Annotated in this window: 61 protein-coding genes and 1 tRNA gene (2 of these 62 only partly in view); 48 read left to right on the top strand and 14 right to left on the bottom strand. The window is 43.1% G+C overall.

Annotation, left to right across the window (positions count from 1 at the left end; translation table 11 throughout):
• The 6 genes from rsmG to AC787_RS16410 form a co-directional block, all read left to right on the top strand.
• A protein-coding gene (gene rsmG / locus AC787_RS16435) for a 16S rRNA (guanine(527)-N(7))-methyltransferase RsmG (protein WP_054025768.1) crosses the window boundary here: on the top strand, positions 1-166 show its final stretch. Its footprint begins 557 nt before the window's first position; only the last 166 of its 723 coding nucleotides appear in the window; its start codon lies off the left edge, out of view; it ends in the stop codon at positions 164-166.
• A 587-nt stretch (positions 167-753) separates the two neighbouring features.
• On the top strand, positions 754-1572 hold the full coding sequence (noc, locus tag AC787_RS16430; protein WP_054025767.1) for a nucleoid occlusion protein: 819 nt from the start codon (positions 754-756) through the stop codon (positions 1570-1572).
• 204 nt (positions 1573-1776) lie between these two features.
• On the top strand, positions 1777-2550 hold the full coding sequence (locus tag AC787_RS16425) for a ParA family protein (protein WP_054025766.1): 774 nt from the start codon (positions 1777-1779) through the stop codon (positions 2548-2550).
• A complete protein-coding gene (locus tag AC787_RS16420; protein ID WP_054025765.1) occupies positions 2531-3382 on the top strand; it encodes a ParB/RepB/Spo0J family partition protein in 852 nt (283 codons plus the stop codon). The genes AC787_RS16425 and AC787_RS16420 overlap by 20 nt, the downstream gene beginning before the upstream one ends.
• Before the next feature lie 104 nt (positions 3383-3486).
• The gene (locus AC787_RS16415; RefSeq protein ID WP_200930716.1) at positions 3487-4659 is read left to right on the top strand and encodes an aminotransferase class V-fold PLP-dependent enzyme; all 1173 of its coding nucleotides are present in this window, start codon (positions 3487-3489) and stop codon (positions 4657-4659) included.
• A gap of 27 nt (positions 4660-4686) precedes the next feature.
• A complete protein-coding gene (locus AC787_RS16410) occupies positions 4687-5169 on the top strand; it encodes a DUF4446 family protein (RefSeq protein ID WP_054025764.1) in 483 nt (160 codons plus the stop codon).
• A gap of 14 nt (positions 5170-5183) precedes the next feature.
• Here the strand turns inward: AC787_RS16410 and yyaC are convergent, their stop codons facing one another.
• Positions 5184-5792, bottom strand: a complete 609-nt coding sequence (yyaC, locus tag AC787_RS16405) for a spore protease YyaC (protein WP_054025763.1) — start codon at positions 5790-5792, stop codon at positions 5184-5186.
• Between the two features lie 127 nt (positions 5793-5919).
• Between yyaC and AC787_RS16400 the strand changes: the two genes are divergently transcribed.
• The 4 genes from AC787_RS16400 (at position 5920) to AC787_RS16385 (ending at position 7431) form a co-directional block, all read left to right on the top strand.
• On the top strand, positions 5920-6159 hold the full coding sequence (locus tag AC787_RS16400; RefSeq protein ID WP_414730953.1) for a DUF3343 domain-containing protein: 240 nt from the start codon (positions 5920-5922) through the stop codon (positions 6157-6159).
• A 32-nt stretch (positions 6160-6191) separates the two neighbouring features.
• Positions 6192-7067, top strand: coding sequence for a mechanosensitive ion channel family protein (locus AC787_RS16395; RefSeq protein WP_054025761.1), 876 nt, complete (start codon positions 6192-6194; stop codon positions 7065-7067).
• A complete protein-coding gene (locus AC787_RS16390; RefSeq protein WP_054025760.1) occupies positions 7057-7269 on the top strand; it encodes a DUF951 domain-containing protein in 213 nt (70 codons plus the stop codon). Before AC787_RS16395 ends, AC787_RS16390 begins: the two co-directional genes overlap by 11 nt.
• Positions 7270-7340: 71 nt before the next feature.
• A tRNA-Ser gene (locus AC787_RS16385) sits at positions 7341-7431 on the top strand.
• Between the two features lie 480 nt (positions 7432-7911).
• Here AC787_RS16385 and AC787_RS16380 read toward each other — a convergent pair.
• Complete coding sequence (locus tag AC787_RS16380) at positions 7912-8094, bottom strand: YjzC family protein (protein ID WP_054025759.1); 183 nt, start codon at positions 8092-8094, stop codon at positions 7912-7914.
• 272 nt (positions 8095-8366) lie between these two features.
• Here AC787_RS16380 and rpsF point away from each other — a divergent pair, with 272 nt between their 5' ends.
• From rpsF to rpsR, 3 genes are all read left to right on the top strand, one after another.
• Positions 8367-8651, top strand: a complete 285-nt coding sequence (gene rpsF, locus AC787_RS16375; protein ID WP_054025758.1) for a 30S ribosomal protein S6 — start codon at positions 8367-8369, stop codon at positions 8649-8651.
• A 36-nt stretch (positions 8652-8687) separates the two neighbouring features.
• Entirely contained in the window at positions 8688-9209 is a 522-nt protein-coding gene (ssb, locus tag AC787_RS16370) for a single-stranded DNA-binding protein (protein WP_054025757.1), read from the top strand.
• A gap of 111 nt (positions 9210-9320) precedes the next feature.
• Positions 9321-9605: a 30S ribosomal protein S18 gene (rpsR, locus tag AC787_RS16365; RefSeq protein ID WP_054025756.1), complete on the top strand. Its 285-nt coding sequence runs from the start codon at positions 9321-9323 to the stop codon at positions 9603-9605.
• A gap of 23 nt (positions 9606-9628) precedes the next feature.
• Here rpsR and AC787_RS16360 read toward each other — a convergent pair whose 3' ends face one another.
• A complete protein-coding gene (locus AC787_RS16360; RefSeq protein ID WP_152970646.1) occupies positions 9629-9880 on the bottom strand; it encodes a hypothetical protein in 252 nt (83 codons plus the stop codon).
• A 270-nt stretch (positions 9881-10150) separates the two neighbouring features.
• On the opposite strand from AC787_RS16360, the gene AC787_RS16355 reads away from it, so the two are divergent.
• The 6 genes from AC787_RS16355 to mnhG are packed head-to-tail and all read left to right on the top strand — an operon-like array spanning position 10151 to position 15945.
• Positions 10151-13021, top strand: a complete 2871-nt coding sequence (locus tag AC787_RS16355) for a Na+/H+ antiporter subunit A (RefSeq protein ID WP_268760173.1) — start codon at positions 10151-10153, stop codon at positions 13019-13021.
• Between the two features lie 2 nt (positions 13022-13023).
• The gene (locus tag AC787_RS16350) at positions 13024-13362 is read left to right on the top strand and encodes a Na(+)/H(+) antiporter subunit C (RefSeq protein ID WP_054025754.1); all 339 of its coding nucleotides are present in this window, start codon (positions 13024-13026) and stop codon (positions 13360-13362) included.
• Positions 13355-14833: a Na+/H+ antiporter subunit D gene (locus AC787_RS16345; protein WP_054025753.1), complete on the top strand. Its 1479-nt coding sequence runs from the start codon at positions 13355-13357 to the stop codon at positions 14831-14833. Before AC787_RS16350 ends, AC787_RS16345 begins: the two co-directional genes overlap by 8 nt.
• A gap of 5 nt (positions 14834-14838) precedes the next feature.
• Positions 14839-15315, top strand: coding sequence for a Na+/H+ antiporter subunit E (locus AC787_RS16340; RefSeq protein ID WP_054025752.1), 477 nt, complete (start codon positions 14839-14841; stop codon positions 15313-15315).
• Positions 15315-15599: a Na(+)/H(+) antiporter subunit F1 gene (locus AC787_RS16335; RefSeq protein WP_054025751.1), complete on the top strand. Its 285-nt coding sequence runs from the start codon at positions 15315-15317 to the stop codon at positions 15597-15599. Before AC787_RS16340 ends, AC787_RS16335 begins: the two co-directional genes overlap by 1 nt.
• On the top strand, positions 15583-15945 hold the full coding sequence (mnhG, locus tag AC787_RS16330) for a monovalent cation/H(+) antiporter subunit G (RefSeq protein WP_054027103.1): 363 nt from the start codon (positions 15583-15585) through the stop codon (positions 15943-15945). Before AC787_RS16335 ends, mnhG begins: the two co-directional genes overlap by 17 nt.
• A 116-nt stretch (positions 15946-16061) precedes the next feature.
• Here the strand turns inward: mnhG and AC787_RS16325 are convergent, their stop codons facing one another.
• The 4 genes from AC787_RS16325 to AC787_RS16310 all read right to left on the bottom strand — a co-directional run bounded on the left by AC787_RS16325 (position 16062) and on the right by AC787_RS16310 (position 18534).
• On the bottom strand, positions 16062-16808 hold the full coding sequence (locus AC787_RS16325) for a DUF4247 domain-containing protein (RefSeq protein WP_054025750.1): 747 nt from the start codon (positions 16806-16808) through the stop codon (positions 16062-16064).
• Between the two features lie 10 nt (positions 16809-16818).
• Complete coding sequence (locus AC787_RS16320; protein ID WP_054025749.1) at positions 16819-17325, bottom strand: DUF4178 domain-containing protein; 507 nt, start codon at positions 17323-17325, stop codon at positions 16819-16821.
• A 22-nt stretch (positions 17326-17347) separates the two neighbouring features.
• Positions 17348-17749 (bottom strand): DUF350 domain-containing protein, encoded by a 402-nt coding sequence (locus tag AC787_RS16315; protein WP_054025748.1) that lies wholly within the window; start codon positions 17747-17749, stop codon positions 17348-17350.
• Between the two features lie 116 nt (positions 17750-17865).
• A complete protein-coding gene (locus AC787_RS16310; RefSeq protein WP_054025747.1) occupies positions 17866-18534 on the bottom strand; it encodes a PspA/IM30 family protein in 669 nt (222 codons plus the stop codon).
• Between the two features lie 165 nt (positions 18535-18699).
• On the opposite strand from AC787_RS16310, the gene AC787_RS16305 reads away from it, so the two are divergent.
• Positions 18700-19857, top strand: a complete 1158-nt coding sequence (locus AC787_RS16305) for an AI-2E family transporter (RefSeq protein WP_054025746.1) — start codon at positions 18700-18702, stop codon at positions 19855-19857.
• Here the strand turns inward: AC787_RS16305 and AC787_RS16300 are convergent.
• The 3 genes from AC787_RS16300 to AC787_RS16290 form a co-directional block, all read right to left on the bottom strand.
• Entirely contained in the window at positions 19852-20307 is a 456-nt protein-coding gene (locus tag AC787_RS16300) for a CBO0543 family protein (protein WP_054025745.1), read from the bottom strand. The genes AC787_RS16305 and AC787_RS16300 overlap by 6 nt on opposite strands.
• 95 nt (positions 20308-20402) lie before the next feature.
• On the bottom strand, positions 20403-21722 hold the full coding sequence (locus tag AC787_RS16295; protein WP_054025744.1) for a hemolysin family protein: 1320 nt from the start codon (positions 21720-21722) through the stop codon (positions 20403-20405).
• A 284-nt stretch (positions 21723-22006) separates the two neighbouring features.
• Entirely contained in the window at positions 22007-22363 is a 357-nt protein-coding gene (locus AC787_RS16290; RefSeq protein ID WP_054027102.1) for a DUF4870 domain-containing protein, read from the bottom strand.
• Positions 22364-22569: 206 nt separating this feature from the next.
• Here AC787_RS16290 and AC787_RS16285 point away from each other — a divergent pair, with 206 nt between their 5' ends.
• From AC787_RS16285 to AC787_RS16220, 14 genes are all read left to right on the top strand, one after another.
• Complete coding sequence (locus AC787_RS16285) at positions 22570-23622, top strand: LCP family protein (protein WP_054025743.1); 1053 nt, start codon at positions 22570-22572, stop codon at positions 23620-23622.
• Positions 23623-23703: 81 nt separating this feature from the next.
• Positions 23704-24132 (top strand): CBS domain-containing protein, encoded by a 429-nt coding sequence (locus AC787_RS16280; RefSeq protein ID WP_054025742.1) that lies wholly within the window; start codon positions 23704-23706, stop codon positions 24130-24132.
• Between the two features lie 241 nt (positions 24133-24373).
• On the top strand, positions 24374-25279 hold the full coding sequence (locus AC787_RS16275) for a DUF2232 domain-containing protein (RefSeq protein ID WP_063847537.1): 906 nt from the start codon (positions 24374-24376) through the stop codon (positions 25277-25279).
• A gap of 18 nt (positions 25280-25297) precedes the next feature.
• Entirely contained in the window at positions 25298-27259 is a 1962-nt protein-coding gene (locus tag AC787_RS16270) for a DHH family phosphoesterase (protein ID WP_054025740.1), read from the top strand.
• Complete coding sequence (gene rplI / locus AC787_RS16265; RefSeq protein ID WP_054025739.1) at positions 27256-27699, top strand: 50S ribosomal protein L9; 444 nt, start codon at positions 27256-27258, stop codon at positions 27697-27699. The genes AC787_RS16270 and rplI overlap by 4 nt, the downstream gene beginning before the upstream one ends.
• Positions 27700-27798: 99 nt before the next feature.
• Positions 27799-29160 carry a replicative DNA helicase gene (dnaB, locus tag AC787_RS16260; protein ID WP_054025738.1) on the top strand — a complete coding sequence of 454 codons (1362 nt, stop codon included), beginning with the start codon at positions 27799-27801 and terminating at the stop codon, positions 29158-29160.
• A gap of 190 nt (positions 29161-29350) precedes the next feature.
• Positions 29351-30637, top strand: coding sequence for an adenylosuccinate synthase (locus tag AC787_RS16255; protein ID WP_054025737.1), 1287 nt, complete (start codon positions 29351-29353; stop codon positions 30635-30637).
• A 209-nt stretch (positions 30638-30846) separates the two neighbouring features.
• Positions 30847-31527, top strand: coding sequence for a hypothetical protein (locus AC787_RS16250; RefSeq protein WP_152970645.1), 681 nt, complete (start codon positions 30847-30849; stop codon positions 31525-31527).
• Between the two features lie 140 nt (positions 31528-31667).
• A complete protein-coding gene (locus AC787_RS16245; RefSeq protein WP_054025735.1) occupies positions 31668-33242 on the top strand; it encodes a LysM peptidoglycan-binding domain-containing M23 family metallopeptidase in 1575 nt (524 codons plus the stop codon).
• 234 nt (positions 33243-33476) lie between these two features.
• Positions 33477-34232 (top strand): response regulator YycF, encoded by a 756-nt coding sequence (yycF, locus tag AC787_RS16240; protein WP_054025734.1) that lies wholly within the window; start codon positions 33477-33479, stop codon positions 34230-34232.
• A complete protein-coding gene (walK, locus tag AC787_RS16235) occupies positions 34229-36079 on the top strand; it encodes a cell wall metabolism sensor histidine kinase WalK (protein ID WP_054025733.1) in 1851 nt (616 codons plus the stop codon). The genes yycF and walK overlap by 4 nt, the downstream gene beginning before the upstream one ends.
• Complete coding sequence (locus AC787_RS16230) at positions 36076-37533, top strand: YycH family regulatory protein (RefSeq protein WP_054025732.1); 1458 nt, start codon at positions 36076-36078, stop codon at positions 37531-37533. The genes walK and AC787_RS16230 overlap by 4 nt, the downstream gene beginning before the upstream one ends.
• A gap of 32 nt (positions 37534-37565) precedes the next feature.
• The gene (gene yycI, locus AC787_RS16225; RefSeq protein WP_054025731.1) at positions 37566-38321 is read left to right on the top strand and encodes a two-component system regulatory protein YycI; all 756 of its coding nucleotides are present in this window, start codon (positions 37566-37568) and stop codon (positions 38319-38321) included.
• 33 nt (positions 38322-38354) lie between these two features.
• Positions 38355-39161: an MBL fold metallo-hydrolase gene (locus AC787_RS16220; protein ID WP_054025730.1), complete on the top strand. Its 807-nt coding sequence runs from the start codon at positions 38355-38357 to the stop codon at positions 39159-39161.
• Here the strand turns inward: AC787_RS16220 and AC787_RS16215 are convergent.
• Complete coding sequence (locus tag AC787_RS16215) at positions 39130-39351, bottom strand: hypothetical protein (protein ID WP_054025729.1); 222 nt, start codon at positions 39349-39351, stop codon at positions 39130-39132. The genes AC787_RS16220 and AC787_RS16215 overlap by 32 nt on opposite strands.
• 162 nt (positions 39352-39513) lie before the next feature.
• Here AC787_RS16215 and AC787_RS16210 point away from each other — a divergent pair, with 162 nt between their 5' ends.
• From AC787_RS16210 to AC787_RS16200, 4 genes are all read left to right on the top strand, one after another.
• The gene (locus tag AC787_RS16210; RefSeq protein ID WP_054025728.1) at positions 39514-40890 is read left to right on the top strand and encodes a S1C family serine protease; all 1377 of its coding nucleotides are present in this window, start codon (positions 39514-39516) and stop codon (positions 40888-40890) included.
• A 322-nt stretch (positions 40891-41212) separates the two neighbouring features.
• The gene (locus AC787_RS32950; RefSeq protein ID WP_063847536.1) at positions 41213-41380 is read left to right on the top strand and encodes a CxxH/CxxC protein; all 168 of its coding nucleotides are present in this window, start codon (positions 41213-41215) and stop codon (positions 41378-41380) included.
• Positions 41381-41489: 109 nt separating this feature from the next.
• Positions 41490-41969 (top strand): 23S rRNA (pseudouridine(1915)-N(3))-methyltransferase RlmH, encoded by a 480-nt coding sequence (gene rlmH / locus AC787_RS16205; RefSeq protein WP_054025727.1) that lies wholly within the window; start codon positions 41490-41492, stop codon positions 41967-41969.
• A gap of 82 nt (positions 41970-42051) precedes the next feature.
• Positions 42052-43791 carry an ABC-F family ATP-binding cassette domain-containing protein gene (locus AC787_RS16200; RefSeq protein ID WP_054025726.1) on the top strand — a complete coding sequence of 580 codons (1740 nt, stop codon included), beginning with the start codon at positions 42052-42054 and terminating at the stop codon, positions 43789-43791.
• Between the two features lie 1016 nt (positions 43792-44807).
• Here AC787_RS16200 and AC787_RS16190 read toward each other — a convergent pair.
• Positions 44808-45089, bottom strand: a complete 282-nt coding sequence (locus tag AC787_RS16190; RefSeq protein WP_054025724.1) for a hypothetical protein — start codon at positions 45087-45089, stop codon at positions 44808-44810.
• A 761-nt stretch (positions 45090-45850) separates the two neighbouring features.
• On the opposite strand from AC787_RS16190, the gene AC787_RS16185 reads away from it, so the two are divergent.
• The 6 genes from AC787_RS16185 (at position 45851) to AC787_RS16160 (ending at position 52542) form a co-directional block, all read left to right on the top strand.
• Positions 45851-46969: an ABC transporter substrate-binding protein gene (locus AC787_RS16185; protein WP_054025723.1), complete on the top strand. Its 1119-nt coding sequence runs from the start codon at positions 45851-45853 to the stop codon at positions 46967-46969.
• 12 nt (positions 46970-46981) lie between these two features.
• A complete protein-coding gene (locus tag AC787_RS16180) occupies positions 46982-47995 on the top strand; it encodes a FecCD family ABC transporter permease (RefSeq protein ID WP_054025722.1) in 1014 nt (337 codons plus the stop codon).
• Positions 47988-48779 carry an ABC transporter ATP-binding protein gene (locus AC787_RS16175; RefSeq protein ID WP_054025721.1) on the top strand — a complete coding sequence of 264 codons (792 nt, stop codon included), beginning with the start codon at positions 47988-47990 and terminating at the stop codon, positions 48777-48779. Before AC787_RS16180 ends, AC787_RS16175 begins: the two co-directional genes overlap by 8 nt.
• Before the next feature lie 9 nt (positions 48780-48788).
• Positions 48789-50099, top strand: a complete 1311-nt coding sequence (locus AC787_RS16170) for a hypothetical protein (protein ID WP_054025720.1) — start codon at positions 48789-48791, stop codon at positions 50097-50099.
• A gap of 18 nt (positions 50100-50117) precedes the next feature.
• A complete protein-coding gene (locus AC787_RS16165) occupies positions 50118-51425 on the top strand; it encodes a hypothetical protein (protein WP_054025719.1) in 1308 nt (435 codons plus the stop codon).
• 157 nt (positions 51426-51582) lie between these two features.
• The gene (locus tag AC787_RS16160; RefSeq protein ID WP_054025718.1) at positions 51583-52542 is read left to right on the top strand and encodes a DMT family transporter; all 960 of its coding nucleotides are present in this window, start codon (positions 51583-51585) and stop codon (positions 52540-52542) included.
• A 307-nt stretch (positions 52543-52849) separates the two neighbouring features.
• Here AC787_RS16160 and AC787_RS16155 read toward each other — a convergent pair whose 3' ends face one another.
• Positions 52850-54019 (bottom strand): CynX/NimT family MFS transporter, encoded by a 1170-nt coding sequence (locus tag AC787_RS16155; RefSeq protein ID WP_054025717.1) that lies wholly within the window; start codon positions 54017-54019, stop codon positions 52850-52852.
• Between the two features lie 42 nt (positions 54020-54061).
• A complete protein-coding gene (locus AC787_RS16150) occupies positions 54062-54907 on the bottom strand; it encodes a pirin family protein (protein ID WP_054025716.1) in 846 nt (281 codons plus the stop codon).
• Between the two features lie 209 nt (positions 54908-55116).
• On the opposite strand from AC787_RS16150, the gene AC787_RS16145 reads away from it, so the two are divergent.
• The 4 genes from AC787_RS16145 to AC787_RS16130 all read left to right on the top strand — a co-directional run.
• The gene (locus tag AC787_RS16145) at positions 55117-55452 is read left to right on the top strand and encodes a winged helix-turn-helix transcriptional regulator (RefSeq protein WP_054025715.1); all 336 of its coding nucleotides are present in this window, start codon (positions 55117-55119) and stop codon (positions 55450-55452) included.
• A gap of 469 nt (positions 55453-55921) precedes the next feature.
• Entirely contained in the window at positions 55922-56425 is a 504-nt protein-coding gene (locus AC787_RS16140) for a MerR family transcriptional regulator (RefSeq protein ID WP_054025714.1), read from the top strand.
• Positions 56425-56874, top strand: a complete 450-nt coding sequence (locus tag AC787_RS16135; RefSeq protein WP_054025713.1) for an SRPBCC family protein — start codon at positions 56425-56427, stop codon at positions 56872-56874. The genes AC787_RS16140 and AC787_RS16135 overlap by 1 nt, the downstream gene beginning before the upstream one ends.
• Positions 56871-57002, top strand: the 5' end (the start) of a protein-coding gene (locus AC787_RS16130; RefSeq protein WP_054025712.1) for an SRPBCC family protein. It continues 309 nt past the right edge of the window; the window shows 132 of its 441 coding nt (coding positions 1-132); its start codon is at positions 56871-56873; the stop codon falls past the right edge of the window. The genes AC787_RS16135 and AC787_RS16130 overlap by 4 nt, the downstream gene beginning before the upstream one ends.

The following is a 57002-nucleotide window of genomic DNA, read 5'->3' as shown; positions in this document are numbered from 1 at the left end:
ATCTTTAAGCCTGAGAGAGCTAAAAGGAAAAATCAAATCACAGCATCAGTTATCTCTACCAAACGAACAATCAGAGCGACATATTATTTTAATAGAGAAGCTAGATGCTACTCCGCGAAAATATCCTAGAAAAGCAGGCACTCCACTAAAGCAGCCACTTATGTAGCTGGCATCCAATGTTCCACGTGAAACATTTTGCAAATGGTTACTTGGGGAAAAGAACTTCCATTTTCTTATAACAATTATTTGTTCTAAAATGATGTCAAAGCAGGAGATCGTCCAGTGATAGTCGAATTATTATAGTAGATGAAGAGACTGGACGATACCGTTACATAGACGAAACCAATTACTGTCTTTATGAGACAAATAGTTGTTCGTACCACGGTCAAATATAAGCATCGTATCAAGCTTTACAGCCATACCTGATTATATTTTAACTAAAGCCTCTCCTATCATTTCCGAATGAATTTTGTTATGGATGTTCGCCGTGCAGTTGACGATTATTACCTGAGAGAGGTTCTAGTAACCGAAATAATCCAATTGGCAATGAACCAATCTTACTGCTGAAGCGTATTTATTGCAAAAACCTTGTAATTGCTTTTTAATAGAATAGAGGCGTCCAACTAGTTTGCTAGTGTGGATGCTTACATTTTGTATGAATCGCATGATTTCCATCACTAAGATGGAGAAAATGGTTTCATTTGAAGTGATTAATAACAAGGTTTATCTCATGATCGGGTGGTAATTATCGATATGAAAGAACAATTTTCTCGATTGTTCGGCCTGTCCGAGCAGCGCATACCGCAAGAAGAAGTTCGGCAAATACCGATTCAAGAAATCGACGCAAGCCCATTTCAGCCGCGGACGATTTTTGATGATGACCGAATTGAAGAATTATGTCAGACGATAAAAACGCACGGTGTTATTCAGCCAATCGTTGTTCGTATGCGTAATGGAAGATATGAAATTATAGCAGGGGAACGTCGTTGGCGTGCGGTCACCAAACTTGGTTATGATACCATTCCTGGAATTGTTCGCGAATTTAATGATTCACAAACGGCATCTATTGCTCTAATAGAGAATCTTCAAAGAGAAGGTTTATCGGCTATTGAGGAAGCGATTGCATATCAAAAATTAATCGAGCTTCATCAATTAACACAAGAAAGCTTGGCTCAGCGGCTTGGGAAAAGTCAATCGACTATTGCCAATAAATTGAGATTGTTAATGTTGAATGATACGATTAAGATGGCTTTAATGGAACGGAAGATTACGGAACGACATGCAAGGGCTTTATTGTCGCTAGATAATGAAGAATTGCAGCTTAAAGTTTTAGATGAAATTATTACTAAAGATTTAAATGTTAAACAAACCGAGGTTAGAATTGCTTTTCTGAAAGAATCAACAAAACTCAAGAAAGCGAAACGTGTTTCCTTTACAAAGGATGTACGTCTAGCGCTAAATACAATCAGACAATCGATTGAAATGGTTTCTGGTTCTGGTCTACAAATTAAGACGAATGAAAAGGATCATGAAGATCATTATGAAATTACGATCCAGATCCCTAAAAGATAAAATTCAAATCATAAAATAGAATAATTTAATGTTTATTTGTGCCGCCCTCACTGAGGGCGGCGATGCCATTTGTAGCTGATTTTATATTTTATGAGCTACAAATATTTGGTTCGTAATGAATGGCTAGTTTTAAGTTTCTAACATATTTTTTTTATTGGATCTCAAGTAGCACATAAAAGTTGTACACATAGAGGTGAGCCGGTTTTGTCGAAAATAATTGCAATAGCCAATCAGAAAGGCGGTGTCGGAAAAACGACAACGTCTGTCAATTTAGCTGCCTGTCTTGCATCACTTGGTAAAAAAGTGCTGCTAGTAGATATTGATCCACAAGGGAATACGACGAGTGGTCTCGGTATTAACAAAGGAGACGTAACGAACTGTATTTACGATGTCCTCATTAATGAAGTCCATCCAAAAGATGCAATGTGTGAGACAAGTGTCCCTGGCCTAAAAATCATTCCAGCAACCATACAACTTGCTGGTGCCGAGATTGAATTGGTGCCGACAATATCAAGAGAGCTGCGTTTGAAAAAGTCTTTGCACATGGTTAAGGATGATTTCGATTATGTACTTATTGATTGTCCTCCGTCACTTGGTATTCTAACGATAAACTCGTTAACTGCAGCAGATTCTGTTCTTATTCCTATTCAGTGTGAATATTATGCTCTTGAAGGTCTGAGTCAGCTACTCAATACCGTTCGACTCGTTCAAAAGCATTTGAATACATCGCTTCAAATTGAAGGTGTTCTTTTGACCATGCTTGATGCGAGAACTAATCTGGGAATTCAAGTTATTGAAGAGGTAAAAAAATATTTCCAACAAAAAGTATACCAAACCATTATTCCACGTAATGTTCGTTTAAGTGAAGCGCCATCACATGGACAAGCTATTATCACATACGACCCGCGTTCTAAAGGTGCAGAAGTTTATCTTGAACTCGCAAAGGAAGTGATTATGTATGAGCAAGCGGCTAGGTAGAGGGCTGGATGCGCTTATCCCATCGCTTTCTGTGAATGACGATGATAAAGTGATTGAAATTACATTATCCCAACTGAGACCTAATCCGTATCAACCGAGGAAAACATTCGATGAGGATTCCATTAAGGAATTAGCAGAATCCATTAAGCAGCATGGCATCATTCAACCTATTATCGTTCGTACTGTATTGAAAGGCTACGAAATAATAGCAGGTGAAAGACGTTTCCGTGCTTCGCAATATTGTGGGAATGCTACAATACCTGCTGTAGTAAGATCGTTTACTGATCAACAGGTAATGGAGATTGCTTTAATAGAAAATCTACAGCGTGAAGATTTAAATGCAATTGAAGTTGCAATAGCTTATCAAGCTCTCATAGACAAGTTCAAGCTTACACAAGAAGAACTATCCATGAAGGTCGGTAAGTCTCGATCACATATTGCGAACTTTGTGCGTTTGCTTTCATTGCCAACTGAAATAAAAGACAATGTTTCACGTGGAACAATTTCTATGGGTCATGCTAGAGCGTTGGTCGGTATTAAAGATGATAAAGTGCAGAAAGAATTAGCAGATCTTACCGTTTCTCAAGAGTGGAGTGTTCGTGAACTTGAAGAGGCGATTCAGAAGCTAGATTCGAAGCAACCGGAAGACACAACGAAGCCTAGTCAGAAAAAACGCGATCCGTATATTGACCATTTGGAGGAGTCACTGCGTGAACGATTTAAAACGACAGTGAAAATAAAACAGCAAAAAGATAAAGGGAAAATTGAGCTTCAATACTATAGTAAACAGGATTTGGAACGTTTGCTAGAATTGCTTCAATACATGGCATAGACTATACCAAACAATGGCATACCTTAGTTGTAATCTTGCTTTTGAAAGATTAAACTAAGGTATGCCATTGTTGTGAGCAGGTAGCTAGGAAAGGTGTGATATTCGTGAGTAATAATAACCAATCAGTTATATATTTGGATCATGCGGCAACCTCTTGGCCTAAGCCTCCTGCGGTAACAGAAGCAGTCGTTAATGCAATGTTAAACGACGCTGCTAATCCGGGTAGAGGCAGCCATGCTATGGCTGTGCGAGCAAGCCGTATACTATTTGAAACACGCAAACAATTGGCAAAGCTGTTTAACATAAAAAATCCAAATGATATTGCGTTCACCTCTAATACAACGATGTCATTAAACATGGCGATAAAAGGCTGGTTGAAGCCTGGAGATCATGTTATTGCAACCTCAGTTGAACACAACTCAGTAAGAAGACCGTTATATTTTCTAGAACAAACGATAGGTATCGAAGTGACATATGTAGATTCGGATGAACGTGGAAATATAAACATCGATGATGTTGCTTCTGCGATTCGCCCCAACACAACACTCGCTATTGTAAATCATAGTTCAAACCTTTTAGGAACAATTATGCCTGTTGCGGATATAGCTGAACTAACAAGAACGCATGGAATTAAATTGTTAGTCGATGCCGCGCAAAGTGCAGGTATTTTACCTATAGATGTAAGAACAATGGGCATTCATATGCTGGCTTTTCCGGGACATAAAGGATTGCTTGGTCCACAAGGCACAGGAGGGCTATACATCGATCCTGAGCTTGATTTGGTGCCTTTGTTGCATGGTGGGACGGGGAGTCAATCAGAGGCTGTAGAGCAGCCTCAAGTGAGACCGGATCGTTACGAGGCAGGCACGCAAAATACACCGGGCTTGGCGGGTCTCAAAGCCGGTGTTCAGTATGTTCTGAATGAGACGGTGCACAATATCCATACTAAGGAATGGATGCTTACTCAGAGACTTATTCATGATCTTGAACCAGTCAAAGGAGTCAAAATACTGGGCCCAGAACTTGGTGAGCAGAGAACAGGAATTGTGGCTTTTAATTTGGAAGGTGTTGATCCGTCTGAACTATCATTCATATTGGATCAGCATTACCGAATTGCTGTGCGAGCAGGATTTCATTGCACTCCACTCGCACATGCATGTGCAGGTACATTAGAAACAGGAGCAATACGAGCAAGTGTCGGTGTTTATACGACGAATGAAGAAATTGATGCGTTAACAGATGCAATAAAAGAGATTGCACAGCAATATGGGATTTAGCAATGAACTGGGGGCGGAGCAACTAAGATGGAAGATTGGACATCAAATCCGATGAATGCAGTTACGGTGGTCATAGCGCTATTTACCATCGTATTAATCATTTGGATAGGCGTACTAGGCAGGCGGCTGAAAAAGCTGAGAAAGCAATACACAGCAGTCATGGGGAACACAGGTGTGACGAACATAGAGGATGTCATCGTTGATTTGAAGCAAGAGCTTGCTGACCAGCAGCAGGCGAATACGCAGATGAAGGCACAAATAATTGAAATGCAATCTACTTTGACCAAGCAAAAAGGAAAAGTGGGCGTTATTCGCTACAATGCTTTTGCCGAACAGGGTAGTAATTTAAGCTTTTCAATCGCAATTATAAATGATGAGAAGGATGGAGCTGTATTCTCGGGTATTCACAATAGAGAAAACAGTTATATCTATGCGAAGCCGCTTGAAAAAGGCCAATCAGATTATCCATTAACTCCAGAAGAACTTAAAGCTATTTTAGAAGCAAAATAGCAGGGTTAATCGCTTTAAATGTTATCTGAAGCAGCAGTTTGATCGAGAGCGCTGGTTATGTGATGGGCATTGTTTGCAATAGCAGTAAATAAACTGAGCGAGATAATGTCGGCCATTTTCATGACGAGATGCAGACGAGTGTTTTGCAACACAAAATACTCCATAAAACCGCCTACATTAACGATACCTGTAATATGAATGTCGCCAACGGGAGGAAGATCCTTGTTGACACCAGCACCAGGACGTACGGGGCCTACACCAACTTGAATGCTGCCTACGCTGGATACTTGACCAAGGCATGCATCAATACCGATAACAAATGGCTTGTGGAACCGCCGATTGATCTCAATAAGGGTATCATCTAAATTCATAGCATGAACCGGATTCTCCAGTGTGCCGAATAGTGAAAAATGAGGACTGCGGTATTTCGATAATGAGGTTCCAATCAGCGGTCCTAAAGAGTCTCCCGTTGAACGGTCCGTGCCTACGCAGACGACTACGATGGGACGGGTAGCAGCCATTTCTTCGAGCATAGCTGTAAGGCGATTAACTAGCATGCCAATAACGTTTGCGGTGGTGTAGGGTACCTTCAAAGGCGTCTCTTTAATAAATGAAAGCTTCATAGAATCCCTCCGATTATACCGATATGCTACTAGTATATGGATAGGACAACCATTTTATACGTCAGATAGTTTTGATATTTTGTTTGCCAAGTAAGTTTGTCATGATAATTTGATGGGGGTCTTGCTTGTGTTAATTGCCTTCGATTCAACTCAGCAAGCATTGCGTGCAGAAATGCTGCTCGAATACGCAGAAATTGAAATTGACATATGTCCCACGCCGAAGGAAATTACAGCCGGCTGCGCATTATCTATTCATTTTCCAGAAGAAGACTTGTTAATGGTAAAGGAAGTTATTGTGCAGGAAAACGTGGAGGTCAGAGGTATATTTAAGCCAATTGATGCCGGTTACGAGCAAATAGACATGTAACTACAGTAAAGTTTGATAAAGGAGGAATTACAATGTCAATCAGAGGACGATATGATGAATTTGTTGATTGGTTGACAAATAATGAATTATGGCAGGCATTTGGGAGTTCTGCACTGCGAATAATCATGTTCTTATTTATTGGGCGATTTATTTTATGGGTTATACATAAAACCATTGACCGAATTATTTTAGAGCGTGAGAACAAGATGTTGATCAACCATACAAGACGAATGACAACGGTAGGCAAGCTAATGAAAAATGTAGCCTCCTATGTCGTTTATTTTATTACCATTATGCTCATATTGTCCGAGTTCGGGATTAATTTAGGGCCATTGCTCGCAGGAGCAGGCGTACTTGGACTTGCTGTCGGGTTTGGCGCTCAAAGCTTGGTAAAGGATATCATAACGGGATTTTTCATTGTGCTAGAGGATCAATTCGCTGTCGGTGATGTGATCCAGACTGGACAATTTAAAGGGACTGTGGAAGTTATCGGCTTAAGGACGACTCGTATCCAGAGCTGGACCGGAGAAGTCCATATTGTCCCCAATGGTATGATTAATGAGGTAACGAATTTCTCGATAAATAATAGCATTGCTGTAGTCGACATTTCTATTGCATTTGAGGAAGAAGTAAATCGGGCTCTTGAGGTCATTCGTCATACAATGATCACGATGCAAGATGAGAATTTAATTAATGCACCGGAAGTGCTTGGCATACAGGCCATTGCTCCGACAGGGGTAACACTTCGAGTGATTGCTGAGTGTCGACCGAATACGCATCCGATCGTATCTCGTAAATTAAATATGGAACTTAAGAAGGCATTAGATGCAAGTGGTATCGAAATTCCATATCCTCGAATGGTCACTTATCATCGCAATGGAAAGGGAGGCGAAAAAGATGGAGCGTAAGCAATTTGAGCTAGGTGATGTTGTTCAAATGAAAAAACAGCATCCATGCGGCTCTAATGAAATGGAAGTCATTCGAATGGGGATGGACATTCGAATTAAATGCGTTGGTTGTAAGCACAGCGTTCTAATACCAAGAGCAAAATTCGAGAAGAACATGAAAAAGGTGCTGCGCTCTAAGGCCTCTGAAGAAGGCTTAACTTAAGCTGCGATTAAGTAATTTTTAGGAAATACTTGCGCGTTGACAAGCTCTATGATACAATAATTTTTACATGCGGAGAGGTACCCAAGAGGCCCAAGGGGGCTGACTCGAAATCAGCTAGGCGGGTCAAACCGTGCGTGGGTTCGAATCCCACCTTCTCCGCCATTATATTAAACATTCAACGGTTCCTTCAGAGGAACCGTTTTTTTGTATCTATTAATGGATTTGGAAATATAAAAGGAACAGAAAGCAAAGAAAAGAGAGCTCTTGCGAGCTCTCTTCCTGACGGTGATTAATGGCTGAGTCGATCAATTCTCACTACAAGCTTTTGAAACTTCATTCGTCAATCGGAACAAATCAGCAATTGCTTCATTAAATCCTTTTGAGCACAATCATACGCGGGCCGTTTGAACGGTAAACGTATCAATGCTCGAATGCGCGTGTGTTACAGACAAGTGTCTTTGGCACAACCCTCCGCTTCTCTACTGAGTGGACGAAATCCTCACGCAATGAGAGCTAATCCGTTTTTGGACGGGTATAGTCTCTGCGTTTGCCGAAATGGTTCAATGGAACCACACCTCTCTTACACCGTCAAAAATTAGAATGGCCAAAGTGAAACATAATTATTCAAAACAAGAAAAAAGATTAATGACCCATTCGTTTCCATTTACGTTCGTGATTAGTTGTGTCAGGGAAACGTTGTCCCTTGCTAAGCTTGACCTTCTTCGGATTATTGATACCCATATGAAATGAGTTTACACCGTCCTCGATGTATGTGCCATCATTCGGAGCTTTGTCGCCCGGCGAAAACATTGTACCTTCACCCATTATGATCAACCTCCAGCTTTTAATTAGAGCGGATAGAGGAGTACACTTGATCTATCCCTTCATGTTGTAGTATTTGCAGGCAGTGGAATTTGCATGAGTAGCAGATAACGGCTATAAAATGGATCGATAACCACTATTTGCTCCCAATGCTTCATCAACGGTTATTTTCGCTTGTCATGGGCGATCAGATTTGATATAGTATAGAGATGCGAGCAGAAGCTCGTTCCTTGCTCCATTTATGGGGCCGTTAGTCCAAGAGGAGGTGAAACAATATGCGCAAATATGAAGTAATGTACATCGTACGTCCAGACGTTGAGCAAGAAGCCTTGCAAGCGATCGTTGACAAATTCCATGGCATTATCTCCAATGGCGGAGAAGTCACAAAGCAAGATGTGAGCGGAAAACGTCGTCTTGCGTATGAAATCAACAAGCTTCGTGATGGTTATTTTGTACTCGTTCATTTCAACGCAACAACTGAAGTTGTGAATGAACTTGACCGTATCATGAAGATTACGGATGAAGTTATCCGTTCGTTGATCGTCAGAGACGCCGCTTAATCCACGCTGGATTGTTCGATTGGGAGGTCAGAAACGATGTTGAATCGTGTTATACTAATTGGTAGATTGACGAGAGACCCAGAGCTTCGCTATACACCTGCAGGTGTCGCAGTTACACAATTTACGTTAGCGGTAGATCGTCCGTTTACAAGCGGTGGTCAAGGTGAGCGTGAAGCGGATTTTATTCCGGTTGTAACATGGCGTCAACTGGCCGAGACTTGCGCCAACTATTTGCGCAAAGGCCGCTTAACAGCGGTTGAAGGTCGCATTCAAGTTCGGAATTACGAGAACAACGAAGGCAAACGCGTCTACGTGACGGAAGTTATCGCTGATAACGTTCGGTTCTTGGAATCCAACAAAGATGGCGGTGGATCGCGTGAAGAGGGTGGAAGCAGCTACAGCGGCGGTACAAGCACCGGTGGAAGTAATTTCGGCGGCAATGCGTCCCAAAGCAGCGGTAACCGTCCATCTGGTAATAACTCACGTAACGACAGCCGTGATCCGTTTCAGGATGACGGACGCCCGATTGATATATCAGAGGATGATTTGCCATTTTGATAATGGTGTAGCTCAGGCTGCACATGTCAATGGAGCAGTTGCACAGCCTTTATTGAGATATAAAGCTGTTGTGTAATTGTAATATTTTCAACGATAAGGAGGATACCTATCATGGCTTTCAAGCAAAGAGATAACGGTGGCGACGAGCGTCCAGAACGTAAGTTCAGCGGACGTAAAGGCGGACGCAACAAACGCCGTAAAGTTTGTTTCTTCACTGTAAACAAAATTTCTAAAATTGACTATAAAGATGTTGATTTGTTGAAAAAGTTTATTAGCGAGCGCGGCAAAATCTTGCCACGTCGTGTGACTGGAACAAGCGCGAAATACCAACGCTTGCTTACAATCGCAATTAAACGTTCACGTCAAATCGCATTGCTTCCTTACACGACTGAATAGGTCGCTGCTTGGAATCAGAAAGTCTACTGAGATTTCTCAGTAGGCTTTTTTTGTGTTCCAAATTGAATGATTCGCATATATTCACGGGGCAAATAAGGTGAAAAGGGTTCCAATTGATGGATGGAATCATGTGCTGAATATATTTTATAGTGCTGCAAGGATGCAGGATTCAGCTGTTTGCTCCGTTGCTCGTCCATTTGATTATCCAAATGCCATGCGCCAACTAAAATCAGAACAAAAATGAATGAGCTGATCGCTATTTTTGTATTCAGCATGATGATCACTCCTTTAGTAAGAGTAATCCCCATTTCATCCATTTTCATTCTCCCAGCCATACCATTCATCAATTTGTTTTGACAATATTAGACTTGAACGATATACTAAGGCGTAGTCAAAACACAACTAAATGAACTTTTTTTATCGGAGGAGCCTGCCAACAGCGGGCTCTTTTTGCGTTTTTTTAAGGTTCCGGCAGAAATGGAAGTACTTTTATAGAAATATGGAAAAGATAAGGAAGTCATTTGTAGAGGAAGGGGAGAGTATCTTTGCTGTCTATCGTCATCATTTTACCATTTATAATGGCTGCTATTAGTCCTTTACTGCGAAAGCTGCTGCGCGAGGTTCATACAGGGTGGATTATTCTTCCTTTGCCTATTCTGCTGTTTAGTTATTTTTTATGGCAAATAGCAGCGATTCAAAGTGGAAAGAGTCTATCAGCAACCATCCCATGGATTCCTTCATTAGGAGTCAATTTCACCGTTTATTTGGACGGTTTGGGTTTATTATTTGCCTTATTAATTACGGGAATTGGTTCGTTAGTCGTCCTTTATTCGATTTACTATTTGGATAAAAATAAGGAAGCTATATCGTCCTTTTATGTTTATTTGCTTCTATTTATGGGAGCTATGCTGGGGGTTGTGCTATCAGATAACCTTATTGTGCTGTATGGTTTCTGGGAGCTAACTAGCATCTCCTCATTCTTACTGATCGCTTTCTGGAATCATAGAGAGAAATCAAGATATGGCGCATTAAAATCAATGCTCATTACTGTATTTGGCGGGCTTGCCATGCTGGCTGGATTTGTACTGCTGTACGTGATGTCAGGCACCTTTAGTATTCGTGAGATTATCGGCAGTATGGATACTCTGAACAGCCATACATTGTTTTTACCAGCGATGTTATTGATTCTTGTTGGTGCGTTTACGAAATCTGCTCAGTTTCCGTTTCATATTTGGTTGCCAGATGCGATGGAGGCTCCGACCCCAGTTAGTGCGTATCTCCATTCAGCCACGATGGTTAAAGCAGGTTTATATTTAGTCGCAAGGTTTAGTCCAATCTTCTCTGGAGAGTCGGCATGGTTCTGGCTCGTTTCCTTCTTTGGTCTTGTGACAATGATTTACGGCTCTTTCCGAGCCATGAAGCAGACAGATTTAAAATCATTACTCGCGTTCTCAACGATTAGCCAGCTCGGCCTTCTTATGAGTTTATTCGGCCTTGGTTCGGCGGCTGCCTTCTACACAGGAAGTACGGATTCACTCTTTTATGCAAAAGCAACAATGGCGGCGATTTTTCACTTGATTAATCATGCCGTGTTTAAAGGTGCTTTGTTCATGGTAGCCGGGATCGTTGACCATGAAACAGGGACGAGGGACATTCGCAAGCTAGGCGGTCTTATGGCTTTAATGCCGATAACCTTCTCTATCGCACTCATTGGAACCTTTTCGATGGCCGGCTTGCCGCCATTTAATGGTTTTTTGAGCAAAGAAATGTTTTTTACAGCGGTGCTCAATATTAAGCAGCTGGATATTTTCAATGTATCATTTTTGCTAGCCATCATTCCCGTTATGGCATGGATTGCTAGTATATTTACATTTGTATACAGCATGATTCTGCTATTTAGAACATTTACGGGACCAGCACAATTTGAAAAATTGGCCAAGAAGCCGCATGAAGCGCCAATAGGAATGCTTATTTCCCCGGTAATTCTTGCTTCTTTAGTTATTGTAATCGGCTTTTTTCCAAATCTGATTGCGTACTCATTGATTGAACCGGCCATGGCCGCCATTCATCCGAATTTGCTGCTGCCCGGGGAGCATTTCCTAGTGTCTATTCCATTCTGGCATGGCTGGACAACTGAAATATTTATGACGATGGGGGTTATTTTAGCGGGGACCCTATTATTCAAGTTTCATCAACGAATCAAATGGGTCAATCAACCGCTTTTCGATCACATATCATTGAACCAAATGTATGATGGGGGACTTCGTGCTTTGGATAGAGGCTCCAATCGTTTGACTAACCGTTATATGACTGGCTCCATTCGCCACTATTTGATGTACATCTTTGTATTTCTAATAGCATCTCTCGGTTTAACGATGATCCAAGAGAAGGTGAATGTGTTTCAGTACTCGGATTTTGCTCCTATCTCCATATACGAAGCAGTTATTATTATCGTCTTAGTCATATCGGTTATTGCTATACCGTTCACCAAGTCGAGAATGATGGCTATTATTCTAACTGGTGCTGCGGGATATATGGTTACTTTATTTTTTGTCATCTTCCAAGCCCCTGATTTGGCTTTAACACAGATGATTGTAGAGACGGTATCGGTGACGCTGTTTCTCCTTTGTTTTTATCATTTGCCGAAGTTAAGCAAGGAAATAGCAGCCCTTCGGTTTAGACTATCTAACTTTGTTATTGCACTTAGTGTGGGTATTATGATGACCTTAATTGCGCTTGGTGCAAGCGGGAGTCGTTCATTTGATTCCATATCAGACTTTTTCTTAAAAGAGAGCTATGAATTAGCCGGTGGAAAAAATGTAGTTAACGTCATTCTCGTTGATTTCCGCGGCTTCGATACGATGCTTGAAATAGTCGTCCTTGCCATAGCATCATTTGGTATTTATGCGATGATCAAGTTGAAGCTGGATACAGAGGATGAAGGCGTGCTGCTTCCTAAGCAAAGCAATAGAGGGAAGCTGGCGTTTTCAGTTATAAGAAGCAACGATGTGATTCTTAAGACGATAGCGAAAGTCGTTATCTTCATTATACTGACGTTTTCCCTGTACTTGATGTTTGCAGGACATAACCACCCAGGCGGAGGATTTATCGGCGCACTAATGGCGTCGGCTGCATTTATTTTGCTTACGATGGCCTTTGGATTGCAGACGATGCGTGAAGTTATTCGTATCGATTTCCGAGTATTAACAGCGATTGGGCTTACGATAGCCATATTGACGGGAATAGGTTCTTTCTTATTTGATGCACCTTTTCTCAGTCATGCCTTTGGTCACTTCGAGCTGCCGCTGCTTGGCGACACGGAGCTTGCTACGGCAATGCTATTTGATTTAGGGGTATATTTGACCGTTATAGGCGTGACGATGACCATCATTTTAACGATAGGGAGGGATAAGTAGCTATGGAATTATATATGTCGCTCGCAATCGGTGTCATTTTTACAGTCGGGGTGTATCTGATCTTATCTAAAAGCCTGCTGCGTATCATTTTGGGAACCTCTATTCTTACGCATGGTGTTCATTTGCTGCTGCTTACGATGTCCAAACTGAAAACAGGAGCTGCGCCGCTGCTTGGTGAAAAGGCGGAAACATATGTCGATCCGCTGCCGCAGGCTCTGATTCTAACCTCTATCGTAATCAGCTTTGGCGTGACCTCTTTTTTCTTTGTACTCGCTTATAAGGCTTACCAGAAGCTGGGTACTGATGATATGGAGCAGCTCAGGGGGAATGATGATGAATAATCTGCTTGTATTCCCGCTTCTTATCCCTTTGTGCACGGCAGTCATCCTTTTGTTTTTTAAAAATAATGCGGCCCTGCAGCGCTGGATCAGCGTGATTGGTATGCTGTTCAATATGGCTGCAGCTATAGTCCTTCTCTATCAGGTGAAAACAGATGGCATTCAAACACTGCATATGGGAGGCTGGCTTCCGCCATACGGCATTGTATTCGTAGGGGATATGCTTGCCGCGTTGCTTGTTCTGGCGACAACTATTGTAGGCACCTGCTGCTTGTTCTTTGCATTTGGTACGATCGGCAAGGAGAGAGAAAGATATTATTTTTATCCGTTTTATCAGTTTCTGCTAGTCGGTGTGAGCGGATCTTTTCTAACAGGGGATTTATTTAATTTATTTGTTTGCTTCGAGGTTATGCTCATTTCATCCTACGCGCTTATTGTGCTTGGAGGAACGAAGAAGCAGCTTCGGGAAACGTTGAAATATATATTAATTAATATTTTATCCTCAACGTTATTTGTAGCAGCTGTCGCGTATTTGTACGGTGTTGTTGGCACATTGAATATGGCGGACCTGTCACAACGCATTGCTGAGGTGGGTCAGACTGGCGTATTGAACGTGATTGCGATATTGTTCATGATCGTGTTTTCGCTAAAAGCGGGACTGTTCTTATTTTTCTGGCTGCCAGGCTCCTATAGTGCGCCACCAGTAGCGGTATCCGCATTGTTTGGTGCATTGCTCACTAAAGTAGGTTTGTATGCACTTATACGGACATTTACGCTTATCTTTTACCATGAACCCGTCATTACGCATAATTGGATGGCTTGGATGGCCGCCGCAACAATGGTTTTAGGTGCTTTCGGAGCAGCTGCTTATTCCGATATTAATCGTATTTTGAACTATAATGTCATCATTAGCGTTGGCTTTCTTGCATTTGGTTTAGCGGTGAGCTCGAAGGATGCATTAGACGGAGTCGTCTTCTATTTGCTGCATGATATGATTGCGAAGGCACTCCTCTTTATAGTCGGAGGGATGCTGATGTATGTAGCAGGAACAGGTCGTTTAAAGGAAATGGGAGGGCTAATCAAGCGTTATCCGCTTATGGGCTGGATGTTTTTTATCGCCGCATTAGCCATTGCAGGAATTCCTCCGCTTAGTGGATTTACAGGAAAACTGCTTATCATTATGGGTGGTTTTCAAGAAAAATATTTCTGGCTTACAGCCGTGTCGCTTGCCTCAAGCTTCATCGTGCTCTACTCTTTGATCAAAATATTTATGGCTGCATTCTGGGGAGCAGAAATGAAAAACGCTGATTCGTTGCCTGTGATGAATAAAGGATTTACCGTTTCCGCAGCGAGTTTATGCTTGATTGTGGTTGTAATGGGCATCGGTTCGGAGTGGGTGTATCAATTCGTTTCTGAAGCAGGGCATACGCTTGTCAATCCGGCGCAGTATATCGATGCCGTATTAAAGGAGTAGATGAGATGGCTTTGCAAATCTTATTAAACTTAATCATTTCTTTTGTATGGATGTTTCTTCATAATGATTGGTCAGCTCCTCGGTTCATCGTTGGCTATATTATCGGTATTATATTTATAGGTCTGCTCAGCCGTTTTTGGCCGCATGACTTCTATATGAAGAAAATATGGGCGATTATTAAGCTGCTCGTTTTGTTCATCAAAGAACTATTTATTTCAAGCTTTGTTGTGATTGGATTAATCGTTCGTCCTAAGCTTGCCATACGTCCGGGTATTTTCGCCTTGCAAACCGAGCTCAAGTCAGACTGGGAAATAACAGTACTTTCTTGCCTCATCTGTTTAACACCTGGGACGCTGACACTCGACGTATCCAATGATGGACGAACATTATATATTCATGCGATGGATATGGACGATGCGGAGCTGCTTTCGCAGCAGATCAAGGACTCTTTTGAAAAAGCGATTATGGAGGTGACCCGGTAATGCTGTCGACTTTGCTTGTTGCATCATTAGTTATACTATCGCTAGCTATTTTGGGTTGTATGTACCGGCTGCTTAAAGGTCCTTCGATAACAGACCGGATTGCTGCCCTGGATACGATCGGCGTTATTTTATTATCGATGATCGCGGTCATTTGCATGCTGCTAAAAACACAAAATTATTTCGATATTATATTATTGATCGGGATATTGACCTTTATTGGCACAACAGCTTTTGCAAGATATATTGAAAGAGGTGTTGTCTTTGAACATGGAGATGATAAGTAAGGCAGGGGAGCTAATTATAGGGCTAATGGTTTTGTTTGGCGCTTTAATTGGCGCTTTAAGTGCCTTTGGATTAATTCGGCTTCCCGATGTTTATTTAAGATCACATGCAGCAACCAAAAGCGCAACGCTTGGGGTGTTATTCATACTGGTGGCCGCCTTCCTATATTTTATGATTTACTTGGAGCATACGAGTGCAAAGCTGCTGTTAGGTATAGTGTTTGTATTCATAACGGGACCGGTTGCCGGGCATTTGAATGGAAGAGCGGCATATCGCTCAGGAGTGCCATTATGGAATAAAAGCATACAGGATGATTTGAAGGATGTGTCCAAAAAAGAACAAGCATAATAAAAGAGCAGTATCCAAGAAGAGGATACTGCTCTTTTACTTTTCCGTCAAAGCTGCTACAGCATCCAGAGGACGCTGAAGGCATTTTTGCTTGAAGTGAGCGATCATGGCTGGCTTTAGCGTCGCCGTGAAATTCTGCTTTTGCCGGCCTTGACGGATGGTTTGGACGTTCGTGGTTTGGTAAATACTTTGCTTGAGCTGCTCTTTTGCTTATTGTCTTTCACAATCTTGCCTTTCGTAGCGGGCTTAGTCGTGATGGTGTTCGAGCTTGCTTTGGTCGATGAGGAGGATACACTCGCATCTTTGGAGCGTCTCATTACCGAACCGGTACGATTAACCGTAACGGGTGGTGCAAGCTTCTTATCATCGATGGTAGGTATGCGGTAAGTCGTCTTAGGCTTGTACGTATCCTTCGACGAGTAACCTCGGTATTTGCCGCTGCCATATTTGCCCTTGTCGAACAGATCATCTAGTACACTGGCAATTAAGTAGGCTTGGAGAAAGCTTGAGCTATAATTCTGGCGTACATATTCCGTTGAGTTAATTTCAATCAGCGTATCTTCTGGTGCATCAGGGGCTTGCTGCAAATCAATGACTTCATCAGAATATACGAGAAACATTCGCTCTGTACTTACTTCGCTCTGCTGCTTCGGTTTACGTTGCTCGTTAAAATCCGAAGCGACGTCAGGAACAGAGCGATTTTCGGCACGATATACGTAGGAGGTTTGATTGCCAGAACCATTGACTGATTCTAATGGATACTGCTCCTTAACTTTATCCGAAACGGCACATGCTGTGAGAAGAGGGATGATAAAGCTAAGTAGAAGCAGGTATTTCAAAGATTGATGCCACCATTTGTTCATCGTTATCCTCCTAACCTCCGCGCAGCACGCGCACATCTGCAGGCAGAACGCTTTCTCCTTCATAGAGCATGAAGCGCCCGTTTTGCCATTCGATACGAAGCAGCTTCATATCATCCGATTGATATTGCCAGACGTGTTGTTCGCCTCCCTGCATGTAAGGCGTTTTGCCGACCGCTGTAATTAAACCGGAGAATTGCTCCTCCATATGATAATTGCGTTCATCCAGCTCCAAAATCGTAGGTACCTCGTCAATCGACTCCAGGCGCCCGTCAATCGAGTCATAAAGCGCAAAGACCGTTTTCTCTCGTTCTTCTATCGTTAAATAACGAATGGTTATGCCATCCTGCAGCGTGAGGACAATGGCGTTGCGAGCACGATTATGTGTTCTGCCTGTAACGTTGTAAGTGATTAAGGAAACCTCGCAAGCATCGCCAGGGGACAATGTCATTATGCTTTTCTCAGCGATGGGCGGCTCCACAGGGGTAATTAGGTTTTTGATTCTTTTGAACAAGCTCATCTTATATGCTCCTTCTAAATAGTTAAATAGATCCGATAATCAATGCGCCAGCGACATGCAGGGAGCCTGCGAACAACGCGTAGCTGACTTTGCCCTCATGAATACCTTGCTCCAGCTTCATACCGCTTATAGCAATGACAATTTTCTCGACGATCCACTCTAGTATGAGCAACAAAACGAAGGAGATGAGCGAGATGATTAGAGCTTCCCACATTTCACTTGATTTACTGATAGATTGGGACAATATGTACGCCTGTGCAAATAGCTTAAGTACAAAACGTGTCGTTACCGCGGTATTTCCATTTTTAATCTCCTGCAAATCATTGTACTTCGTAAAGCGCGAATCCAAAAACATGATGATAACTAATAAAATCGCTCCAGCACCTGTCCAAATCGGAATTCGAATAAGATCAATCCAAGACATCGTGAGTTCCTCCATAGGTTCCAATTTATAAAAATGACCGCATTCGGTTAAAACCGGCATTCCGATTTGTACCACCAGCGGTCACACTATACGATATTTATGATGTGAATGGGTTATTATTGTTTCTCGTATTGCTTCATCAAAGCGGCAAGCTCATCTTCGACCGCTTTGTCCTTGCCAAGCTTCTCAAACTCAGCATCAAGCGATTTTCCCTTAGAGCTCATCTCATTACTGGCTTCAGCTTGCGCTTCCATTTGCAGCATTTTCTCTTCCATGCGCTTCATGCCTGACGCAGCTGAATCGGTACCGAAGCCTGACATTGCTTTATTGATTTCTGTTTGCGCTTTGGCTGCATTATAACGAGCGACGAGTGTCTCACGCTTGTTCTTAAGTTCAGTCAGCTGCTGGCGCATCTCATCAAGCTTGCCGCGCAGGTTATCTGCGAGCAATTTATTCTGATCAAAGCTCGCTTTGTACTCCGTCGATTTCTGTTCGGTTGATTTCTTCTCTTCCAAGGCACGACGAGCGAGCTCAATGTTCTGTGCTTGTGCTGCGAGGTGAGCTTGCTCGCCACGCTTCTCTACCAGCTGTGCTTGTTCTTCATAAAGCTGCTTAAATTTCTTCTCAATGGCAATTTGCGCTGCGACTGCTTTCTCGGCGTCCGCCAGATCCTCTTGCATGTCGCGAATATATTGATCGGTCAACTTAACAGGGTCTTCCGCTTTCTCAATTAGAGCATATACATTCGATAAAGTAAGGTCGCGTAGACGTTTAAATATGGACAATGAAATCCCTCCTAGGATCGTAGTACACATAAGTTATATTACGCTAAAAGGAAGCGGGAAGTTGCAGGTATATGCAGAACTCATGTCATTCGCGTTTTTATTTGAAGTAATGCTACAATAAACCAAAATGATCACCTGTATGAGAAGAAAAGAGGGAGCATGACCATGGAAAATAGCAAAACAGGAACCGAGCGGTTTAAAAAATTTATTTTGAACAACAAGTTCGTATTATTTCTGCTTGTTTTGTTACTTGTTGGACTTAATATTATGGTGCTGACGAAAATTTCATACATTTTCACACCCGTAACCGTGCTGCTCAAGACGTTGCTGCTGCCGGTCATATTGGCGGGAATTGCTTATTACTTGCTTAATCCAGCCGTCGATTTCTTAGAACGCAAAGGAGTCAAAAGGGTATATTCTATTGTTATGCTGTTCCTGCTTGGCGCAGGACTGATTACAATATTGCTGGTCATAGTCATTCCAATACTAAACGGGCAAGCCGTGAGTTTTGTGAACAGTTTCCCTAAATACGGAGAGCAATTGCGGCTTAAATTTGAGGAAGTTATGGACAGCGCTGGGTTTATTCAGATGCAAGAGTGGTTTAATTTAAATCCGGAGAAGTTAACATCCAATATTACGGAGCAAGCGACTTCCATTCTGAATGGAACGTTAGCAAGTGTAGGTTCCTTTGTCGGAGCGCTCAAAGAGGTTATTCTTGCGATATTGACACTTCCGTTTATATTGTTCTATTTGCTGAAGGACGGCAAAAAGCTGCCGCAAACGATCGTTAGTGTCCTGCCTAATAAGCTGCAGCCGCATACGAAACGAATTATGGCAGAGATGAACGGACAAGTCAGCAGCTATATCAGAGGGCAAATTATAGTAAGCTTCTGTATCGGGCTGCTATTATATATCGGTTATTTAATTATTGGTCTTGAGTATTCGCTTGTACTTGCTCTGGTTGCTGCATGCACAAGCGTTATCCCGTATTTAGGACCAGCCATTGCGATTACACCAGCTCTAGTTGTCGCTATGGTGACTTCGCCCGTCATGCTCCTGAAGATGGTGGTTATTTGGACCATTGTTCAATTAATCGAAGGCAAGTTCATCTCGCCGCAGATCATGGGCAAAACCTTGCATATCCATCCGATCACCATTATTTTTGTCATTTTGACAGCAGGCAATTTATTTGGCCTTGCAGGCATTGTACTTGCCGTGCCGGGTTATGCGGTCATCAAGGTCATTGTGATTCATTTGTTCGAATGGTTTAGAAGCCGCTCCCTTCTTTATGAAGAAGAGAAGAACGGCGGGAAGTCGTTATAATAAGCGGTATCCCTTAAGCAGCTTGTAATATATAAATACGATTCCAAAAGCAAGCAAATAGGAGAGGAACGTATATCCTATGTTCCAGCCGTTGCCGTAGGATACTTTGCCGATTAATAATGCCATAAATTCAAGTAGTGTAGTACCCAGTATGAACAAAAACATGACCAGTGCTGTATTTACTGGACGGGAATTGATCAGCCAGATCATAAAGCATGCAAGTAGGGGGTAAAGACCGATATCCAGCGGCAAAGCGGATACGGATTCATCATTGGGTATGAGAGGCGTGAAATCCCAAAACATTAGTTGAAATCCAAAAGAGTTGATGACCATGGAAGTAACTGCTCCAATGGGGAAGATGAGAAGCAAGGTTTTGGGGCTTTTTCTACCCAAGTATATACCGGCAATCCAAGGAATAATGAACCCGAAAATAATATTGATAAGCATCATAAATTCCTTTCTTGTACATTTTTAATTAGAGTGTCCTTAATTCAAAACAGCATACGTAAAAAAAGGAAGGCGCTGGGTGCGCCTTCCTTTTCAGTTTAGCCAACCTCAGGTTTGAGGAGGTGAACAGGTGGACCAATCGTTAACTCGACTTTATTAATGCGATGTTTGCTTACTTCGCGAACGGTAAAGGTCAAATTATGAAAGCCAAATTGTTTTCCTGGCTTTGCCTCGTCCATTTCGCTATATAGCCAGCCGCCGACCGTATCAACCTCTTCATGCTCAAGCTCGGCGCCTATCAGGTCGCCCAGCTCGGTGAGTGACACCTTGCCATCAAGCAGATAAGATGAATCTGACAGCATTTCGATATCTTTTCGTTCATCAGCATCAAACTCGTCCCTAATGTCACCGACAATTTCCTCCAAAATATCCTCAATGGTCACAAGGCCGGATGTGCCGCCATACTCATCTACTACGATAGCAAAGTGAACGCGCTCTTGCTGCATCCGTTTTAGCAATGTCTTTACAGGCATAACCTCAGATACGGACATGACGGGCTGTATAAGTGTTTGCAAATCAATATCTTTGTTTACTTGATATTGAAGAAACAATTGCTTTGTATTGATCATCCCGACGATATGGTCTTTGCTGTCTCCAGCAACAGGGAAGCGGGTATATTGCTCTTTACGAATGATATCCATGTTTTCCTTCAGCGTATTTTTCTTATATAAGACGGTCATATCCGTACGCGGAACCATAATTTCTTTAGCTAAAATTTCATCAAAAGCAAAGATCCGATTTACGTAACCATATTCCGTATTGTTAATTTTACCGCTCTCAAGGCTGTCTGTTAATATGATTTGAATTTCTTCTTCTGAATGGGCGTTCTCATGCTCCTTCGCCGGTTTTAGGCCAAACAAACGAACCAAAGCATTGGCAGAGCCGTTCAAGACCCAAATGAAAGGGTACATCACTTTATAGAAGAGAATAATTGGCTTTACGACTGTGAAGCTGACAAGCTCTGCTTTTTGGATGGCGATGCTCTTGGGAGCAAGCTCACCGACTACCACATGGATAAATGTGATTAAAAGAAAAGCGATTAGAAATGACAAAATGTGACTGACATTACTGTTTAATTGCCATTGCTCGAATAGAGGGAGAAGAAGTTTTTCAACGGTAGGTTCTCCTAACCAACCAAGTCCGAGCGCTGTAATCGTAATACCAAGCTGACAGGCAGATAGGTAACCATCCAAATTGCTTACAACACGTTGAACGGCAATGGCGTTTTTCTTGCCTTCAACGACTAACTGGTCGACACGGCTGGAACGAAGCTTAATGATTGCAAATTCAGTAGCTACGAAAAAAGCGGTTAACACAATTAGTAAAGCAACTAAGAGCAGATTAAGTCCTATACCCATAATAAATATTCACAATCCTTCTTATTCGTATTTAATTGATGTCACTTAATAGTACGAACTTTCTGCCTATTCATCAAACCGCTGAATGAGGGTTATAAGGCTGCAAAAGCTCAATTTTACCGATTTAGAGAAGCCAGTAGAATGATATTAGCCGATACCTAGCAATTACAAGATTATTTGCCTGGTTTAATGAGTAGTTCTTATGAACTTATAGATTGATAAAAAAAAGAACGGCAGTAGGCCGTCCATTTTTTAAATATAAGGAAGTGTATCATTTCCTCATATTAAAACTTATTAGCCTGTTGCTCTGACCAATCACCGATGATAGGCAGCTTATTCAGCTTCCCTTGTAGTGTGAGCAGCATGAGACCTATCCATAGGATGAAAGCACCCAAACCGAGCAGTATCCCTAGCAGCCAGCCGATTAACGGGATAAAGCCTAATAAAATATTGGCGGCGATGAAAGCGACCGACACGACGATCGATTGGACAGCATGCAGCCTGACGAAGCGACTCTTCTTCTCTAGCACTAGGAATATTATGCCGGTTATAAAGCCAGCCAGGTAGCAAAGCAAGCCTGCTACTTTTGGGTCAAGTCCTGTTGATGAGCCGTCTGGATGTAAGGAAGGAGGTTGATTCAAGAGATTCACCCTTTCTATTTTACCTACTATTGCAATGATTGTATTCGTCATACTTTTTCCATAGACCTTTTTATTTTATAAAATATTATCCAAAAATGGTATCAAAACATTGTAAAAGGTTTGTAACCTGTTTCGACAAATTATCGTCTAAACTAAAGAATGCGTAATTATAAAAGAATTGATAAGATAGGAGAAGTCATCATATTATGAATAAACGTAGATGGTTATATGCGGCATCAGCTGCAGTGGTTATTCTTGCAGTTGTCGGTTTTTTCAACAGAGGGACCTTGGCTATGCTAGGGTTTGATTGGTTTCTTGAAGGTCATGTGAAGAAGCAGCTCGAGCAATCTTATAAACCTATCGATGGACGGGAACCCGTCCCGGTGAGTACAATTAATAAGAAACAAGATCCATTCTCCGTATTGCTGCTTGGCGTTGACCAACGCGGCAAGGAAACTGGCCGGTCGGATACGATGATTTATACGGTTGTTCGTCCGAATGACGGCGAGCTGCTTATGATCTCTATACCGCGTGATACGTATGTAGACATTGTCGGTAAGAATAAACAGGATAAGATTACGCATGCTTATGCATTTGGCGGTGCGGGAATGGCGATGGATACGGTTGAGAAGTTTTTAGATACGCCTATTCAGTATTACGCGTCTATTAACTTCGAAGGATTTCGCAACGTGATTGACACGCTTGGCGGAATCTCGCTCCCTATCGAAGAAGATATGGTCAACGATGATGCAGATCATGAGAAATTTGTCATTAAAGCAGGTCAGGACACCTACAATGGCAAAGATACACTCAACTATGTTCGTTATCGTGAGGATGCTGGCGGCGATATAAATCGTACAGAGCGGCATCAGATTTTCTTGAATCTTCTTATGGATAAAGCGAAGCAAATGAATCAATGGTCTAAAGTTCCTGAGCTTATGGATATTATGGGTGATAATTTCAGTACGGATATGCGTCCGCAGCAGCTAATAGACATTGGTCAAACCATGTTGCAGGCGAAGGAACGCAAAATTTACAGCCATTCGCTGCTTGGTGATGGACATCGCCTGAAAAGCGGCGGGGCTTGGTATTATTTTGCCGATGAAGACGATTTGGCGAAGGTACAGAAGATGATTAAGAACTGGTTAAACGCAGATACACCTGCTTCCAGTCTGATATTGCCCGATAAGTACACAGTAGATAAGGTGAAAGATGTAGGTGCACTATCAAGCAGCGAAGCGACGTCCAAGCAGCCTTAATGCTGTTTGCTCCGAGCCGTCTTGCTGCCTTAGGGCCAATGGGAATGGAAAGAGCAAACGGAACGGAGTGGTTTAAGGAAGATGAATATCGCGTTTTTTTTGTTGCCGAAGCAAGAGGTCGTATGTGTCACCCAGGAAGTAACATTAAGACAGACGCTAGAGCGTATGGAATACCATCGCTACACGGCGGTGCCTATTATTAATGATGATGGCGGTTATGCAGGTACGGTTACGGAAGGCGATTTGTTATGGTATTTTAAAAATCATGCTGACTTATCACTGGAACAAACCAATAAGGTGAAGCTAATCGATGTACCGCTTCGAATGAACAATAAGACGGTACGAATAGATGCTAATATGGATGATTTAATATCGCTCGCGAAGGTGCAAAACTTTGTGCCTGTCGTAGATGATATGAATCGTTTTATCGGAATCGTACGCAGAAGCGAAATTATTGATTACTGTCAGAAAATTATTATGGAGTCGCATAATGTGCTGCATGATAAATAAGAAACGGCAGCGATTGGGATCGTCTTCAGGTACTATTTTCAAACTGGGCAGGGCAATATAATAAGAAAAAGACGGAATAAGCTTGCTGTTCCGTCTTTTTCTTTGATAGGAGACGCCTAAGTGGACGGTTCGTCTAAAGAGTAAGCCCATGGGAATGTGCGTGATATGTTTAGCTTTTATGCTATAATGAGTTGTAAAAGTTTCGTAAGAAACCAGATTATATAAGCAAGAGGTGAACGGTTTGAGAACCGGCTTGAAACCAGTGCTGTGGAGCTGTACGGCACTCCTTTTATTATTGTCCCTTCTAGTACCACTCTTTAACGTAATTACCATGATGCTGCTTATGGTGCCGTATGTCGTGCTGTATACGATCCTGTCACCAAAATCTTTTGTGCTGCATCTGCTTCCAGTATGGGTACTGGCATTTATTATCGGCGGGCCAGCTACGCTTATCATTGGATTGTTTTTCCTCATTCCGTCTATTGTGATGGGCCACTTGTATATGAAACAAGCGCCTGCCTCAAAGGTCCTTCGGACGGTCAGCGTTGTCGTTCTTGCTCAGTTGATGCTTGAGCTGATTATATTCGAGGTATTCTTGAATATTTCACTCATAAAAGAGTTAAGAACATTCATAAGGTCAACAGTCGATGAACTGATGACGAAGCAGTTACTCCCTACAGAATGGAATTCGGATCTAACTGAAGTTGTGGCTCGTACGATGGTCAATTCTATTCCTGTGACCTTTATTATTATCGCCTTCGCAATCACTGCTATTTCGCAATTTGTAGCTCGCAGAGCTGTGAAGTGGAGCGGCGGACCGGAAGTGCCTAGATTTACGCGTGCTAGAGAGTGGCGTTTGCCTCGCTTGCTTGTTGTGATTTATTTAATTACTTATGTAATCGAGCTGTTCTCGTCAACGACGAGCGATTCTTTTTTTGCAGTGGCTTTAATGAACCTGGTACCTCTGCTTAGTTATGTTTTTGCGTTTCAGGCTGTCGGATTTTTCTTTTTCCTTGCTCATCAGCGAGGATGGAACAAAGCGGTACCGATTCTTATTGCAATTCCGGTGCTATTGATCCCGCCGCTTAGCTTAATAGGTGTGCTGGATACTGCTTTTCCAATCCGCAAGTCGTTTACGAAACCATAGCACAGGAGCGGATAGGGAATGCCGAAGTTTTTGGTTACACGATGGCACGGAATGCATCAAATGTGGGCTTTTGCATTGATGGTGCTCATGTCGGTGGGACTTGCATGGTTCGAGTGGCTGCTTGGGCTGCTCGGATTACTGCTCACGGCCTTGGTATTGTTTTATACCATAATGGCAGAACGTGCTTTCCGCAAAGATTTGAAATCGTATCTAGGCACGTTGTCCTACCGGGTTAAGAAGGCAGGAAACGATGTCGTCAGCGAGCTTCCTTTCGGAATTATTTTATATAACGAAGATCGTATGGTTGAATGGCATAATCCTTATATTGCTGGCATGGTGGATCGGGAAACCGTCATCGGCGTTCCGCTTGCGGAGCTTTTTCCATCATTGCAGCAAGTGAAGGAACGAGAAGGCACCATTGAAGCAACCGTGGGTTCACAAGTCTATCAGCTGATCTTTAAGCAGAAGGAACGGATTCTCTATGTGAAGAACATTACGGATCTGTGGCAGCTTGGCCGCAAATACGATGATGAGAAGCTCGTTATCGGTATCGTAATGATCGATAATTTGGAGGAAGTTACGCAGGGCTTGGACGATCACCAACGAAGCTCTATGCTTGCGAAGGTGACTACGGAAATTACGGAATGGGCTCAGAAGTATCATATTTATTTGAAAAGGCTCACCTCTGATCGTTTTCTATTGGTGACCGATCAAAAAACGTTAAAACAGCTTGAACAATCTCGTTTTGTCGTACTTGACGAGGTTAGGGAAATTACCGGCGATCACAAAATACCGGTTACGCTAAGTATCGGTTTTGCGGCAGGCGCTGAGCATATTATCGAGCTTGGCCAATGGGCGCATATGAGTCTTGATATTGCGCTCGGACGAGGCGGCGACCAAGCGGCGGTAAAGGTTGGAAGCCGGCAGTCCTTCTACGGCGGCAAGTCGAATGCAGTGGAGAAGCGGACGCGCGTGCGCGCACGGGTGGTCGCCCATGCCCTTCGTGATTTGATACGCGAGAGCCACAACGTAGTCATTATGGGGCACAAAATGCCCGATATGGATGCGATAGGAGCAGCGATCGGCGTCATGAAAGCGGCGCAGCTGTTCGGCAAGGAAGCCTATATTGTGTTAGAAGGCGTCAATCCGGCCATCCAGAAAATGATGGAGCTGATCCGTGAAGACGAGAAGCTCTCCAAACGGTTTGTCTCGCCGGAGCAGGCCTCAGCATTGATAACGCCTCAGACGCTCGCTGTTGTTGTTGATACGCATAAGGTGTCTATGGTTAAGGAGCCTAAGCTGCTCACGCAGACCGACCGCATCGTCGTTGTCGATCATCATCGCCGAAGTGAGGAATTTATCGCGAATGCGATATTAATTTATATGGAGCCGTACGCTTCATCAACATGTGAGCTCGTAACGGAGCTGCTGCAATATATTCATGATCGGGTCGTACTTGATGTAAGGGAATCGACTGCTTTGCTTGCCGGAATTACGGTAGATACGAAGAGCTTCTCGCTTCGCACAGGTGCGAGAACGTTTGAAGCTGCATCGTTCCTTCGCCGCAATGGGGCAGACTCGATGATGATTCAGCGAATGTTGAAAGAGGATCTTGAGGAATACGTGCGCAAAGCAGAAATTATTAAGCATGCCGAGGTGCTCTATGAGCATGTAGCCATTGCAGTTACCGAAAGTGGTCGTAAATATTCGCAGCTGCTCATCGCGCAATCAGCGGATACGCTGCTCAATATGACGGATATACTCGCTTCCTTCGTCATCGGGGAGCGCTCTGATGGACTTATTGGCATTAGCGCACGTTCACTGGGTCATATGAATGTGCAGGTCGTCATGGAGAGAATGGGCGGAGGCGGACATTTGACGAATGCTGCCGCTCAGCTTGAAGGATCAGTAGTGGAAGTAGCCGAACGTCTGAAACAAGTTTTAGACGAAATTGAAAAGGAAGAGGGGTTATTTGAATGAAAGTAATCTTTTTGCAGGATGTTAAAGGACAAGGGAAAAAAGGGCAAGTGAAGGATCTGTCCGAAGGGTATGTACGGAATTTTCTATTGCCACAAGGTCTCGCGAAGTTAGCTTCAGACGGCAACCTAAAGACGCTGGAGGTTCAGCATGCTTCTGAGCAAAAGCGTAAGGATAAGGAAAAACAGGACGCGCAAGAACTAGGCAAGAAGCTTGAAGAGATGACCATCGTTATTAAGACAAAAGCAGGCGAGGGCGGAAGACTGTTTGGTGCCATTACGAGCAAACAAATTGGCGAAGCATTAGCAGCGCAAGGCATTAAAGTAGATAAACGCAAAATCGAGCTAGAAGATCCAATTCGTACGCTAGGCGTTACACAGGTCGTTGTAAAGCTTCATCCTGAAGTGAAAGCGAAGCTGAGCGTACAGGCGTCTGAAGAATAGAGCAGGCAAAAGTATATGCTTACGATGTAGGTTTTCTTCGAAAACCTTAGTTTATGCTTACGAAGTAGGTTTGCTACGCAAACCTTTTAGGAGGGGCCCATGAGCACTGAATTGATGTTTGATCGTGTTCCACCGCAAAACTTAGAAGCTGAACAAGCTGTCATCGGAGCTATATTGCTGCAATCGGAAGCCTTGATTACAGCAATGGAGCGGGTGCGCAGTGAAGACTTCTACAGCGGTCCTCACAGACAAATATATGAGGCGATGGTCGAGATCGCGGAGAACAACCAGCCGGTTGATCTCGTGACCTTGACGGCGCATTTGCAGGATCAGCATTTGCTTGAGGAAATTGGCGGAGTCAGCTATTTGGCAAAGCTTGCCAACTCGGTACCAACCGCAGCAAACGTTGACTATTACGCACAAATTGTAGAAGAGAAGTCGATGCTGAGACGCCTTATTCGTACAGCGACCAACATCGTATCCGATGGTTATGCGAATTCGGAGGATGTAGGCGTACTTCTCGGTGATGCAGAGAAAAAAATTCTCGAAATTTCGAACCGCCGCTCCGGCAGCGGGTTCATCTCCATCCGTGATGTACTGATGGAGGTATTCGAGAAGGTTGAGCAGCTTTATCAGGACAAGGGAGGCACGACGGGCATTCCGTCAGGCTTTACCGACCTTGACCGGATGACTGCGGGCTTCCAGCGAAGCGACTTGATAATCGTTGCTGCCCGTCCTTCTGTAGGTAAAACGGCATTCGCGCTTAACGTTGCACAAAATGTCGGCGTTCGCGCACGCGAGACCGTCGCGATCTTCAGCCTGGAGATGTCAGCGGCACAGCTTGTACAGCGTATGATTTGCGCAGAAGCAAACGTAGATGCACAGCGCATGCGGACAGGACACCTTGAAGGCGATGACTGGGAGAAGCTGACGATGGCGATTGGATCGCTCTCGGAGGCACAAATCTTTATTGATGATACACCGGGTATTACGGTCGCAGAAATTCGCGCCAAATGCCGTCGCTTGAAGAAGGAAAAAGGGTTAGGCATGATCATGATAGACTATTTGCAGCTGATCTCCGGCCGCGGCAAAGCGGGCGAGAATCGGCAGCAAGAGGTTTCTGAAATTTCGCGTACGTTGAAGCAAATCGCACGTGAGCTTGAGGTTCCCGTAATTGCTCTTTCGCAGTTAAGCCGGGGCGTTGAGCAGCGGCAGGATAAGCGTCCGATGATGTCTGACCTTCGGGAATCAGGATCAATCGAGCAAGATGCTGATATCGTATCGTTCCTTTACAGGGATGATTACTATGATAAAGAGTCTGAGAAAAAAGATATTATCGAGATCATTATCGCTAAGCAGCGGAATGGACCGGTAGGTACTGTAGAGCTTGTCTTTCTCAAAAAGTACAATAAATTCGTAAGTATTGATCGCGCGCATCAAGATCCGATGCAGGCATCATGAATATCCGAACAATTGCATGGGTAGTTATGCAATTGTTCGTTTTTCGTTTGACTTCTCGAAGTTGGACTGCTACACTATTAATGCTGTCTTTTGACTTGTATCACAGGCCCTTTCATGAAGGGAATGCTGGTGTACATAGCATTGGGACGGTAATTTTCGGTGTTTATAAACACCGGACGGGGGTATAATTATGTCTACGGTTGTTGTAGTTGGTACACAGTGGGGAGACGAAGGTAAAGGCAAAATCACTGATTACTTGGCAGAGGGAGCCGACGTCGTCGCTCGTTACCAAGGAGGAAACAATGCCGGACACACCATCCTTATTGATAACAAAAAATATAAATTGACGATGATTCCATCGGGTATTTTCAATCATGATAAAACTTGCGTCATCGGTAACGGAATGGTTATTAATCCGGAAGCGCTGATCGACGAAATTAACTATATTCACGAAAATGGTTTCTCTACTGATAATTTGAAAATTAGCGATCGTGCTCATGTCATTATGCCTTATCACCTTGTACTTGACGGTCTTGAAGAAGATCGTAAAGGTGATAACAAAATCGGCACAACACGTAAAGGGATCGGCCCTTGCTACATGGACAAAGCAGCACGTAACGGTATTCGTATCGCTGATTTGATGGACGCTGAGGAATTTGAATCAAGAGTTCGCAGCATTATCATCGAGAAAAACCAATTGATTGAGCAAGTATATGGCGGAGAGCAACTTGATGCTGATTCCATTGTTAGCGACTATCTCGGTTTTGCAGAAGTGCTTCGCAAATATGTAACAGATACATCTGTTATCCTAAACGATGCGATTGACGCAGGTCAGAAGGTTTTGTTTGAAGGCGCTCAAGGCGTTATGCTTGATATCGACCAAGGAACTTATCCTTACGTAACATCCTCTAACCCATCGGCTGGCGGAGTATGTATCGGTTCTGGCGTTGGTCCTTCAAAAATCCAGCAAGTAATTGGTGTAGCAAAAGCCTATACGACTCGTGTAGGCGATGGTCCCTTCCCAACTGAGCAAGACAACGAAATTGGTCAAATGATCCGTGACAAAGGCCATGAATATGGTACGGTAACAGGTCGCCCACGCCGCGTAGGCTGGTTCGATACGGTAGTCGTTCGTCATGCACGCCGCGTTAGCGGTATAACAGGCCTTTCTCTGAACTCGTTAGACGTTCTTACAGGCCTTGAAACGGTTAAAATTTGTACGGGCTACAAATTGCGCGGTGAAGTGATCGATACTTACCCAGCAAGCCTTAAAATGGTATCTGAGTGCGAAGCGATTTATGAGGAGCACCCAGGCTGGTCTGAGGATATCACTGGCGCGAAAACACTTGAGGATCTTCCAGTTAATACACGCAATTATTTGAACCGAGTATCCGAGCTTACAGGAATTCCAATTGCGATCTTCTCCGTTGGCCGTAACCGTGAGCAAACAAATCCGGTTCGTCCTATTTACGAATAAAATGATTAATACAAAGGGTGGCCTTCGGGCCATCCTTTTTTTGTTATATAAATACGCTATAAACTCGCTTTATAACACTCAAATAATAGGAAATTAATAGGGTTTGGAAGAATGACTGTCCCTAATGTTGACCATAATGGTATGTAACAGATTATGGCAATTGTAGCTGTGAAATAGTATTTTGTCAGCTGCTGGACGAAGGGAATGGTGTGAGTATGTTGAAAAAAGTAGAATGGCTCGCGAAAATTGTAGCAGCAGGTTTAATAGTCAGCTTCTTGTCTATTTGGACGACGGGATATATTGTAACCAGTTATGTGGAGACGATATTAAAACAATTCAATTTACCGCTTGAAGTGCCGCCGATGGCGATGTCAGGCGTTTGGGGCAAGTTATGGGGAGCCGATCCGCTAGTAACGACGGATATCGTAGATAAAGAAGAGAAGAAGACTTCAGTTGAAGGTGAAGATACTCCGGCAACAAATGCGGAAGGAAATGAGCAGGCTGAGCCTCCGGCAGCGGTCGATGCATTTGGACAGGCAACCGATGCTCCGCTTACCGATATTGGTATAGGCGGAGGTACAGAAGCGGGCGGCGGTACACAACCTGAGGTTGGCAGCGTTGAAGAGGGAACAGCAGGTGTAGACAATACAGAAACGGCGATGACGACTGATGATTTGACCGAGGTAAAGGATCAAATGAGCGATGCGGATAAGGAACAATTATTCAGTCTGCTGATGACAAAATTACCGCAGGAATCGTGGCAAACGATCTCTCAATATATCGAAAACGGGCTGACGGAACAAGAGTTGACAGATATTCAACAAATAATGGCACAGCATCTCGACAAGACCGAATATGGGCAAATGATGGAGATTCTGAAAAAATATTAATATTGTGAATAGCGTGTAAAGGTTGCTCCAATTGTTGGGCATATGTTACAGTATTAGGCGAACGATCCGACAGGATAATTCGTCTTTTTTTATGTCGGAAATCGGAAAAAAAGTTGCATTAGCGCGAAAAGGAGACAATCATGACCGTTTTCAGGGACAAGAGTCGGATTCAGAAAGTATGGAATCAAGCGATTCAGTACTTTCGGCATGACCGATCGCAACACTTGAATGGCAAGACACAGCAGCAATTCGCAAGTGAACAGGCAAACAAGCCATTTTGGCGAAAAAAGCCGGTTCAATTAGCGGGCGGGGCGCTCGTACTCCTCACAGTAGCCGGATTTAGCGGAATCCAATATGTCCAAGCAAACACAGTCGAATTTTATAACGTATATATGAATGGCACAACAGTTGGAACCGTAAGTGATCCAGAAGAAGTAGAGCAGCTAGTTTTGCTGGAAACCGAAGAGGTTCAGCAAGCTAACCCAGGCATCAATATGGTGCTTGATACAGGAACGATTACCTACGAGCCTGATCATGCATTCAAAGGAACTCCTGAAACTGCTGGTACGCTAGACAAGCTTGAAGGGTTGTTTACCTCTCACGCTGTTGGTGTCGAAGTGAAGGTTGACGGAAAAGTCATTGGCATCGTGAAAGACCAACAGACGGCAGATGAAGTTTTATTACGTGTTCAAAGCAAGTTTGCACCTAAGCTTGCTTCAGCGAAGAAGGAAGCAAAGGAAGTGAAGTCACTTTCGTTCAATGCAAAAGATGCAGAGCAGCCAGCGCTTGAATCGAAGGCAGCCTCTAAGCAGCCTGGGCGTGAAGTTACAGAGGTTGAATTCATCGAGGCTGTTATGATGGAATCCATCGATACCGATCCAGAGCAGATCATGGAAGCTGAAGCCATTTATAAGATGCTCGTTCAAGGCAGTATTCAACCAACTAAATATACGGTACAAGAAGGCGATTGCGTCGGCTGTATCGCACAGAAATATGATATTTCCCCAGAGGTTATTTATAAGAACAACGCATGGATTAAAGACGATAAGCTAACGATTGGCGATGTTCTTGATCTAACAGTGCTCCAACCGGAGCTCACGGTAAAGACAACCGAGAATTTAGTTGAAGTTGAAACGATCGAACCACCAGTTGAAATTAAGAAAAATGCGAGCATGCGTGTAGGCGAGTCGAAGACGATTTCGAATGGTACGGCTGGCTCTAAGCGGATGACTTATCGTATCGTGAAGCAAAACGGTTATGTAGTAACCGAAGAGCTTCTCACAAAGGAAGTTGTTAAAGAAGCGACTCCAAAAATCGTTGAACGAGGAACGAAGGTTGTTTTGGGTGAAGGATCAGGACGTTTCGCGATGCCTGTCACGAGTTCTAGAATGACTAGTAAGTTCGGAAAACGTTGGGGACGTATGCATAACGGTATTGACCTTACTGGTAACAAGAGCATTCTTGCTTCCGATACAGGAAAAGTTGAGTTTGTAGGTACGAAGCCAGGTCTAGGCAAGACGGTTATTATCAATCATAAAAACGGCTACCAAACCGTATACGGCCACCTCAGCTCTTACAAGACTAGTGTAGGAGATATCGTTGAAAAGGGTGACACGATTGCTATTATGGGCAGTACAGGCAACTCTACTGGCGTTCATTTGCATTTTGAAGTACACAAGGACGGCGTTTTACAAAATCCATTAAAGTACTTATAACATATAACCATTATCTAAAAAGGAGAAACACTTTCGCATACGGCGGAGTGTTTCTCCTTTTTTTATTTATGTTAAAAAATGATATGGATGCACATGGATTGATTGACTGTTTGATGCAGTAGAGGAGAGCTGAGGAAAAACCTTGCATCATGAGGGAAGTTTCATTGTGAAGGAAGGGATAACAGTGTTAAAATAGAAGGTAATACAAAGGACAAGCGACGGGCGGGTGTAGCGATGCACGGAAAAATATTAGTGGTCGATGACGAACAGCCGATAGCAGATATTATAAAGTTTAATTTGGAGAAGGAAGGGCATCAAGTTATTTGCGCTTTCGATGGCGGCGAGGCGGTTCGGCTTGCGTTCGAGGAGCTTCCTGATCTGATTTTGCTAGACTTGATGCTGCCTGTAAAGGACGGTATGGATGTATGCCGTGAGGTTCGTGCCAAGCTGCAAATGCCAATTATTATGCTGACGGCTAAGGATACGGAAATTGATAAGGTGCTTGGACTTGAGCTGGGTGCCGATGATTATGTAACGAAACCATTTAGCACAAGAGAACTGCTCGCGCGAGTGAAGGCGCATCTGCGCAGGCAGCAAAAGACAGAAGAAGCTGCAAGCGGCGATACTTCAGGTAATGCCGATAGTTCTGCTGAGCAGGAGCAGCAAGGCTTTAAGCTGTTTAACCTATTTGTGGATACGGATATGTACGTGGTTTATAAAGACGGCGTACCGCTTGATCTTACACATCGCGAGTATGAGCTCGTTTATTATATGGCCCGCAACAGCGGCAAGGTGATGACGCGGGAGCATTTGCTTCAGGCAGTATGGGGATTTGAGTATTTCGGAGACGTGCGAACGGTAGATGTTACGATTAGAAGATTGCGCGAGAAAATTGAGGATGATCCAAGTCGTCCTGAATATATTATGACTCGGCGCGGTCTCGGCTATATGATGCGCAACTCCAAGTCCGGAGGCTTCGGCCCAGGATGAAGGGCAAAAGTTTCTTTCGCACAATCCAAGTTAAGCTGGTCATCATCTATTTGCTGCTCATATTAGTGGCTATGCAGTTGATTGGTGTTTATTTTATAAGCACGGTTAAAAACTCATTAATTGACAGCTTCACGAAAAATTTGAAGGAGCAAGCGGATATTTTATCAAAGTTTGCCGCTCCGAGCTTAGCGGCTAAACCGGATACCGAGAGTGATTCTGCGGAAAGTACGACAGAGGATCTTAGCTTGGTCGTTCGCAATCTGTTCAGTATTAGCGGGGCTGAGGTACAGGTGCTTGATTCGAACGGGAAAATGGTAGCGACCTCCGTTCAAAGCAATGAGACCTATATCGGCCAGAAGAACAAATCGCTTGCCGTAAGTCGGGCGCTTCAGAACATTACCGACAATGAGCAAGAAATTATAGATGATGATAATACGCGCAAGAAAATGATTGCCCAGCCCGTGACGATTAACGACAACAAGGTGGTTGGGGTCGTATATGTCGTTGCGTCTATGAACGAGCTTTATGAGACCGTCAATAGGGTCAATCAAATCTTTTTCTCAGGAACCTTAATTGCACTAGGTCTTACTGGTGTGCTGGGCATATTGCTTGCACACACCATTACAAGTCCTATTCAAGGTTTAACGAGGCAAGCTGAGGCGATTTCGCAAGGGAAATTTGATTTACAGGTGCCCGTGCTTGGTGATGATGAGATTGGCAGCTTGAGCATTGCTTTTAATGATATGACAATTCGGCTCAAAGAAGCACTTTCGGTTAATGAAGAGGAGAATGAAAAGCTTGCTTCTGTTCTCTCCAACATGAGCGATGGCGTGGTTGCCGCAGATGAAAACGGAAAGGTCATCGTATGGAACAGGCGAGCACTAGAGCTGCTCGACGTACGCTCCTGCGAAGGACTTGAGCTGTCTGAGTTGTTCGATCTATCAGAGCAGCGATTGGACGAGCTGCAGCAAGGACGCGGTCAGACACTGCTCATTGAACGTGATGCCGATGGGCAAGAGATGAATGATAATGATGAGGGGCTGCTGAAAGTAACTTTTACGCCTATTCATCGCCGTGATAAAGGCATTACCGGAACGATTGCTGTCTTGCAGGATGTAACAGAGCAAGAGAAGCTTGAGCAATCGCGGCGTCAGTTTGTTGCGAATGTCTCGCATGAGCTGCGTACACCGCTTACTACGATTAAGAGCTATGCCGAAGCACTCAATGATGGTGCGCTGGATGAAAGAGAGTTATCAGAGCGGTTTGTTGGCGTCATTCGCAATGAAACGGAGCGGATGATTAGGCTCGTAACTGATCTGCTGCACTTGTCGCGACTGGATTCGAACCAAGCACCGCTGCGCCGCAGACAGACAAACGTACATGACATGCTTGATGAGGTGGCTGATCGTTTCTCATTCCAGCTTAGACAGAAGTCGATCAAAGCCGCAGTAAGCGTTGATGACGGGCTGGAGTCAGCGTGGCTTGACCGCGATCAAATTGATCAGGTGCTTGATAATTTATTCTCGAATGCGATCAAATATACGCTGGACGGTGGAACCATTGAATTAACGGCGAAGAAGCCGTCCGATTCGACATCACTTTCAATTAGTGTGAAGGATACCGGAATTGGTATTCCAAAAAAGGATTTGAATCGTATTTTTGACCGCTTCTATCGTGTAGATAAAGCTCGCTCGCGCAATATGGGCGGCACTGGCCTCGGGCTTTCGATTGCCCGGGAAATTGTGAAGGCACATAGCGGTACAATTTCACTCGATTCCGAGCTTAATGAAGGAACTACCGTTACATTCACTCTCCCACTGCTGCAGGAAGGGGGAGAACTGGCATGAAAGAAAAAATAAAGACGACAACCCTTATCCTGCTAGTAGTACTAAGCCTTCTTCAAAGCTACTTGCTTGCTTACAGCATGCCAGGTCTTGGCGCTACGGTAAGAAGTGATCAGGATTATGTTAATGCTGAGCCGATAGGAAAGGCGACAAGCGTGGAGAGTGTTATTTTTCCAGAAGCGTTAGTCATCCATTTAGGCGGCAATAAGCATACCATTATTTATCCGGGCACACAGTTCTACGATATGATTCTTAACCAGCGCATTCAGGGTAGAGAATTTAAAGGGTTTCAGCGAAGCCCTTCGGATGTGTTGAATTGGGAAGAGATTCGGAGAAATGATATCGGTATTGAACTTCGTTTCGATAACGGCATTCCGGTGGAGCTGCTGCAAAAGCTGCTTAAGCTGGAGGGCGATCTGCTGTTTTTGAACGAAACGATAGACCGTATCTGGATTTTCAAGACGACGGGCACCGAGGAAATTCGAACTTTCTTCTTTAGCGCAGATGGTGAAATGGTTTATGAGTCGGTTCGCGCAGATCTAACGGTACGCGATGTGCAGGACTATGTAGGGTTCGGACAGTTCCAGCCTAAATATTCAATGACATCAGACGGCCTGTATATTCCGCTTGCGCCGATTCAATCAACAGAAATGGTATTTCCATATGAAACCTATTCGCCTGATTTGATGAAACGAAGCTTGTTCTTCGATCCAAGCACAACAAGAGCGATTGAGGACCGAGGCGGTTCGCAAATTTACACAGATGGCAAGCGGGGATTGCAGGTAGAACAGAACGGCAAGTGGATCAGCTATACAGATCCGAGTGCGCCGCAAATTACTGAAAATCTGCTTAGTGACAACGTTTATGCTTCTGTAGACTTTGTAAATTGGCATGGCGGATGGGACGGCACACATCGTTTTGTAAATGCTATGCCAGGTGGCGAAGGAAAGGATATTAGATTTAAGCAATATATCGAGCAATATCCTGTTATGGACACGAAGCCGTTTCACTATGGATATATGAAACTAAGGCTTCAACAAGGTGTCGTAACCGAATATTCGAGATCGCTTATTACACTTGGTCAACGGTCGGAATCGAGGAGTGTTCGCTGGTTGTCAGGCGGAGAAGAGCTGGAGCAAACGCTCAGTAATTACGATAGACGCAGCGAGGTGACGGCTTTGTTCCCAGCACTACAAGCAACTCCGATCGATGAGGGTAGGCTTCGGTTCATACCTGTATGGGCTGTTCGCCTGAAAGACGGTACAGAAGAAATACTGGTAGGGGCATATCGAAGCGGATATACGCCCCCTGAACAGAAGAATGAGGAAGCTGTGCAAGGCGAGGCTGATGGCAGTACAGAGAAGCCAAATGATGCGACAGCAACAGCGGCAAACGGTGCAGGGGCTGTAAGCTTATCAGCAGGTGCTATCCAGCTTCGATCGCTTAATGGGCCATAGAAATAGGATGCAAGGGCAGGAGGTGAAGGCGATTGGATTGGGGACGAGCGAAAAACGTGCTTATTATTTCGTTTTTATTGCTCAATGTACTACTTGGTTATCAGCTTTGGCTGGATATCAGGGAACAGTTGAACATTAATGTAAATACGGCAGAGCTGCCGCAGGATAAGATACAGCTCATGCAGCAGAAGCGTATTTCGTTAGAAGCCAATCTGTCGCTGGAGACACCTGAGCTAAAGGATTTAACGTATTTGCTTCACTCTGACAGCCGGAAAAATGCGGAGCCGGTCATATTGAAAGAACCCGTGGATAGTACGATCGTCTATTCCAAAAAAGAATTAATTAAAACACTTGGGGATCGTATACCTGAGCTTGATCAATATGCATTTGATGTGCTGAACAGCAGCGTAGGCGAGTTTGTTTTTTATAGAGTAGTAGAAGGACGTCCGATGTTCGATGTGAAGCTGAAGCTTTATATTAAGGATCAGAAAATTACTTCCTTTCTGCAGGATCGTGTAGAGCTGCTAGGATCGGGTGAAGCGAAGCAGGTGCTGCCAGCCGCAAAGGTTGTAGCGAGCTTGATCGAAACTTATTTACCGGATGGTGCTGTGATTACCGATATTCAGCTTGGCTATAAAGGCCAAATCTTCGATTCGGAGAGGCAAGTGTCGGTGCCATCATGGCGGGTTATGCTGGAGGATGGTCATCTGTTTTATGTGCATGCGATCAGCGGAGAGGTTGCAACGGATGATGAGCAAGGGGAAGCGGCAGCGAACGGTTTACGTTAACGGGAGCAGGAGAAGGGACAGGAAAACGCAATTATGGGACTTCGATTTACAGTACTAGGAAGCGGTTCGACGGGCAATGCAACCATCGTGCAGGGAAATGACAAGATGGTGATCGTTGATGCGGGTATGAGCGCGAAGAAGCTGGATGAACTCATGCGCGAGCGTGGAGTGACGGGCCATCAATTGGACGGGCTGTTCGTCACGCATGAGCATTCCGATCATATAAAGGGATTGGGCGCTTTTGCAAGAAAGTATGATTTGCCCATTTATGCGAATGAGGCAACGTGGGCTGCAATGGAGAGACATGTTGGCACGATTGCTCCAGAGAAGCGAGTGTTTATGGAAACAGGTGAAGAGGTGAACCTCGGTTCAATGGCTATTCAATCGTATCCGATCTCGCATGATGCGGCAGAGCCTGTAGGTTATTGTTTTGTAGAGAATGGTGAGAAGCTGAGTCTCGCAACGGATCTTGGGTATGTAAGCGAAAAGGTCAAACGTCAAATTATTGATTCGGATGTACTTGTGCTTGAGGCCAATCATGATACGGAGATGCTTCGCATGGGGCGATACCCGTGGAATACGAAGCGTCGAATATTGAGCGATGTTGGCCATTTATCAAATGTGGCAGCAGGCGAAGCACTGCTAGAGCTCATGACAGATCGAACAAAACGCGTTTATTTGGCTCATTTGAGCCTTGATCATAATCTAATGGATTTGGCCATGTTGACCGTGAATACTATATTAGAGGATCATGGAATATTTTATAAGAAAGAAGAACATCCGCTGCGCGCAACCTATCACGACCGACCTACGTCATGGGATGTAGTGAAGCAGAAATAAGTGACTCCAGCTGTGCGTCAAGCGCATCAGCCTTAGCGCTTAGCTCTTCTCTAGTAAGGATACCCTTATCTATGAATAACTCTAGCATCGCACTTAAGGTGAGAACGGTACGGTAGTGATCATCCTTTAAATCCGCTAGTTTTGCAGCAAGCTGAACATGCTCCCAAGCTACAGGCGTTTTGGCTTTCATCTTAGCATTTCTCCTTTGGTGGAACGACTTTTGAAGCGGATTGAAAAACATTTGATAAGCATCGTCTCAATCTATTATTATTTTAGTCATTTCTTCCGAAAACATTCCTAGATTGAAAAAAAAATAGTCTTGATGTCCGAGACATTGAGAGGAGCGATAGTAATGAGCTTATTCGACGACGATTTTTATTCAACCAAAGTTTCCAAGCGTGCTGCTCGCGAGAGTAAGAAGGAAGACTTTGCTTTTCGATATAAAAGCGGTGGGCGCAAGTGGTCCACCGTCCGTATTGCATTTGTATCCTCTATTACAAGCGCGGTAGCCGCAACGTTGTTGTTCGGCGTCGTCTTTGGCGGAGGCGGCGGTACGAACAGCGGCGGCGGAGCTGCTGCGGTTACCGGAGGTATTCAAGTGGTTGATCCGCTTGAACGTCCTATACAGGCTTCAGCGAAAGTAAGACCGGCCGTCGTAAGCGTCATTAATCTGCAGATGTTTTCTCTCGGAATCGGAAACGGCAAAGCGCAGCCGGAAAATGAGGAAGGTAAAGGTACGCTGCGCGAAGCGGGTGTAGGCTCTGGCGTCATCATTAGCAAGAAGGATGGCAAAGCGATCATTATTACGAATTACCATGTCATCGATCAGGCGCAGGCGGTTAAGGTAGTGCTGATGAACGGAGAAGCGCGTGAGGCTCGCATTGTCGGAAAAGATCAAATTACCGATCTTGCTGTACTTGAAATCGACGCTAAGGGAATAGATGTTGTTGCAGAAATTGGCGATTCGTCGGCGCTTCGCCCTGCTGAATATATTATTGCGATCGGGAACCCGCTTGGGCTCGGAGAGTCTGTGACAACGGGCAGCGTGAGCAAGACGAAACAGATCGTGCCTGTATCGCTCAATCAAGATGGCGTGTACGACTGGGAGCAAGAGGTTATTCAAATTGATGCTTCGATAAACCAAGGCAACAGCGGCGGACCGCTCATTGATTTGAACGGACGCGTAGTAGGGATCAACAGTATGAAAATAGCTGATCTCGGCGTAGAAGGCATCGGATTCGCTATCCCAATCAATCTGGCTATGCCAATCGTTGAAAGCTTAATCAAGCTTGGTCATGTACCGCGTCCATATCTTGGTGTGTACACCATGGATTTGGAGCAGTATTGGGAGCAGCAGGACTTTGAGGATGCATACGGCAATGCTGGCGAAGGCGGAATTTTGCCAGAAGGCGATGTTCCTCATGACGAAGAAGAGGCTGATGCAGGCGATGAGCAGGTTCTCGAGGGCGGACAGAAGCTTACGTTACCAGACGAAGTCTTCGATGGCGTAATCGTGCTTGAAGCGGTTGGTCCTGCTAAGGATGCAGGTCTGCTATTCAATGACGTGATCATTAAGCTGGATCGCGAGTCGATCAGCAGCACGATGGAGCTTCGCAAATATTTGTACCAACAGAAAAAGATCGGCGACGAGATAGAAATTAGCTTTTACCGGGATGGTAAGCTGAAGGTTACGAAGTTTAAGTTGGCTGAGAAGGAAGACGAAGAGTAAGTTGGAAAGTTAAAGCTTGTCGAGAAGGAAATCGATGAATAGTTTGAAGGAGCCGTGGTATACAAATGGGAAACCATTTGTGTGCTGCGGTTTTTTTATGGGTGGAAGCGGGGAAGGATACTGAGAGAGGGATAATACGGAGATAATGATAGGATGAAAATGGTGATAGTGAACGGGCGGAGAAATGTTAAGAAAAAAATTCAGTCAGTTATTAGCGAAAGATATACGGAATTTGTCGTCTTCACATGGAGAGGCGTTTTCTGATATGCTGTGTATAGACAATTAGGACGACCATCAACTAGGGATAGGAAGCGTGCAGACGATGTATTGTGTATGTAAAGAACATATTGAAAAGGCATTGGACCGTTTTGTAGATGAGTATGAGGATGCGCCAGACGTAGTAGATCTGAAAGAAACACAATTCGCAGACTGGGATCCACCGCGCAAATGTGATTTTTGTGAAGAACCAGCTACTTTTTTGGTGGTTTAGCTGAATTTAGGGAAGAACAGATATAAAGAATGGATCTAGAGGGTATTCATGTCTGGAGAGCATATCGGACTGAAGAATTCATCCTAGATTATAAAGGGAAGTGTAAGGCATGCATATACAGATAGCTGCTGTTGGTAAGCTGAAAGAAAAGTACTTAGTGCTCGGCATAGCGGAATATGCCAAGCGGTTAGGGCCTTACGTGAAGCTTACGCTCACGGAAGTGCCCGATGAGAAGGCGCCGGAGACGATGAGTCCGGCGGAGGAAGCGATTGTGCGCGAGCGAGAGGGCGAGAGGCTTCTAGCGCAGCTGAAGCCTGATGCGCACGTTGTCGCGCTCGCGCTGGATGGCGAGCTCTGGTCAAGCGAGGATCTCGCGGGCCAGCTCGATAAATTAGCCACGTATGGGCGCAGCCACGTGGCTTTTGTTATTGGCGGGAGCACAGGCCTTGCTCCCGCTGTGCTTAAGCGCGCCCAGCAGAAGCTGAGCTTTGGGCGCATGACCTTGCCGCACCAGCTGATGCGTCTGGTGCTGATTGAGCAGATTTATCGCGGAGTGAAGATAAATCGTGGGGAACCCTATCACAAGTAATGGCAAGTTTTTATTGTTCAACTCGAATCGGAGCAATACATCCAATAATAGTCACCATTTTAGTTATAAGAAAGGTAATACTATGATAAAAGTTGAAAACTTATCCTTCTCATTTCCACAAAAAGAACTATATAAAAACATTTCATTTACGTTAGAAGAGGCACAGCATTGTGCTTTTATAGGAACAAGTGGCAGTGGGAAAAGTACACTGATAGATATACTGATGGATCCAGAAAGATATTTGTTCGAGGGCAAGTTAGAGATGGAACCATCTTGTACACTCGGGTATGTAAGTCAATTCTCACATCTAGACCAAACGAAAGAAACAACCGTTTTTGAATATATCGGAGAAGAATTTATTAAGATACAAAATGAAATACAATCTATTTGTACCGAAATGGAAACATCATCGGATATGGAGCCGCTACTCGAAAAGTATCAATTAGCTTTAGACGCATTTGATTCAATCGGCGGCGATAATTTTGAAAGCAACATTAATAAGAAACTAAATTTAGCAAACCTCATGAAGCTAAAAGATCTTAGAGTATCCGACCTGAGTGGTGGGGAATTCAAACTTATTCAAGTGATGAAGGAAATGCTTATTAGTCCCGACTTAATGATTATGGATGAACCCGATGTATTTTTAGATTTTGAAAACCTAAATGCGCTTAAAAATCTTATTAATGCTCACAAAGGAATACTGCTAGTTGTTACCCACAACCGATATCTATTGAATCATTGTTTCAACAAAATAATACACCTTGAAAACATGGAGATCCAAGAGTTTGAAGGGCGATATATTGAGTATAACTTCTCATTACTTCAGACTAAAATTGAGTTACAGGAACTCACAGTCGCTGAGAAAGAAGAAATTGAAAGAAACGAGAACATTATCGATAATCTTAGAGCGATCGCAACCTATAATTCTGAAGCATCTAGAGGAAGAGCGTTAAAAGCTAGAGTTAGGTTTCAAGAGAGATTGGAAGCGCGTAGACTTAAAGCCCCATTTGTTGATATTAAGCAACCGATAATCAGTTTCGATATTGATCATGAGATTGAAGACAGCATTGTTGTAAATGTCAATAATTATAGTGTAGCCTTTGATGAGTTGCTGTTAGAGAATGTTAACTTTGAGATAAAATCTACTGATAAAGTAGCTCTTATCGGTGCGAATGGTACTGGAAAAACGACGTTACTCCGAGAAATGTTTAACAATAATCATGATTCCATTGAAATAAATGCGGATGCTAAAGTGGCTTATTTATCTCAACTTCAAGGTGAAATGCTAGAGGATTCTAATACAATTCTTGAAGAATTCATTGATGCTGGGTTTAACACTTATGATGAGATCAGATCGTATATTGCAAACTATGGCTTTGAAGGAGAAATCCTTAATCAAAAGATAGCATCTCTATCTGGTGGAGAAAGAAATATTCTTCAGTTGGCTAAAGTTTCTGGCAGTAAAGCAAACGTATTGCTTCTTGATGAACCGACAAGCCATTTAGACACCTATACACAAATCGCGCTGGAAAAAGCCATTGCAGACTATAAAGGTGCGATTCTCATGATATCTCATGATTTCTATTCTGTTGTAAATGGTATGGATTATGTATTAATCATTGACGATAAGACGATTAGAAAAATGAGTATGCGAGAATTTAGACAGATGATTTATGCTAGTCATTTTGATAAAGACTATTTAGAAACTGAACAAAATAAAAAATCAATTGAAATGAAAATAGAATTGGCTTTAAAAAATACTGATTTTGAACTTGCAAAAGTATTAGTTGATGAGCTAGAAGCGCTGATTAAGTTGCTTTAAATTACAACCCTCTAATTAAAATGATTACAAGAATATTGCTAAAGTGAATTAGTCCGAATTCAACGATGAAACATGATGTTGATGGAAAAGTATCAATGCAGTAAAAAGACATTGATGAATAGAAGCTCAGTGTCTTTTTACTGCATTGATTTCTTGATAGCTCTTGCCGTGGTCAATGGTTCACTTATCAAGTTGAACGTTACGGCACCTACGCAAACCACCAACCTTGCAGCAAGGATTTATGAGTTTGAGGCATACGAACCTAGTTTTACGACATAACCCTTGCGACTTATGTAATAGTAAAGATTTATTGCCTCTGAGACATTAAGTTTCAGGGGCTTTTTGATTTTTGATTAGAGACACGACGCCCCGCCGGGATTGCACGGGTTTCGAACATAGTAATTGTCATGTAGGAATGCATGGTGTCAGTAAAATAGGTACCTTTCGACTTCGCTCTATAGATGATACGGAGAACCCTATCACAAATGACGGCTAAATATTTTTTGGTATAGCATTGGGACTGTAAAAGAGATAAAGAGTGGATTGTAAAATGAGTTGGATCAGGCCGATAATGAGAAGTATAACTCACTCAATAAATTCTTAATTCCAATCTGCATATAGCTTCTCAAGCGGAACTTTGGAACAACATCTTATTGTTCTCGCACCAAATCTGCCATTCGGCCCGGGGGTTGTTTTGAAGGTCTTTCTGCATAGGGAGCGGTTGCTGCAGCTTAATGCAATGCTGATTCCGCCTACTTGGCAAGACGGCTGCCGTTTGTTTCCTTATCATATGCTCTTCAATCGAATAGATTAAAACGGGACATGTTGTTTCCTTATGAAGCTGTTTGATATGGACTCGTTTGATTCCCAGTATAAGATTCCAGAAAAAGAAGAAAATTGTTTTCATTTATTTCATTCCTCTCAATTGTAAATTGGTTAACCAAGTCACACCACTAGCAATTCACAGTCTATGTTTTATTATGCAACAATTAGAGCGATCTAACTTTACGTTAATGCTAAGCGGCGCTCTGGAACAACATTTTATTATTCTCGCACCAAATCTGCCATTCGGTACGCGGGTTGCGTTGCGGGCTTTTCTGTATGGGGATGAACGGTTGCAATGGCTCATTTTTCTTTTGACTATCTGGCAATACGGATATGGATTGTTTCTCAATCAAGTACGCTTCAAACGAATAGATTATGCCAAGACAGGCTGGTTTACCTTTATCGGCCTGATTTGCATTATCCTGTTTGAATACCATCATTAGATTCCAGATGAATAATAGAATAGCTTCCATTCTTCCATTCCCCCCAAACTAGTATTAAGAGTTAACTAGATTATATCAAGCTTGCAATAGAACTTCTGTCGAGTTATAAACCAGATACATAAAAATATTTAGACAAAAATCTTTGCCCGAATGTCAACCCTGGAGCAAGGTGAATTCATTTCAAAAGGTGACACATAATATGAGGAAAAGGCTTGATAGTGTTGACTTTATAATGTTTCACTAACGATAAACGATGACGCGCTGGAAGCAAAATAGTCTGGAATGGTTGAAGCATTTAAACAAAAATCGAGATCTTAATGTAGTAATGTGTTGTAACATTATGTTGGAAAAAGAGTGTTGGTATTTCAATGATCGTTTGAAAATGAATGGGCACCAATATGAGATGCACTTTCAAAATTCGCAGTTAGAATGATACAGTGAACCTTACCACAAATGACGCAAATTTATTGATAAACAGGGAAGAGCCCAATAAACAAGGGTTCTTCCCTGTTTTAGTGTTCCCAATTTACTAAATGCTGGATTTATAAATCTTATTGAGAAAAAGAAGCCACAATTGATATTGACAATCATTATCAATGGATGCTACTATGTTCCCTAGGTTAAAAAGGAATGAGAATGTTATAAGTACAAGCCCTGATCCCGATGTTCAATTGAACGGTCCTCTGGATGAATAGCCGAAGAGGTTTCGATAAACAGTTTCAGTCGACCTGAGCTAAAGAGCATTTCTACACCATGAATCAGAGGTACAACATACAAAGGGGAAAAAAGATATGAAAAAATTATTATTGACTAGTTTAATAGGTACTGTGGTATTAACTTCTGTAGGTTGCCAAAGCACGGATAACAGCCCTAAGAATAACGGAAGCATTAATGAGAGCAGTGCATCTGCACCGGTAAAGATTGTTGACGGTAGAGGCAAAGAGGTTGTTCTTGAGAAAGGATATGCAAAATCATTCGTGCTGTTTCCAGCCGAGGGATCTGAAATGCTTTCTATTACACAATCCGCTGAACCATACTTAGGCATGGTAAAAGCTGATCAAGATAATAATATTGCAGGCGGTGTCGTTGCAAAAAAATATCCAGGAATTCTAAATGTGAAATCTGACATCATGCAAGGTGATTGGTCAAAGCCAAATGTTGAAAGTATTTTAAAGCTGGCCCCTGATGTTGTTTATCAATGGAATTTTGGAGAAGAAGGAATTAAGCCCCTAGAAGATGCTGGCATTGATGTTATAGCTGTAAACTGGGGTAAATATGCTGACGATATTGAAAGATATACATTGTACGGTAAAGCTCTAGGAAAGCAAGATCGAGTAGATGAGGTTTTTGCACACCATGAGAAATCAAAACAAGCCGTTCTTAAAGTAACCGAAAGCCTAACAGAAGATGAGCGACAAAATCATGTTTTTATAGGCAATGTGGCTGAAAATAAAATCACAGTATGGGGAACAGAACTCCCTCACACTGCTGTACATAAGGTGGAAAACCTTACCTATACAGTTGGTAAATTTGATACACCAGATGCTGAGATCAATGCAGAAACCTTGCTACAATGGGATCCTAATATGATCGTTATTGGCGATTTTGCAAAAGATATAACTCCCGAATATTTCTTTAATCATCCTGTCCTTAAAAACCTGACAGCTGTAAAAGAAAAAAGAGTGTACAAAGCCCCAGCAGCATCTCAACTTGATAATCCAGGAATTACCTGGTATTTCTATGCTTTCTTAGCGAATCCGGAGAAATTCAAGGACTTTAGTATGCGCGAACAGGTCCGTGATGATTATAAACTGTTATACAATATCGATGTAACCGATGAAGATATTGATCAAATTCTAAATGTTGAAGAGAACAAAAATAGCAAATACTTCGAAATGTTTATGCAATAAGGAGAGGTTTTGATGGTAGCAGCTAGACAAAGGCGTCTTAGGAACTTTTACGTATTATCCTCTCTTTCCTTGTTTATTTTAATGGTGGCGGCGATTTGTATCGGAAGATACACAATCGCCCCGCTAGATGTTTTCTATTCAATCATTAACCCAGATTCTTTATCAGACTCAAAGATTTCAGTAGTCGTTCATGAAGTTAGAATTCCTCGTGTACTATTAGCTGTCGTTATCGGAGCTGGCATTGCTGTTTCTGGTGCTGCTTTGCAGGCTACTTTTGGTAATCCGCTCGTAAGTGAGCATATTTTAGGCGTATCATCGGGAGCCAGCTTTGGTGCAGCTCTTGGCATAATAACGATTGGAACAACGCTTGGCACGCAGTTTTTTGCCGTACTCTTTGCATTTGCAGGGATGTACCTCACCTATATCATCGCAAGAAGACGCGGGCGTCTTACTGTGCTTATGCTCGTACTTGCAGGAATTATTACTAGCGCATTATTTGACTCTGGCGTCGCCATACTAAAGTATTTGGCCGATCCCAAAAATGAACTTCCTGCTATCACCTTTTGGCTTATGGGCTCACTTGCTGGACCTTCGAAGGAAACCATTATTAGAACAATGCCTAGTATTTTGATTTCTTTAATTGTCCTCTATAAATACAGATGGCAACTAAATCTTCTTTCTCTAGATGAGGAGGAAGCGACTTCGCTGGGCATAAATGTGAAAAAAGCACGTATTATTATTATCTTTTTCACAACAGTCATTGTTGCAGCGATTGTATCTATTGCTGGTATTATTAGTTTTGTTGGGCTTATTGTACCGCATTTTACTCGGATGATCGTCGGAACAGATAATAGGCATTTAGTGCCAGCTAGTATGATTATGGGTGGTATTTTCGTGCTAATTACAGATACACTTGCAAGATCCATAACAGGAGCAGAAATTCCTCTTTCTATTATAAGCTCGCTTATTGGTGTGCCATTCTTTATCTATCTGCTTAAAAGAACAGGAGGAGTGTGGGATGATTAGCGTTGAAAATCTTAACTTTCACTACCCTAGCTCAGATAGGCAGATATTTAAAGATTTATCCTTTAACGTAAACAAGGGTGAAACATTAGCCATATTAGGAGCAAACGGGATTGGTAAGACGACATTTGTCAAATGCTTATTGGGATTTTTAGAGTATAAATCAGGTGATATACGTATAAATGGTGAGTCGGTTAAACAAATGTCTGCTAGTAAGTATTGGAAGCTAGTAGCCTATGTTCCACAATCGAAAAGCATGGCATTTGGATTTACAGGACTTGAAATGACCGTTATGGGCTTATCTCCTCATGTAAAAATGGGCAGGCTTCCTAAAAAAGAGGATTACGAGAAATCCTATGAGCAATTAAGAAAGCTAGGTATTGAATATCTAAGTGAACGAAATTGCAACAAAATGAGCGGTGGCGAGCTGCAAATGGTTTTAATTGCACGAGCTCTGATCAAAAATCCAAAAATACTTATCATGGACGAGCCTGAATCTCATCTTGATTTGAAAAATCAACTAAAGGTATTGAATGTTGTCGAAGAGTTAAATGCACAAGGGGAATATTCGATTATTATTAACACTCATTTCCCTCAGCATGCCTTTCGTATAGCACAGTCAACGTTGCTCCTAGGAAAAGATAAGTTTATTTTCGATAAAACTGAAAATGTCGTTAACACTACGAATCTACGAAATTATTTTGGAATCAATTCTGAAATACTATCGTTTGAGCAAGCGGAGAAATCCTATTCAACCATTTTACCAATCGATCTACATCAATATTAAGAGGTAAATATGAAAAAAATCGCTTATGTACACACGGGAATAAGTTCGCAGTTAATCAGCTATTGGGATTATGCGCATTACGTAGATCAATTGATTTATGCTGACGACCTCCCTCATTTTAATTTGGAGGAGTTCGGCGCAGTCATTATATCTTGTCATTGTCATAGTGACCGTATTCTGCCCCATAAAAAACAGCTGAATGACTATGTAAGAATGGGCGGATTTCTCTTAGTTTTTGCGCTTGATCAAGCAGATCAGCTTTTAGATGTTGTAAGCATAGAATGGGTCGATTCAAAAACCAAGGATTGGCTATGGTGGACGAAGCCGGGCGGGAAAGTAGAGTTATATGTTCCGGACCACAAGAATCACTCCTTTTTTGATTTTGTAAAGCCTGAGAATCTGGGTTGGCACTGGCATGGTTCATTCAAGGGAAATCATAACGGGACTGCATTGCTCGCGATAGAGGATACGGATGAGTCCGTTATCGTCGATTTTCAGGGTTTAGAAGGCGGGGGTAGAGTTTTCATCACAACGCTAGACCCGCATAGCCATAACGGTCAACGATTTATGCCTGCAGCTATTAAACTGTTAAAACAGTTTTACCCGTGGATTAATAACGAGCTTGGCATCGACAGAAATAAGATCAATCCGTTTAAAGTGGCTTATTTGCAAACGACATCGTTTGACTCTGAGAATACGCCTTCATATTTAGCGCAAACCTTTGAAGGCACAGGCGGACAAATCGAATACTATGGCGTTCGTCCTATTCCGGATGAGGTGTGGGACTGTGATATCATCTACTACCCTGGTCTTGGTGACAATATCTATATGCAACGATACTCGGATAGAATGATGGAATATGTCAAGAATGGTGGACAACTCATATTAAATATAGAAGTAGCTGTATGCTGGCTGCCATTTTTAAAGCCATTCCAAACGGTGCCGCCAACCCCCTATACGAATATCAAGGTAAGAGTAGAAAATGATCCATTTGAATTTTTTAAGAATATGCCAGATGACTTTGATGGGTGGAGCGGCATAATAGGGCAGTATTCAAGAGGATTTACGCAATTACCTGAAAATGCTATAGGTCTCACATCCATAGGGGCTGAAAATGCAAAACATGCATCAGATTATATATGGCAGTATCCTACTTTAGATGGAAGTGGCGGAAAGGTATTCGTGCATAACGGTGATAATATGGTGCGATATCCTGATCACGGTGAGCATAAAGAATGCCTTGTTCGTGATATTTGTGTAGGTCTTATGAAATATCGCAGAGCAGTTGTGCCTTTTGCTGGGGTACAAGTTAAAGAATGAAATTATTAGGAGGCAAAGTTGAAAAAAATCGCTTATGTTACAACGGGAACAAGTGCCCAGTTAATCAGCTATTGGGATTTTGCTCATCACATGGATCAATTCATATATGCGGATGACCTGTCTAACTTTAACTTGGAGGAATTTGGTGCAGTCATTATTTCTTGTCATAGTCACAGTGACCGCATTCTGCTTCATAAAAAACAGCTTAATGATTATGTTAGAAATGGCGGATTTCTACTCATTTTTGCACTAGATAAAGCTGATCAACTATTAGACGTTGTAAATATAGAGTGGGTTGAGTGTAACACTAAGGATTGGCTATGGTGGACGAGACCAGAACGTAAAATAGAACTATATGTTCCCGATCATGGAAACCATTCTTTGTTTGAATATGTGAAGCCTGAGCATTTACATTGGCACTGGCATGGTGCATACAAGGGAAATCATAATGGGACTACATTGCTTGCGATAGAAGATACTCATGATTCCGTTGTCATTGATTTTAAGGATTTAGAAGGCGGGGGTAGAGTTTTTATCACAACACTTGACCCTCATAGTCATAACGGTCAACGATTTATGCCAACAACAACTAAACTACTTCAAAGGTTTTATCCATGGCTTAATAACGAGCTTGGAATTGATCGAAATCAGATACAACCGTTTAAAATGGCTTATTTACAAACAACAGGGATAGATTCTGTGGATACTCCCTCGTATTTATCGAAAACGTTTGAAGGTACAAGCGGACAAATCGAATACTATGGTATTCGTCCTATTCCAGATGAGGTTTGGAACTGTGATATCATCTATATCCCTGGTCATTGCGATCAAATATATATGGAAAAATATTCGGATAGAATAATGGATTATGTTAAAAATGGCGGACAACTCATATTAAATATAGATGTTGCTGTGTGCGTGCTTCCATTTTTAAAACCATCCCAAATGGTATCGCCTGTCCCCTATACGAATCTCAAGATAAGAGTAGAGAATGATCCCTTTGAATTTTTCAAGAATATGCCAGAAGACTTTGATGGCTGGGAAGGGATACTCGGGACGTATGCAAGAGGATTTACTCCATTGCCTGAACATGCTTTAGGTCTTACATCCATAGGGACTGAACATGCGAGATATTCGTCCGATTATATATGGCAGTATCCTTCAATAGATGGAAGTGGAGGGAAGGTCCTCGTGCATAACGGTGGCGATTTGATTCGATATCCTGATCACGGCGAGCATAAAGAATGCCTTCTTCGCGATATTTGTATCGGTCTTATGAAATACCGCAGAGCCGTTGTGCCTTTTGCCGCGGTACAAGCACCTTAGTAAAATGTTCGCAGAAAATTGTCCTTATGTCCCAGCGACGATCGCTTCCCTGAATTTAACAGGGGATCGGTCGTTTATCTTTTTATGGAAAAGAGTTATATTTACGTACTATAAGCAATCATGAATACGATTAATAATCATCGAGGTGTCTGTTAGAATGACTTCAGAGAGATTTTTCAAGCATCCTTTGGGCATTATGTTCACTGCAACATTAGCGTCACTGCTGTGGGGGAGCGCTTTTCCGTTTATTAAACTTAGTTATGGCGAGCTGGCGATAGGGAAAGAAAATTGGTCCGAGCAGCTTTTGTTTGCAGGTTACCGGTTTGTCCTTGCTTCTTTGCTCATCCTTTTGTTCATGAAATTAATCCGCAGGAAGGCAGGGTATCAGCGAGGGACGTTACTCAAGGTAAGCAAAATAGGACTTTTTCAAACATTTCTTCAGTATGCCTTTTTTTATTACGGCATGAGTATGGTTACAGGTATTCAAGGATCCATTATCGCGGGGACGACCTCGTTTTTTCAGATTTTGCTTGCCCATTTTATGTATAGGAACGACCGTTTTAATTTGAGAAAAATCACTGGAGTGGCGTTAGGTTTCGGTGGAGTGATTGTGGCGAACATGACAAAAGGGGAGATGGCCTTTCATATGGGCGTGGGGGAAGTCTGCTTGCTGCTAAGCATGTTTCTCGGCGCGTTTGGTAATGTTCTTTCCAAAAATGAAGCGAAGGAGCTGGATGTACTATATATGACGAGCTGGCAGATGCTGCTTGGCGGAATCGCTTTGTTTGCTGTCGGTGCGTCTTTTGCTGGGCCTTTTCCGTTTGTGTTCACATGGAGTACGGTGCTGATGATGCTGTATTTGTCGCTTGTATCTGCCACAGGTTTTGTGCTTTGGAATAATGTCATGAAATACAACAAGGTCGGAAGCGTTTCGATGTATTTATTCTTGACGCCGGTTTTCGGTGTGGTATTGTCAGCGTTGATGTTAGGTGAAGTGATGCATCTAATGGTGCTTGCAGCGCTGGGCTTGGTTGTATCAGGCATTGTGATAGTCAACCAGCCGGAAAAGAACGCGATACATTCTTCGAGGAAATGGTTTAGTGGGCGTGCTGGATAACGACAGTCCCGAGACGAATCATTTTGATGCGATAGCTCAGCAGGGGCTGAGTTACTCCATTGCAGCCGAACGTTCCGAACTTCTGCCAATGCAATAACGGGGTGGAAAAAGCCGGAGTGAGTAGGGTATAGAATGGGAAGCATGAGGTCTATGAAAACCTCTCCCCCTTCTGAGAAAAATAAGGGCTCATTTTTGGATTTTTTACGTCCCACTTTAAATGTTTAATCTAAGAAAAAGAAGCCTCCAGCCCCACTGGTATAGTGGTTTTGGAGGCATCTTCGTTTGAATTGGAACTTTCACATCACTATCATGCTGCACGTTGGCTTTTTTTGATAGAAGTAGCTGCAAACTGCACGAAGATCATCACCACATTAATTACGATCAGCCCTGCTATCGCAGTAGAGAAACTTTCGGTCGCATCATGAATCCAGCCAAGAATAATGGGACCCGTTGCTCCGAGGACATAACCGATGGATTGGGTCATAGCCGACCAAGAAGCGGCCTCTTGTGGATTGTTGGTAGCATCCAAAGGCAGAAGGAGATTGAGTGAAAACAATCCACCTGCGCCTGCTCCAATAAAGATTGCAGCAATCCAAGGTTCGGCGGAGGACGCGAGAAGGATAAGTCCGATTAGTTCTAACAGCGCTTCGACCGATAGCCAAAGGCGACGGGAAGGGAAATGACGTAGCAGAATCGGTAGAATGAGACTCACCGGAATCTGAACAACGACGAATATCGTAAGAACATTTGCTGCGTAAGACTTGCTATAACCCATACCCTGAACAATTTGCGGCAGCCAAGCTGTAAAAGAATAGAACAGCATCGCCATTAAGCCAAATGATAGCGTAAGCTGCCATGCTTTTTTATTCTTCCATGGCAAACTTGCTTTCGAACCAGTTGAAGAGAGCTGAACTTGCGTAGGAGTACGCCGCAGTACAAACATCCACCATAGAAGTACGGCGCCGAACGCAATAACCGCCCAGATCCCTAACGCACTTTGCCACGAATTAAATCCATCCTGCAACGATCTTGCGAATCCAGAACTTAGTGCGGCTCCTAAAGTTAGCGCAACCGTGTATACCGCGATCATCGAGGGTACATGCTTAGGAAAGTGGCGCTTAATAAACCCAGGAAGAAGTGGTCCTGCAACTGCAATACCAACTCCCGCGATAAAAGCAGTAATAAGCAAAGAAAAAGTCGAATGTGTAAAGAAACGAAGAACAGTACCTATTCCAATCACAAATAGCGACCAACCAAGTACCCGCTCAATGCCCCATTTTCCGCTGAATTTCACGGCTGCCGGGGAGAATAGTCCCATGCACAGGACAGGAATCGAAGTCAGCAAGCTCGCAACAGAGGCGTTCATTCCCAAGTTGTCTCTTATATTCTCAAGCAAGGGAGCAATGGAGTTAATCGCGGGACGCAAGTTCAATGATGCGATAAATAAAGCTACAATCAATAGTGAATATTTTTTCATCTTATACAACTCTTTCTCTATACAAGTCAATTTTATACAGAATTAAAATTTAAATTTTCCATTTTTATAATCATTAAAGGCTTGAATGATTTCTTCTTCCGTGTTCATTACAAAAGGGCCTCTGGCAACGACAGGTTCACGAATCGGTTCACCTGCGTATAGCATGACACGCATTTTGCTTTTCGCCTGGATATTAATTGTGCTTTGCTCAGCAGTTCCTGCAGATCCCATCCATAATACTTGCCCTTTTGTTCCTGCTGTATCATTCAAACCAAAGATTCCTTCACCTTCCAAAATGTACAGAAATCCATTGTAGCTTCCTGGCAATTGCGGCGAGACCGCCGCTCCTGGTTCAAGCATCACTTCCAACATCGTCACTGGAGCTATATTTTTCGTATCAGCAATCTTATTGCCACAAGAACCAGAGAAGATCCGGATTTCGGCCCCGTCTTCATGTAGAATAGGCATTTCATCTTTACGTAAGTCTTGGTATCTGGAAGGGGACATCTTCCATTCACGAGGAATGTTAACCCATAATTGAAGAAGATTGACCTCCTCGTCTTTTGCCGCGTCTTCGACATGTTCAACGCCTCTGCCTGCAGTCATCCATTGTGCATCACCAGGATGAAGTACGCCTTTTCCATGCTTGCTGTCATAATGATTAAGATGACCGTCTATTAAAAAAGTGACCGTCTCGATTCCGCGATGGGGATGAATGCCGAATACGCCACTACGCATATGATCGTGAGCCATAAGCAAAAACGGATCATGTTCTTCCCAATTCCCGGGTTCAAAAACCCATGCCATCGTATGGATGTCGCTATTCCGTTGGAATTCAGGGGTACGGACACTTTTGATGCTGCGACTGAAAACAACTTGACTGGACATTGTTAACTTCCTCCTTGCAATCTGATTTTTATCTTACTAATATTAAGTTACTATTATTTCTTAAATTCATTATGCAGCTTTATACGCTATTTATGAAGTAGGCACAATAAAGTGACAGGGTACCTTCAATGTAACCTTTATTTCATAAATCAGAATCTAGGGTAGATAATAGATAACAGATAACAGTCGGTGAGTTGGAGGTTAGAAATATGGATGGGAAACCAAACAATTGCAAAGTCGCAACGGCGTTGGAGACGATTGTAGGCAAATGGAAAATCGCAATTATGCTCAACTTGCTCCATAGTGGGACGATGAGGTTCAGTGAGTTGCATCAAGCATTACCTGGTGTTACCAAAAAAATGCTTACTTCCCATCTGCGTGAATTAGAGGGAGAAGAAATTATCAAGCGGGTTATTTATCCTCAGATCCCTCCAAAGGTTGAATATTCCATGACCGAGTATGGGGCAACTCTCCAGACCGTACTTGATATGATGCACGGCTGGGGAGAAGCCCATTTGGCCAGAAAACAACAGTATGATTTATAGCGTATATTTAATTGCCAGAATCTTAGACGCTTAACCCACGCAAACCTTCGGCAGGCAGAAAAAGCAAAAAGAAGCCCACCGATGGCAGGCTCCTCCCAAAAAACCTATGGTTGATTCTATTAGGATATGAATAATAGATATATTATAGCGAAGATGTGGCAAAAGGCATCCAAATAGATGCCATAATATTTCGCTCTATAAGTGATACGGTGAACCGTATCATAAGTAGGGCGAAATTTTAAAAAATACTCAAATATACGCTTAGGATTCCAAGCGTATATTTCTAATACAATAGCATTAAATAGCGCCACGGCGGAGTTTTCTCCGTTAGACACAATAGCCTGTGTTCAAAATCAGTGGCGCAAAAAAATTCGGTAGAGCGTTACAATTTCGCTTGCACCTTACGTAACGTAATGTTTTACAATAGAGCTACCGGTACATAGCTAGCGACAAAGAGTGGAGATGGTTAATGAGGAGACATTGGAAGGTTGGGGACCTCGCCAAGCTGACGGGGCTTACCGTACGAACCCTACGCTTTTATGATCAAATTGGTCTGTTATCTCCATCCGACCAGACGGAATCGGGCCACAGGCTATATAGTGAATCGAACTTATCACGCTTGCACCAGATATTATCACTTAAGGAACTGGGGTTATCTCTCGAGGAGATTAATTTGGCCTTAAGTGGCGGGCATATCAGTCCGCTTGAGATCGTCAACCTGCAGATAAATCAAATCAAAGAACAGATCAAACTGCAGCAGAAACTATTGGAGCAGCTCAGACATGTATCCAAACTTATGCAAGGCCAGGCGGAATTAACGGTTGAAGATTTCACGAGTCTTCTGCAAGCGATGAAGATGGAATTTGAGAAACCGGTCATTGAGCGGCAAACGAGTTGGGAGCGACATTTGGACCTGTTAGGAGACTTTCTTGCCGAGGAAAGCGGAATTCCGAAACATAAGGAGGAAAATTAATGAACGAACGATTTGTCAACCATGGAACTTTTGTCGTCGAGCGGACTTATGCCGCTTCGCCGGAGAGGGTTTATCACGCATGGGCAGATCCGATTTCCAAAGCCAAGTGGTTTTCGAAGCCAGACATCTTCGATTTTCAGGTCGGCGGGCGTGAGTACAGCAGTGGCGGGCCGCCGGAAGGGCCGATCTTTACCTTCGACGCCAACTATCAGGAGCTTGTTCCAGAGCAGCGCATTGTCTATACGTACACGCTGGATTCGGGAGGCACACGTATCTCCGTCTCGATTACAACAATAGAGCTTATCAAGGTGGAGGTCGGTACGAAGCTGATTTTCACGGAGCAAGGTGCGTTCTTTGACGGACACGATACGCCAGAAGTACGGGAACACGGTACAAACGTCATGTTGGACGCACTCGGCAAGGTAGTAGAAGGGGAGGTAGGAACATGACTATAGGTGAAAATGAACTTATTGCTACGCGCGAGTACGATGTCCCGCGGGAACTCGTGTTTCGGGCCTGGACAACTCCCGATTTGTTAGCCCGATGGTGGGGGCCGCAAGGTTTCACGAATACGAAT

This window comes from Bacillus sp. FJAT-28004 (genome assembly GCF_001280845.1).
In the GTDB taxonomy this organism is placed as follows: domain Bacteria; phylum Bacillota; class Bacilli; order Paenibacillales; family Paenibacillaceae; genus Pristimantibacillus.
This window is presented reverse-complemented; position numbering and strand designations above follow the sequence as displayed.

What these genes read in the sequence shown, in the direction of transcription:
- AC787_RS16175 (WP_054025721.1), top strand. Translation starts at nt 47,988, where the DNA reads ATGATTAGCGTTGAAAATCTTAACTTTCACTACCCTAGCTCAGATAGG.
- AC787_RS16300 (WP_054025745.1), bottom strand. Translation starts at nt 20,307, where the DNA reads ATGATGCTTATCAATATTATTTTCGGGTTCATTATTCCTTGGATTGCC.
- AC787_RS16285 (WP_054025743.1), top strand. Translation starts at nt 22,570, where the DNA reads ATGAATAAACGTAGATGGTTATATGCGGCATCAGCTGCAGTGGTTATT.
- AC787_RS16380 (WP_054025759.1), bottom strand. Translation starts at nt 8,094, where the DNA reads ATGGGTGAAGGTACAATGTTTTCGCCGGGCGACAAAGCTCCGAATGAT.
- AC787_RS16350 (WP_054025754.1), top strand. Translation starts at nt 13,024, where the DNA reads ATGGAATTATATATGTCGCTCGCAATCGGTGTCATTTTTACAGTCGGG.
- AC787_RS16245 (WP_054025735.1), top strand. Translation starts at nt 31,668, where the DNA reads ATGACCGTTTTCAGGGACAAGAGTCGGATTCAGAAAGTATGGAATCAA.
- AC787_RS16420 (WP_054025765.1), top strand. Translation starts at nt 2,531, where the DNA reads ATGAGCAAGCGGCTAGGTAGAGGGCTGGATGCGCTTATCCCATCGCTT.
- AC787_RS16210 (WP_054025728.1), top strand. Translation starts at nt 39,514, where the DNA reads ATGAGCTTATTCGACGACGATTTTTATTCAACCAAAGTTTCCAAGCGT.
- AC787_RS16340 (WP_054025752.1), top strand. Translation starts at nt 14,839, where the DNA reads ATGGCTTTGCAAATCTTATTAAACTTAATCATTTCTTTTGTATGGATG.
- AC787_RS16140 (WP_054025714.1), top strand. Translation starts at nt 55,922, where the DNA reads ATGAGGAGACATTGGAAGGTTGGGGACCTCGCCAAGCTGACGGGGCTT.
- AC787_RS16150 (WP_054025716.1), bottom strand. Translation starts at nt 54,907, where the DNA reads ATGTCCAGTCAAGTTGTTTTCAGTCGCAGCATCAAAAGTGTCCGTACC.
- AC787_RS16320 (WP_054025749.1), bottom strand. Translation starts at nt 17,325, where the DNA reads ATGAGCTTGTTCAAAAGAATCAAAAACCTAATTACCCCTGTGGAGCCG.
- AC787_RS16160 (WP_054025718.1), top strand. Translation starts at nt 51,583, where the DNA reads ATGACTTCAGAGAGATTTTTCAAGCATCCTTTGGGCATTATGTTCACT.
- noc (WP_054025767.1), top strand. Translation starts at nt 754, where the DNA reads ATGAAAGAACAATTTTCTCGATTGTTCGGCCTGTCCGAGCAGCGCATA.
- AC787_RS16215 (WP_054025729.1), bottom strand. Translation starts at nt 39,351, where the DNA reads ATGAAAGCCAAAACGCCTGTAGCTTGGGAGCATGTTCAGCTTGCTGCA.
- rplI (WP_054025739.1), top strand. Translation starts at nt 27,256, where the DNA reads ATGAAAGTAATCTTTTTGCAGGATGTTAAAGGACAAGGGAAAAAAGGG.
- yycF (WP_054025734.1), top strand. Translation starts at nt 33,477, where the DNA reads ATGCACGGAAAAATATTAGTGGTCGATGACGAACAGCCGATAGCAGAT.
- AC787_RS16315 (WP_054025748.1), bottom strand. Translation starts at nt 17,749, where the DNA reads ATGTCTTGGATTGATCTTATTCGAATTCCGATTTGGACAGGTGCTGGA.
- AC787_RS32950 (WP_063847536.1), top strand. Translation starts at nt 41,213, where the DNA reads ATGTATTGTGTATGTAAAGAACATATTGAAAAGGCATTGGACCGTTTT.
- AC787_RS16145 (WP_054025715.1), top strand. Translation starts at nt 55,117, where the DNA reads ATGGATGGGAAACCAAACAATTGCAAAGTCGCAACGGCGTTGGAGACG.
- AC787_RS16190 (WP_054025724.1), bottom strand. Translation starts at nt 45,089, where the DNA reads ATGGAAGCTATTCTATTATTCATCTGGAATCTAATGATGGTATTCAAA.
- AC787_RS16270 (WP_054025740.1), top strand. Translation starts at nt 25,298, where the DNA reads ATGCCGAAGTTTTTGGTTACACGATGGCACGGAATGCATCAAATGTGG.
- rpsF (WP_054025758.1), top strand. Translation starts at nt 8,367, where the DNA reads ATGCGCAAATATGAAGTAATGTACATCGTACGTCCAGACGTTGAGCAA.
- mnhG (WP_054027103.1), top strand. Translation starts at nt 15,583, where the DNA reads ATGGAGATGATAAGTAAGGCAGGGGAGCTAATTATAGGGCTAATGGTT.
- AC787_RS16305 (WP_054025746.1), top strand. Translation starts at nt 18,700, where the DNA reads ATGGAAAATAGCAAAACAGGAACCGAGCGGTTTAAAAAATTTATTTTG.
- AC787_RS16180 (WP_054025722.1), top strand. Translation starts at nt 46,982, where the DNA reads ATGGTAGCAGCTAGACAAAGGCGTCTTAGGAACTTTTACGTATTATCC.
- AC787_RS16295 (WP_054025744.1), bottom strand. Translation starts at nt 21,722, where the DNA reads ATGGGTATAGGACTTAATCTGCTCTTAGTTGCTTTACTAATTGTGTTA.
- AC787_RS16170 (WP_054025720.1), top strand. Translation starts at nt 48,789, where the DNA reads ATGAAAAAAATCGCTTATGTACACACGGGAATAAGTTCGCAGTTAATC.
- AC787_RS16220 (WP_054025730.1), top strand. Translation starts at nt 38,355, where the DNA reads ATGGGACTTCGATTTACAGTACTAGGAAGCGGTTCGACGGGCAATGCA.
- walK (WP_054025733.1), top strand. Translation starts at nt 34,229, where the DNA reads ATGAAGGGCAAAAGTTTCTTTCGCACAATCCAAGTTAAGCTGGTCATC.
- AC787_RS16410 (WP_054025764.1), top strand. Translation starts at nt 4,687, where the DNA reads ATGGAAGATTGGACATCAAATCCGATGAATGCAGTTACGGTGGTCATA.
- AC787_RS16390 (WP_054025760.1), top strand. Translation starts at nt 7,057, where the DNA reads ATGGAGCGTAAGCAATTTGAGCTAGGTGATGTTGTTCAAATGAAAAAA.
- AC787_RS16185 (WP_054025723.1), top strand. Translation starts at nt 45,851, where the DNA reads ATGAAAAAATTATTATTGACTAGTTTAATAGGTACTGTGGTATTAACT.
- AC787_RS16345 (WP_054025753.1), top strand. Translation starts at nt 13,355, where the DNA reads ATGAATAATCTGCTTGTATTCCCGCTTCTTATCCCTTTGTGCACGGCA.
- AC787_RS16255 (WP_054025737.1), top strand. Translation starts at nt 29,351, where the DNA reads ATGTCTACGGTTGTTGTAGTTGGTACACAGTGGGGAGACGAAGGTAAA.
- AC787_RS16325 (WP_054025750.1), bottom strand. Translation starts at nt 16,808, where the DNA reads ATGAACAAATGGTGGCATCAATCTTTGAAATACCTGCTTCTACTTAGC.
- AC787_RS16135 (WP_054025713.1), top strand. Translation starts at nt 56,425, where the DNA reads ATGAACGAACGATTTGTCAACCATGGAACTTTTGTCGTCGAGCGGACT.
- AC787_RS16360 (WP_152970646.1), bottom strand. Translation starts at nt 9,880, where the DNA reads ATGCTGAATACAAAAATAGCGATCAGCTCATTCATTTTTGTTCTGATT.
- yyaC (WP_054025763.1), bottom strand. Translation starts at nt 5,792, where the DNA reads ATGAAGCTTTCATTTATTAAAGAGACGCCTTTGAAGGTACCCTACACC.
- ssb (WP_054025757.1), top strand. Translation starts at nt 8,688, where the DNA reads ATGTTGAATCGTGTTATACTAATTGGTAGATTGACGAGAGACCCAGAG.
- AC787_RS16395 (WP_054025761.1), top strand. Translation starts at nt 6,192, where the DNA reads ATGTCAATCAGAGGACGATATGATGAATTTGTTGATTGGTTGACAAAT.
- AC787_RS16155 (WP_054025717.1), bottom strand. Translation starts at nt 54,019, where the DNA reads ATGAAAAAATATTCACTATTGATTGTAGCTTTATTTATCGCATCATTG.
- dnaB (WP_054025738.1), top strand. Translation starts at nt 27,799, where the DNA reads ATGAGCACTGAATTGATGTTTGATCGTGTTCCACCGCAAAACTTAGAA.
- AC787_RS16230 (WP_054025732.1), top strand. Translation starts at nt 36,076, where the DNA reads ATGAAAGAAAAAATAAAGACGACAACCCTTATCCTGCTAGTAGTACTA.
- AC787_RS16200 (WP_054025726.1), top strand. Translation starts at nt 42,052, where the DNA reads ATGATAAAAGTTGAAAACTTATCCTTCTCATTTCCACAAAAAGAACTA.
- rpsR (WP_054025756.1), top strand. Translation starts at nt 9,321, where the DNA reads ATGGCTTTCAAGCAAAGAGATAACGGTGGCGACGAGCGTCCAGAACGT.
- AC787_RS16280 (WP_054025742.1), top strand. Translation starts at nt 23,704, where the DNA reads ATGAATATCGCGTTTTTTTTGTTGCCGAAGCAAGAGGTCGTATGTGTC.
- AC787_RS16335 (WP_054025751.1), top strand. Translation starts at nt 15,315, where the DNA reads ATGCTGTCGACTTTGCTTGTTGCATCATTAGTTATACTATCGCTAGCT.
- rlmH (WP_054025727.1), top strand. Translation starts at nt 41,490, where the DNA reads ATGCATATACAGATAGCTGCTGTTGGTAAGCTGAAAGAAAAGTACTTA.